The following is a 57,671-nucleotide window of genomic DNA, read 5'->3' as shown; positions in this document are numbered from 1 at the left end:
GCGAAAGCTTTTGCGTGGGCACACAGCTTACCAATTGTAGGTGTCCATCATATTGCCGGGCATATTTATGCGAATGCATTAGTGCAACCAATGGAATTCCCATTACTTGCATTAGTTGTATCTGGAGGACATACGGAGCTTGTTTATATGAAGGAACACGGAAGCTTTGAGTTAATTGGTGAAACTCGTGATGATGCAGCAGGCGAGGCGTATGATAAAGTTGCACGTGTACTAAACTTACCATATCCGGGTGGCCCGCATATTGATCGTTTAGCTCATGAAGCGGACGAGGCTGTGCCATTCCCGCGTGTATGGCTAGATGAGGGGTCGTACGATTTTAGTTTTAGTGGTTTAAAATCAGCGGTGATAAATTACAAACATAATATGGACCAACGTGGTGAAGAAATTATTCCAGCGCATGTCGCAAAAGGCTTCCAAGATAGTGTGGTTGAAGTATTAACAGGAAAAACATTGCGCGCAGCACGTGAATTTGGTGTGAAGCAAGTCATTGCGGCAGGAGGCGTATCTGCGAATAAAGGCTTGCGTACAGCGCTAGAAGAAACATTTGCGCGAGAAGGCATTCCATTTTATGTGCCACCGTTAAAGCTTTGTACAGATAATGCTGCTATGATTGGCGCGGCAGGTGCGAAAATGTATGAAGCCGGTGTACGTGGCAATATGAAAATGAATGGTCGACCAAGTAAGGAACTAACAAGTTGGGTATAAAATAAGCTCGGTAGCATTTGCTACTTGAGCTTTTTTTTTGAATGGATGAACAGTGATACAATGGCTTTTCGTATATAAAGAAGAATGTTCAATACTATTTATTAGTGTATCCACAAATGTAGAATCTTCGCCTTATATTAGAAAAGTAATTTGTTGCAAGAATATGATAAAACCTGTCGTTGATATGCTAAAAAATACTTCAATCTAATTAAAGTAGAATTTTTCTGAAAAATTATCCACAGGTTATGTCGCTAATTCTGAAAATGTCAACGAGAACATTCGTACTTATGCACAAACTGTTAATAACCTGTGCATAAGTTGTGATTTATCAATATATTGTATGTGCTTTTCCCCAATGTGATGTGGAAAAAGAAATTTTGGATTGTGGATAATGTGGAAAAGTCTGTTGATATGTTGGTATGACTGAATTCGTAATGTGAATAAAATTGTGGGTTTTTTTTCGCGAAATTTGTCTATTGACCAATATATATGTAGAACCATTAGAAATAGAGGTTTTAAAATGTTGATATTATGCGATAGTAATAAGGAAGTAGTTGTTAAGTGTAATGCAGTAGCCATTTTATGCGAATCAGGTTTTGAAAATATGAATCATACAGTTGTTTTTTGTAGCTAATATTAAAGGGGAATTCTGTTTATAAAACTTTGTAGTGTAGGAAATGCTACGACATATAAAATAAAAGGTGAGGGGGCGCCCCTCACCTTTTAGAAACTTTCTAATTCCTCACTCAAATCAAGCCACTGCATTTCAAGTTCATCGTGCGAATTTTTAGCAGTATCTAGCTCTGATTGAATTGATAATGCCTTTTCGTGATTAGAGAAAATGTCTGGATCACAAAGCTGTTCTTCAAGTGCTGCGATAGTCATATCAAGTGTAGCCATCTGCTCTTCTAAATCTTCAAGTGTACGACGAATTTGTCGCTCGCGTTTTTTCGCGTCCTTATCAATAGTAGAAGTAGTTGTTTTTGGTGTTGTGATAGTTTCAACAGTAGCTGCTGCCTTCATTGCTGCTAATTCTTCAAGCTCTTGCTTTTTCTCTACATAATAATCATAGTCACCTAAGTATTCAAAAGAGCCAGTTTGTGATAATTCTACAACTTTTGTTGCAATGCGATTAATAAAATAACGGTCATGCGATACGAATAATAGTGTGCCAGGATAATCAATTAATGCATTTTCTAAAATTTCCTTACTATCCAAATCCAAATGATTCGTTGGCTCGTCTAGTACGAGTAGATTCGCTTTTTGCATCATTAGTTTTGCCAGGGCAAGACGGGCTTTTTCGCCACCGGATAAGGAGTTCACGGATTTTCCGACATCATCGCCACTAAATAGGAAGCGGCCGAGTACTGTGCGAATATCTTTTTCGTTCATCAATGGCCATTCGTCCCATAGCTCCTGTAAGACGGATTTATTGGAGCTGAGCTTTGCCTGTTCCTGATCATAATAACCGATTTGGACATTTGTGCCATAGCGAATATCGCCAGCGAGTGCGTTTAAATCCTTCACTACTGTTTTTAGTAGTGTTGATTTCCCAACACCGTTTGGACCAACAAGTGCGATACGATCTTCGCGGAATAGACGCATATTAATGCCGTGTGAAATTTCTTTGCCTGCATAACCTACAGCCAAGTCATCAATCGATAAAACATCGTTCCCGCTTTGACGCTCAATTGAGAAGCCGAAATTTGCTGATTTTTCATCGCCATCAGGAGAATCCATCCACTCAGTACGCTCCAGCATTTTTCGTCGTGACTGTGCCATTTTCGTAGTCGATGCGCGGGCAATATTTTTTTGGATAAATGCTTCTAGTTTTGCTTTTTCATCTTGCTGGCGCTCGAACATTTTCAAATCGCGCTCATAGTTTTTCGATTTTTCATCTAAATAGGTACTATAATTACCTATATATTTTGACACGCGTGTACGAGATACTTCGTAAACAATGGATACAACTTGATCTAAGAAATAGCGGTCATGCGAAACGATTAAAATAGCACCAGGATAAGCTTTTAAATAATTTTCTAGCCATGATAACGTTTCAATATCTAAATGGTTGGTCGGCTCATCTAGAATGAGTAGATCCGGTTTCGACAGTAAGAGCTTTGCTAGAGCTAAACGCGTACGTTGTCCACCAGATAACGAGCCTATCGGTTTATCATAATCTTCAGGGAAAAATTGCATACCATGTAGTACAGAACGCGTATCTGCCTCGTATTGATAACCACCTACATCTTTAAAATCGTGCTGCAGTTGATCATACTCTGCCATTACACGTGCATATGTCTCGCTATTCTCATACACAGCAGGATCTGCCATTCGTTTCTCTAAATCCCGTAGCATCGATTCTTTTTGACGAAGCTTTGCAAAAATTGTCATCATTTCATCCCATACGGAAAGCTTGGAATCGATGCCAGCATGCTGTTCAAGATAGCCGACTTTGATGTCTTTTGGAATAATAATTTCGCCAGAGTCATACGACATTTGCCCAGCGATAATCTTAAGTAATGTCGATTTTCCTGCACCGTTGCGGCCAACAAGTGCAACACGGTCGCGATGCTGTACCTCAAGCTTGACACCACTTAATACTTCATCTGTAATAAATGACTTATATAATTGATTCACTTGTAATACGATCATATTTACACCTCAGTTCATACTTTCAGTTTAATGGATAGATAGAGGTGGTGCAATGATGGATACTTTACTTATTCCTGTAGGTTTAGTAAGATGAAAACGATTTCTAATAGATTGCAGGGGGACTATGTGTGAACAAAGAAACGAAAATTCCACAAGCAACTACGAAAAGGCTTCCTCTTTATTATCGTTTTTTACAAAATTTCGCGAACGAAGGCAAACAGCGAATTTCATCGCAAGAGCTAAGTGATGCAATGAAAATTGATTCGGCAACCATTCGTCGAGATTTTTCATATTTTGGAGCACTCGGTAAAAAGGGTTATGGCTACGATGTGCAGCATTTATTATTATTTTTTAGTGAAACACTTGATCAAGATGAGGCGACAAATGTAGCTCTTATAGGGGTCGGCAACTTAGGAAATGCATTTTTGAAGTATAATTTTCAAAAGAATCATAATACGCGCATAGTCGTGGCATTTGACTCGAAAGCACCGTATGAAGGGACAGATATTAGCGGGATTCCTGTGTTCCATCCAGATAGATTAGAGGAAATGTATGAGGAGTTTAAGGCGGAGTTAGCGATTTTGACGGTATCATCCCGCTCAGCACAAACGATGGCTGACCGTTTATCAAGTATGAACGCAAAAGGAATATTAAATTTTACGCCTGTGCGTTTAACGGTGCCGGAGTCTATGAAACTAATGAATATAGACTTATCTGTCGAGCTTCAGGCACTGATCTACTTAATACGCAATCAAGAAAATTGACGTAAATTATTCACATTTATTGTATTAGCAAAAAGCTCCATATTACGTTAAAATGGTACATATAATAGAGGAGGTGGCCGTATGGTTGTGCATTTAAATGCGATTGGACCTGTGAGCCTAGTTATTATCGGTGTCGTTGCTGTATTAATTTTTGGTCCGAAGAAATTACCTGAGCTGGGAAAAGCTATGGGTTCTACACTTCGTGAATTCAAAAATGCAACTAAAGGTTTAACTGATGACGAGGATGATACAAAAAAGAACGTCATTGAACATAAAGATAACGAAATCAATAAGTAGTTAAGGATGTCTAGTTTATGAATCCAAAAGAACTCACTGTTTTAGAACATATTGAAGAACTAAGAAGTCGCCTTGTTATCTCGGCGTTCTTCTTCGTTTTGGCACTTGTAGGGAGCTTCTTTTTAGCTAAGCCGATTATTAAATATATTCAGTTCAGCGATGAGGCCGCACAGTTTACATTAAATGCATTTACGCCAACGGATCCACTTGCGGTATTTTTAAAGGTAATGTTTATTATCGCGTTAGTATTGACATCACCAGTGCTTCTGTATCAGCTTTGGTCGTTTATAACGCCGGGTCTCCATGAAACAGAACGTAAAGCCACTTTAAAATATATCCCGTATGCATTCTTTCTATTTTTACTAGGTATTAGCTTCTCATATTTTGTTCTTTTCCCATATGTCATGAATTTTATGATGAGCTTATCTTCTGATTTAGAAATCGTACAAACGATAGGAATTAATGAATACTTCTCATTTTTATTTAAGTTAGTTTTACCATTTGGTATTATATTTCAACTTCCCGTTGTGACGCTATTTTTAGCACGTATTGGTTTGCTGAATCCAGAGTTAATGGCCAAATTTCGTAAATATTCATATTTCGTCTTATTCGTTCTAGCAGCACTACTTGCACCGCCAGACCTTATTTCTAACTTAATAGTCGCAGTGCCTTTATTTATTTTATATGAAATAAGTATTGTCATTTCGCGTATTGGTTATAAAAAATATGTCGAGGCAGAGGAAAAACGTCTGCGTGAAGAACAAGAGGTCGAACAGCAATTGCAAGTAGAGGTATTACTAGCAGAGCAGCGTCGTCAAATAGAAGAAATGAATAGATAATGGAAAAGAAAGATGATGTCCTTGAGGAGGCGTCATCTTTCTTTTTTTGTAAACATTTATTGTGTTTGTAAAGATGAGCCTGCTAACGTAGAGTTCTCTTATTTAAAAATAGATTTAAAATACGTGACAGTTTTCATTTCATCACCTAACTTGCGAAGTGACCATTCTGTTTCGATAAAAATTTCAGCTAATTGTTGCTCGCGTTCGCCGTGTTGTGCTGCAAATTCAAGCGTTACGATACTTTCGTAAAGCGAGGAAAGCTTTTTCATAATCGGTTTTGCTTCAAACGCTTGCGCTTGTTCATCAAGTGTCGCGAACTGATCGAATAATAGTTGAACATTACGTAATTGCTGAGTGACAACTGATTTTAAATTATTTGCAGGTAAGGAGCATATACGTTGTTGCATAGCCGCTATAAACAACTCATGTATGCTAAACTTTTTCACAAGTCGAATTAATTCAAGAGCTAAAATATTTGCCGTTCCTTCCCATACGGTTAATACTTGTGCATCTCGAAGTAGGCGAGGTGCTACAAAATCCTCGATATAGCCGTTGCCACCGTGTAGCTCGATTGCTTCATGTGCAAAGTGTATCGCCTGTTCAGCCGTTTCTTTTTTGACAAGGGCGATTAATAAGCGCACTAATAGTTGATCACGTTCATTTCCTTTACCAGCACTCACTTTATCGTAAAGTTGTATTAGATCGAATAATGTCACGAGCTCGGCATGTTGTTTTGCTGCAAGCTTCATGAGTGTGTCTTGCACAGCGGGGAAGTCTGTTAGCTTTTGGTTAAAGGCCGTTCGTGCATTTGTGTACGTATATGCTTCTTGTAAAGCGCGTTGCATAATGCCTAACGAAGCAGCCGCATTACAAATACGTGATAAGTTTAACGCTTCAAGCATGTAATAAATCCCTTTACTAGAGTCGCCTATAACGTAAGCCTCAGCACCATCAAATACAACCTCACCTGAAGGCACCGCTTTGACACCTAGCTTATCTTTTAGTCGGCGAATTGTAATGCCGTTTAAAGTTCCATCGTCACGGCGCCATGGGACAGCAAAGAGTGTTAATCCTTTTGAACCACTAGGGGCATTTTCCATACGAGCAAGTACCATTGCCACGCCACACATACCAGCATTCGAAGCAAAATATTTCTCTCCATAAAGACGATAGGAGCCGTCTTCTTTAACTGCTTGCACTACATTAGCCCCAACATCAGAACCACCTTGGCGCTCTGTTAGAAACGTTGCACCCTCATAGAGCTCTATATCACCAGTAGCACAAATATGTGGTAGGAAACGTTCACGCACGGCATCATCTGCATAATGATCAAATAAATATGCTGTAGCCATTGATAACGTCACGGGACAGTAAAAGCCGGGTTCAGATTGCGATAAAATATAACCTTGTGCAAAACTATATACATAATTGCCTTTATGGCCGAGCTCAGGAATATCTTTATGCACATAGCCTACAATGCCGGTTCTATATGTTTCATCAACCGTCATTTTATAGCCGTCATTGACCCATACTTCACTTATTTCTTCACCTAATTTATTGTAGCGAAGTAAGCGTGGCTCGCCTTCGCGGTCTGTATGTTTTGCACGAGTATCGATTGGTCCAGCACAATGCGCTCCGAACGCTATCAGTTGCTTATCTGCATAGCGAAAAAAAGCAGGTGACAATGCATTTTGTAGTATTTTTTGTAGCGTTTCATCGAGGGTGTAAAAATTTTTTGTGTAGTTTGGTTTATAAGTTAATACGTTCAAGTCCATCACCTACTACTTTTAATTGTTGTTTTAAAATTTTCCCTGATGCGTTGCGTGGTAAAGCGTCTACTTGCTCGTAAAATTTCGGTACTTTAAAGCTAGCTAAACGCTCAGATAAATAATTTTTCAAAGCACTTTCATCTATTATTTCAGTCGCAGAAAAAACCGCTTTTACTGTTTCGCCCCATTCAGGGTTTTGGAATACCAACTACTGCTACTTCGTTAATGGCAGGGAAGTGGAGCATTGCTTCCTCAATTTCTTTAGGATAAATATTAACTCCACCGGAAATAATCACGTCCTTTTTACGATCAACAACCCAAATATAGCCGTCTTCATCAAAGCGTGCTAAATCACCTGTACGTAGCCAACCGTTAATGAAACTAGCTTCTGTCGCTTCCACATTTTTATAGTAGCCTTGCATATTACCTTCACCGAGGAGTACAATTTCGCCGACCTCACCTTGTGGGACGTCTATGCCTTCCTCGTTTACAATGCGGAGTTCTGTCCCTTGTGGCGCGCGTTTTCCTATGCTACCAGCCTTTTCGGGATGCTCTTCAGGTAATAATATGGAACCACTTGGACCTGCTTCTGTTAATCCGTATACACAAGTGAGGCGATCTGTTTTAAATTTCTCAGCAATATGCAGTACTTCTTTTTTGGATAGAGTTGCACCACCATATACCCACCATTTCATAGATGACAGATTAGCGTCCGCTAAACGAGGAGAAGTGGATGTTAGTAAATAGGCAACAGGTGCACCGAAGAAATGGGTCGTTCTTTCCGCCATAACAGTATCGAGTAATAAATCAGGTGTAAACGTAGGCGTTAAAATACTTGTACTACCGACAACAAAAGCCGCCATAAAAAAGAGATGAAGGGGGGCAGAGTGACTTAAAGGCATCATGAGCAGTATACGGCTTTCAGGCTTTACTTCCATTTCAATAGCAATCATATTGGCAACCGTTAAAATATTGCGGTACGTAAATAGCACCCCTTTTGGATCGCCTGTTGTGCCAGATGTATATAAAATCGTAGATAAATCATCTTCACTTAAATTACAGTAAATTTCTGTGGAAGATCCTTTTGATAAAAGAGCTTCAAAGCTTTCCCAGCCAACTGCAACAGCGCCGGTTTTAATTTTGATGTCACAAAGTTCTAGCGGTGCAACTGTAGCGAATAATAAATCATGTGCAATAATTGCGCGGGCATCAGAATGCTTAATGACATACTCCACTTCAGGTAGTGTGAATTTTGCATTAACTGGGACGGCAATGCCTCCAATACGCTGTACAGCAAAATAACTAATAACAAATTCTAAAACGTTCGGCATGAAAATAACAACTTTATCACCCGGCTGGATTTTGTGTTTAAGTAATGCGTTGCTAAACTGATTAACTTGGTCATCTAACTGTTTGTAAGTCGTACGTCTAGCTATGCTAATAATTGCCTCCGCCGATGGATACTTCCTTGCATTTCTCGCTAATAAATTTGAACTGTTCATGTAGTTATTCTCCCTTCAATGTCATTAAACGATCTGTAAACATTTCTTGAAGCTGTAAAATTTCTATACGAATTTCATTTAGTTCAGCGATGCGCTCATCAATTTCCTGTAGCTTTTGATTACCATATTGCAATGTTCGTTCTAGTTGCTTTTTACCTGTCTGATCATAATTAAATAGCAGTACCATTTCTTTAATCTCGTCAAGTATGAAGCCATATCGCTTACCGCGAAAAATCAATTTCAACTTTGCGACCTCTCGTTTTGGATAGAAACGTTGCTTCGTCTCAGAGCGAATAGGTGTAAGTAATCCAAGCTCTTCATAGTAACGGAGTGTTCGTGTCGATACGTTAAATTGCTTAGCTACTTGCTGAATCGTTTGTAATGATTTTTGCATTCCTCCTTCACCTCTCTCAAATTAGTAATAGTATACAATTTACGTTAACGTAAATTTAAAGAGAAAAACACCTGGAAAAAGAAAAAATGGCTTAAAAGAGAAAAACACGCACAAGAAAATGTGCGTGTCATAATCATTTTGGCATAGAATCAATAATTTGTTGTAACTTATCATAGTTCCACTGAACATACGTAACAAAGCCGTTTAGCATCATATGCGCGATAATCGATGTTAGTAGACGATGCGTTTTATAGTAAAGAAAAGCGAATATAAAGCCGGTAATTGTATATAGTATAATGTGTGTGAAATCCATATGAATAGCCCCGAAAATAATAGCACTAATAAAGCCAGCAACCCAAAAGTTTTGTGTTTGGATTAGTGAGCCGAACACAACACGGCGGAAGACAAGCTCCTCTAAAATCGGTCCGAATATTACGGAAACTAAAATCATTATAGGAGCAATACGAGTAATCATCATAATTGTTTCAGTATTTTCAGAGCCCATATCTATACCTATTGCTGCTTCAATTTGGGCTCCTATCGATTGACCAAACAGTACGAGGAAGAAACCAATTATACCCCAGCCAATTGACACGGAAATTGTTGCCTTTTCTCCTTTGAAGACATTGAAAAATTGTTTATTACGAGAAATTAATATAATGCAAACTAAGAGTGCAATCCCTCCTGTAATAGCTGACCACCAGCCGAATAAAACAATTCCCTCTTGATCGGCAGGTGCATTAATCATTCCTAAGAAAAACGCTCGAACATTAGGGACAAGAAGAATTAAACTGGATAGCTGAAATACGATATACGTAAGCAGCACATAGAACGCGGTTTTCTGTGTTTTAAATTTTGGTGAGTTAATAGAAGTCACGTGAATAAAACCTACTTTCTGTACGAATAATACGATTGTTGATTCTATTTTAGATGAACTTGGAAAGAAAACAAAATTTTTTATAGTTCTTGCTTGCAAAAAAACACTGAATTATTTAATATAAAAGTGTATTAGCACTCTTTGTTGTAGAGTGCTAATAAATAAAAATACTTATTATTTTGTAGGAGGTTGTTTCACTTGTTAAGACCATTAGGGGATCGTATCATTATCGAACTAGTTGAGGTAGAGGAAAAAACGGCTTTTGGAATCGTTTTACCCGACTCAGCAAAAGAAAAGCCACAAACAGGTAAAGTAGTGGCAGTAGGGACAGGTCGTGTATTAGATAACGGCACTCGTATCGAGCTTGACGTGAAAGAAGGCGACGAAATCATCTTCTCAAAATTCTCAGGTACAGAAGTAAAATACGACGGCCAAGAATACTTAATTTTACGCGAAAGCGACGTATTGGCAGTTATCGGTTAATTAAAACATTACAATCAAATGCGAAAAGCGCCCCTGTCATAGCGGCGCTTGCTCGCGCATAAAAGATTCTTTATACAATAACATGATTTTCAGGAGGTTTTTTTAATGGCAAAAGATATTAAATTCTCAGAAGAAGCGCGTTCATTAATGCTTCAAGGTGTCGATAAATTAGCAAACACTGTAAAAGTAACATTAGGGCCAAAAGGGCGCAACGTCGTTCTTGAGAAAAAGTTTGGTTCTCCATTAATTACAAATGACGGTGTATCAATTGCAAAAGAAATTGAACTTGAAAATCCATATGAAAACATGGGAGCAAAATTAGTAGCAGAAGTAGCTTCTAAAACTAATGAAATTGCTGGTGATGGTACAACAACTGCGACAGTTTTAGCACAAGCGATGATTCGTGAAGGGCTAAAAAACGTAACAGCTGGTGCTAACCCAGTAGGTATTCGTAAAGGGATTGACAAAGCAGTTGCAGCAGCTTTAACTGAGCTTCAAGCAATTTCTCGTCCAGTAGAAAACAAAGAGGCTATCGCACAAGTAGCAGCAATCTCTTCAGACGATGTAGAAATCGGACAATATATCGCGGACGCTATGGAGCGCGTTGGTAATGATGGTGTTATTACTATTGAAGAGTCAAAAGGCTTCACAACAGAATTAGATGTAGTAGAAGGTATGCAATTTGACCGCGGCTACGCATCTCACTATATGGTAACTGACACAGATAAAATGGAAGCAGTGCTAGATAATCCATATATTTTAATTACAGATAAAAAAATCTCAAGCATTCAAGAAATCCTACCAGTGCTTGAACAAGTAGTTCAACAAGGACGTCCAATTTTAATTATCGCGGAAGATGTTGAAGGGGAAGCACTTGCAACACTAGTAGTGAATAAATTACGTGGTACATTCAATGCAGTAGCTGTTAAAGCACCTGGCTTTGGTGACCGTCGTAAAGCAATGCTAGAAGACATCGCTATCTTAACTGGTGGCCAAGTCATTACACAAGATTTAGGTTTAGATTTAAAATCAGCGGATATTACATCACTAGGTCGTGCGGCAAAAGTAGTCGTATCAAAAGACAACACAACAATCGTTGAAGGATCTGGAGATGCAGCTTCAATCGAGTCTCGCATCGGTCAAATTCGTGCGCAACTTGTTGAAACAACTTCTGAATTCGACAAAGAAAAATTACAAGAGCGCCTAGCAAAACTTGCTGGTGGTGTAGCGGTAATTAAAGTTGGAGCTGCAACTGAAACAGAACTTAAAGAGCGTAAACTACGTATTGAAGACGCTCTTAACTCAACACGTGCTGCTGTTGAAGAAGGTATCGTTTCTGGTGGTGGTACTGCACTACTTAACGTTTACGGCGCAGTTGAAAAAGTACTAAATGAAACAGAAGGTGACGTAGCGACTGGTGTGAAAATCATCTTACGTGCACTTGAAGAGCCAGTACGCCAAATTGCTGAAAACGCGGGTCTAGAAGGATCTATCATCGTGGATCGTTTAAAACGCGAAGAATTAGGCATCGGCTTCAACGCAGCGACTGGTGAATGGGTTAACATGGTTGAAGCGGGTGTAGTAGATCCAGCAAAAGTAACACGCTCAGCTCTACAAAACGCAGCATCTGTAGCAGCTCTATTCTTAACAACAGAAGCGGTTGTAGCAGACATTCCAGAACCAGCAGGCGCAGGTATGCCTGATATGGGCGGCATGGGAATGCCAGGAATGATGTAGGCCCGCACGATGCGGGTCAGTCAAGCGTTGCCACACGATGTGGCGCCCTTAAGCTTGACTTCATCTAACCATGGATGTGGTGACAAAAGCGTTGCAACAGGACGTCGCGGTATTAGCCTTTGATCCTCTGTCCTAAGCTAAATTAATATATCACTACTTCTTTTGTGAAGTAGTGTTACTCTACCACCTCTCAAGAAAATACTTGAGAGGTGGTTTTTTTGTGGTTTTTTTATGTAAATACATAACATATATCTCTTATGATTTCTGCTATTAACAAGAAGGTAAGAAAATATGATCTTTATGGCAAGATTTTTAGGATAAAAAACTTATATAATTATTTACACCAAAATAGGTAACTATTACTGTATAATGTAATTAATGTAATTTTTAATATAATATTTTAAAATATTTATAAAATGATTCGCTAATTAGTTGTAATTACAATTTTTTCGAGAGAGGTGAGATTTAATTTAAGCAAGATGCTTAAATTAAAATGATATGGAACAAATGAAAAATAAAACATCTATCAATACGAAGCTAGGCTTAGCGTTTCTAATTGCGCTTTTAATTCCTTCATTATTAATTTCGTTTACGTCGTATATGTCGGCAAAAAATGAAATGGAAGAGCAAATCCAATCAAGCGCTATGCAAAGTGTTTCGACAGTGGATGAGTATATTAATAAACATGTTAGCCCAATTACTAATGATGTCGATTATTTTGCGAGTTTATTTAAACAGCAAAATTGGCAAGCAGACGATTTGCAACCGATTTTAGAAAAGCTCGAACAGTATTTTGAAACGAGTGAAGGGATTGTTTCTTCATTCATTGGAACAAAGGAAGGCAATATGATTCAATATCCCGACCTTGGTTTAATGAATAATCCAGATTTTGATCCGCGTACACGTGCTTGGTATCAAAATGCAGAAACGAGTCCTGGTAAAGTAATTGTTTCGACTCCTCACCAATCTGCTTCAACAGGTGACTGGGTTGTCACAATTTCAAAAACGTTAGCAGATGGTAGTGGAGTCTTTGCGGCAAATTTAGGAATGGATGAATTGTACTCTGTTATTAGCACAATCAAAATAGGACAAACAGGTTATCCTTTCTTAATGACTACAGAAAAAATGATTATTGCTCACCCAAATATTGAAGGTGGTACAGATGTATCTGAAGAATCATGGGCGGATACTGTCCTGACAACAAATGATAAGTCATTTGATTACACATTTGAAGGTGAAAGCAAGAAAATGTTTATCCATTCAAATGAACTAACAGGATGGAAAATTGGCGGTACGATGTTTCATAGCGAAATTGCCAATGCAACAAATCCTATTTTAAAGACAACAGCTATAGTGGTCATTCTTTCTTTAATTATTTTAGGATTATATGTAGTAATGATCATCCGTTCTATTACTAAACCATTAAAGCAAATTACGGAAGCTGCAGTTGTTATGAGTTCTGGTGATTTACGTACGGAGCTTTCTATTGATAAAAAAGATGAAGTTGGAGTGCTTAGTAATTCATTCCAAAAGATGGGGGATATGTTGTCTTCAGTTATATCTCATATCCATAATAAATCCTCAATTATTTCGTCCTCATCAGAAGAATTAACTGCTACTTTATTAGAAAGTAGTAAGTCGACGGAGCAAATTTCTTCTGCTATGAATGAAGTACAAGTAGGGCTTGAAAATCAAACAGAAAAGTTGTATCAAAGTTACGAGTCTTTAAAAAACGTATCCAATGATATTCAAGGCATTTCTGAAAATACGGTGCAAGTAACACAAAAAGCACAGCAGGCAGAAAAGACAGCTGATGTAGGACACGGAATAGTAATTTCAACCCAACGACAAATGGCTACGATCGAAGGCACATTCAACGAACTATCAAGTGACATTGCAACAGTGAACAATTATGCCAATGAAATTAGCGAAATTGTTAGTGTAATTACGTCTATTTCGGATCAGACAAACTTATTAGCACTAAATGCGGCAATTGAAGCAGCTCGCGCGGGTGAAGCAGGTAAAGGTTTTGCTGTTGTAGCAGATGAAGTTCGTAAGCTAGCGGAGCAAACGAATAATTCATCTATTCAAGTAAAAGAAATTATTACAGCTATTCAACGGGAGTCTTCAAAATCAGTTAACTCGATGAATACGAGCTTAACTGAAGTAACAAAAGGTCTTGAAATGTTTGCCCAAACAGAAAAAAACTTTTTACAAGTTAAAAACTATATTGAAGAAATTACAGAGCAATTAGAAGCTGTTCAAATGCGGGCGCAAAAAATTGCACAAAATAGTGAGCATGTAGTCGCTGATATGCAAATCGTTGAGCGTATTTCAAATGAATCAAAAACACAGCTTGTAACGGTGTCAGCTGCAGCGGATGTGCAACTTTGCTCAATGGAAGAAATTTCGGCTACTGCTGAAGCATTAGAAACAATTGTAGAGGATTTACTAAAAGAAGTACGGTTATTTAAAGTGAAGTAAAAGTTAACGCCTTAGCCATTTTATTAATGGTTAAGGCGTTATTTTTTAAAATAATAATAAGGCGTAAGAAAGTATTTATAAAATTCATTTATCATAAATAGCAAAATCTAGTCATAGTTTGTTAAAGGCGTAAAGAGGTAGATTGGGCATTTGAGAAATGAGTTAATGCTGCATATTTTGCAAATATAGTAACTTAATACTATGGACGATGTTGCTAGTGAAATTTGTTAAAAACTCCTCGCTAGTTAACATACTTGCGAGGAGTTTTATTCGTTAGCAGTTACAAAAACATCTTGAAATTGCTAAATAATCTAAAGACTTATGGGAATTTGAAAGAAAATAAGGCAAAAGGAGTGCTTTTTGTAATGATATAAAACGATAAAACACCTGTTCACAACAATCTGAATTTAATGTAATGTATAGATAAATATGTTTATGGAGGAATATTATGGTTAAAATCAGAAAGTTTGGTTATTTAATATCAGCTTCGGCTTTATCACTTAGTTTACTTGCACCAGTAGGACATGCTTCAATGGCAACAAATGAACCTCAAGACAAAATTAAAATCCATGTGGCATCTACAACTACAGAAGTAACGAAAAATGATTTAATTAAAAGGTTTCATGAGCTATTTCCTAATAAGTTTAATTTTTTAACGAATAATGATTTCAATATGAATAGTGGACTTTATTATCCAGAAGATGAAGAGTTGCGATATTCTTTAAGCTTCTCTAAAACAATTAATGGACAACCGCTTTATGGTCATGTGAGCTTTTATGGAGAGAATTTAGAACTTCAATATTTCTCTTTTGAACCACAAAATAAAGAAGATGCGCTATTCCCTGCAAAGGTTTCAAAAAATGAAGCTGAAAAAATAGCAACAAATTATATTAAACAATTATTTAATAGCACAGATTATCAGCTAGATACAGATTCGTATGACTACTATGGCTATTACTCAAACCAAATATTAACGGAGCCTATTCGTTATACATTTTCTTTCGTACGTACAAAAAATGGTGTAGCAATTGCCGATGATAGAGCGAATATAACGATTCTTGGTAATGGCGAAATTATAGATTTTTATAGACAGACTGATAGCCCTAAATCATCTACCTACGATGAAGTAAATAAAGTTAAAGATAAAAATGAAAGTTTACAAAAGTTCAAAGACAATCTTACAGTGGAATTGCAATATCAAATTGATACGAATTATCGAACAGGTAAAACAGATGTTCAGCTTGTGTACCAGCCTTCTATTACGTATAGTGGTATCCACGCGATTTCTGGGGAGTGGCTAGTAAATAATGGATTCGCTTCGACGTTTCCTAAAAGAACTGCGGTTGAAAAGCTAGTAGCGAGTCCGTTACAACCTAAATTTAATAATATTACTGTAGAAGAGGCTAAAAAAATTGCTGAGCAATTGCTAAGTATTGAGTCAGACAAAGTGAAATTGCAGATTCAAGGTGTAGATGAATATGAAAATGCCAATGGCCAGGCTATTATTTCGATCAGTTACATGTATTCCTATAAACATGGGGGTTATGGGGCGAGCCTTGAATTTGATAAAAAGACAGGCGATATTATTCAATATTATGATGCAAAAGGCAGTCTGTTAGAGCAATTAGGTGAGAACCCAACTACTGAAAAAGCTATTTCAGCTGACGAGGCAGAGGCTAAAGCAATTAGCTATGTAAAAGATTTAATGCCTTCGAAATTACATGATTACGCAAAACCTATGACAGAACCGTATTTTGATGAACAATATAACGGCGGCATGTATCATTTTAGTTTCCCACGCATTGTGAATGGTATTGTTGTATCAGGAGATTATATTAGTGTAAGTTTAGCGGCTGATGGTTCATTAAGTAGCTTAAGTAATAATTATCAAAAAATTGAGAAGTGGCCATCAATTGACCAAGTAGTTTCAAATGATGCAGCAAAAAATATGTATAAAGATGCATTAGACTTAAAGCTAAATTATGTAAAGCAACCTAACAAAGAAGATAAGCATCATTATGATTTAGTATATTTACCTGTCATTAATGGCAAGATGGGAAGCACATTAAATGCGAGCACGGGGCAATGGAGTAGTGCGAGTGAAAACAATACAGTTGATGTTGCGCATGATTGGGCAAAAGAAGAGCTTAATTATTTAATTAACAATAATATTCTAGAAGTTAAAGATGTGAAGAGCTTTAATGCCAATGCCTCAGTGACGAAGGGAGAAGCGTTAAAAACGCTTATTAAATCTCTTACTTATTTTTATGAAGGTGATTTTAATTATAATTCAGAAGGCATGAACGAACCTTATGGTAATATCGATCCTAAACACCCGCTATATCCAGTAGTACAGCGCGCGATTGCGATTGGTATTCTAGATTTAGCTGGTGAAAGCTTTAATCCTGATTCACCGTTAACACGTGAGGAATTAGCCGCATGGCAAGTACGTATTCTAGGTCTTGAACATGCAGCTAAGTATACTGATCTTTATAAGCTAAGCTTACAAGATGCTAATAAAATTACATCAAAATACACGGGGCATGTCGCGTTATCAAATGCTATGGGCTTATTAAAAGCTGATAATAATCATTTTTACCCTGACCGTGAAGTAACGTATGCAGAGCTAGCAGTTTCAACGATTAGTCTTGCGTACGAACTAGCTAAAAAAGGTAGTTATTTAAGATATTAAAATATGTGCCGTAAGCATATCCTTTTAAACTAATAAAACCCCTCTTACTTTCCAAAATAACTTTGGATCGTGGGAGGGGTTTTTATGTTACGGATGTTGAATTTTACCGTGAACATCTCAATCAAAATAAGTGAAATCGTATTTTAATTTTTAAAAAGTTATATTTTATACCGAATTAACTTATAATAGCTTGTAAATGAGGTGTGATGATGCAACAAATAGTGAAAGTCCAAAATATTAAAATCCAGCATTTAAAAAACGTCATGCACGGGTCCATTCAAGTACCTGTAACATTTGATGAGCTAGAAAAATCAACAGTAGTTGGTTTGTATGGACAAAATGGTTCTGGGAAAACGTCTGTTGTTGATGCGTTTGGAATATTAAAACGACTCATTTCAGGCTGGGTAAGTGAAGACAAGTTACCGAGTGCTGAACGTAGAATAATCCATATTGAGCAGGAAACATTGCAGATGACATTCGATTTTATTGTAAAAAATGCAGTAGGTGAGTATTTTCTTCAATACGAAGTGCATTTGAAGGCAGGAACAAAGTATCTTTATCCAACGATAGAGAAGCTCAGTTACCGTGAAAATATTCGAGGGAGACGGATGAAAGTATTAGTCGCAAAGGAAGGCGGTAATCTACAAATTCGTACCGTGCCAATGAAGAGTATGAAGGATGATGAGCGGATTCAGCTACTAGTGACAAATCAGCTAGCTGTAAAAGAAGGCGTGTCGTTTATTTTTCATAAAGAACTCAAGGCATTACTTCAACAGCTGCTAAGCGAAGAAGAGTGGAAGCTAATAGAAAACGTAGCAACTGATTTTAACCGTGATTTGCATATTATTAATAATGAAAATATTGCACTGATTATGACGAAATATATTATGCCTTTTAGTGTGTATCTTGATAAGAAGCGAGGGTTTATTCCATATAATTTAGAAACACCGGCTGTATTATCATCGAGTTTGTTTGAAACGTTAAGTGCGGTCATTGTGCAAACGAATAAAGTATTATCAATGATTATTCCAGGGTTAGAAATTGAAATTCATAAAATTGCAGAGCAAATGTTGGACGACGGGGAGCGCGGAATCCGTTTTGAGTTTTTATCAAAACGAGGCGATCGTGTGTTACCACTAAGAACAGAGTCAGAAGGTATATTGAAAATTATATCGGTTTTGAGCGCATTAATTGGCGTATACAATAACCCGAACGCGTGCGTCGTAATTGATGAGCTTGATTCCGGTGTTTTTGAATATTTACTTGGTGAGTTGCTAACAATTATAGAAGAGAGCGGCAAAGGACAGCTATTTTTTACCTCTCATAATTTACGATTACTTGAGGTGCTCTCCAATAAAAATCTTTGGTTTACGACAACGAACGAGGAAAATCGTTATATTCAATTAAAAGGCATAAAAGCAGTGAATAATATGCGTGATGTATATATTCGTGCGGTACAACTCGGTGGGCAAGATGAGGAGATTTATAAGGAAACGAAAACATTCCGTATAAAAAAAGGTTTTAGAAAAGCAGGGAAAGTGGATGACTAAAAAAGTAATTTTAGTAATTGTCGAAGGTCAAACGGAACAAGAAGTGTTTAACGATTATTTAGAAGAACGCTTTTCGAATGCAGATGTACGCATTGCCGTGCAGTATGGTGACGTGCTAAGTGCATGGAATCGGAAAAAGGAACCTCTTAAAAAGAGGATCGGACAAGTTATTAAAGAGTACTTAGCGAAATATAAATTACTAGCACGCGACCTACTAACGATAGTGCATATAACGGATACGGATGGCTGTTTTGTGGATGCGATGCATGTCATTATTGATCAAGAAAAAACTTCGGGACATATGTACACTGATGAAGCCATTTATGTTGTGAATGAAAAGAAAAAGAATGATATTGAAAATCGCAATGAGCTAAAGGCGAGGCATATACGAACGCTTGCCAAAGATCCTCTATTTAAAGTGAATAGTGTGTCAGTGCCGTATCAGCTTTTCTATTTCTCGATTAATTTAGACCACGTGTTATGGGATGAACGCAACGCCAAGCGTGAAATGAAACTTGAAAAGGCTGAAACATTTTTAGAGAATCTGACAGAGCCACTAGAGCAGTTTTTTAAAACATGCAGTTCGATAAATTTTACTCTACCGTACGAGGAAAAATATGAGACATCTTGGAATCAGCTCATGATGGAAGAAAATTCATTGCAGCGGGATACGAATGTATCTCTATTATTTGAGTGGGTAGATCAGTTAAGCTAGTGAGGTCTTTTTTAAAACAGTAAAACACACCTTTCGATCATCGAAAGGTGTGTTTTATTTAATCATTTAGAAATGTTACTTTTTTATCTCGTATTCCTTCTTATTACCGTCAACAAAGCGTACTTCTAGTTTAAATTCTTTATAGTTTTCATCTAAACCAAATGTTTTCAATACGTCTGTAGCGACAACAGAATCTTGTGTAGTAGCATCAAATGAAAGAGATTTAAATAATGGCTCTAGCTTTTCATATGCTTTATTTCCTTTTAAATTTTCATTATGAATATTATCTTCAATCTCAGCCTCTACACCTGATGAGTCATTTTCATATTCTGCCTCGTAAGTTTCTGAAGGTGAATATTTCACTTCTAATGAAAAATGGGTGAAGTTGAACGGAACATCCTTAATATCTTCGGAAGTGGCTGACTCTTTTTTGTCAGTCTCTTTTTGGTAAGAAGGCGCATTATCGGGTGCGTTTGTTACCTTATTACTATTACACCCAACTAATAAAAATAAACTAAGTAGTACTACAAAAAATCTTGCGAACTTTTCCATTGATATGTCCTCACTTTCTATAAAATCTTCTATTATCATTACCACTATTTCCTAAAATTAACCGTGAATTGTTACATGCATCCAAAATTTTCATCATAAACTGTAGTGACTGTTTATGATAGGAGGAATAATTATTCAAATACATGTTGTAATGCCGGGAGAATCTTTATGGAGCATTGCCCAATCATACGGAACAACAATTCAAGTGATTGAACGAGCGAACCAAATCCCTGAACCGGACCGGCTCGTTATTGGGCAAGCACTGGTCGTACCGATATATGGTAATTTTTACACCGTACAGCCGGGGGATAGTTTGTGGTCGATTGGGCAAAAGTTTAATATCAATTATTTGATGCTCGCACAAATAAACGGCATTAATACGAATCAGATGTTACCTGTTGGGTTGAGATTGTATATTCCACCAGTTCAAAAAACAAATGCTGAGTCACTTGCTTATATCGAGCCGCGTGGGAATACAGTAAGTGACTTATTGTTGGACCAAGCAAAAGAAGCGAGCCCATACTTAACTTTTTTAGCGCTATTTAGCTATGAAGCAAAAAGGGATGGGACATTAAAGCCACCACCAGTTGGTACGATTCCAGAAATTGCTCATCAATCAGGGGCGTCTATGTCGATGGTTATAACGAATCTAGAAGAGGGTAGTTTTAGCGGGGATTTAGCGAAGGATATTTTGCAAAGTCGTACGGTGCAAGATAAGCTGTTTGAAAATATTCTTGCAGAAGCAAAACGAATAGGTTATGTAAAAGATATTCATTTTGATTTTGAAGCAATGCCGGCTGATCAGCGTGGTGCATATAAAGACTTTTTAAGCAGAGCGGTGCAAAAATTCCATCCATCAGGGTATTTAGTATCTGCTGCATTAGCGCCTAAAACAAGTTCGGAGCAGAGGGGTAAGTGGCAAGTAGCGCATGATTACAAGGCTATCGGGGAAATTGTAGACTTTGTTGTATTAATGACATATGAGTGGGGCTATACGAGTGGGCCTCCAATGGCTGTGTCGCCAATTAATGAAGTGGAAAAAGTGTTAAACTATGCATTGTCTGTTATGCCGGCAAGTAAAATTATGATGGGACAAAATTTATACGGCTACGACTGGCCGCTTCCTTTCGTACAAGGGGAGACAAAAGCGCAAGCATTAAGCCCCCAACAAGCACTTGAAGTAGCGAAAAACAATAATGCAGCTATTCAGTATGATAGGACTGCTCAAGCACCTTATTTCTATTATGTAAGTAATGATGGTAAGTCACATGTTGTATGGTTTGAAGACGCAAGGTCGATTCAAGCGAAATTTAATTTAATGAAAAAATTGCATTTGCGCGGCATTGCCTATTGGCGCTTAGGCTTACCATTCCCGCAAAATTGGTTGCTGCTTTCAGATAATTTTAATATCGTAAAAAAATGAACTGTTAGTCTCTTCACTGAAATACTAGTGAAGGGATTTTTTATTGGATAACTCACTTAGTGGCTAGCATTGTTTCTTACTTAATATTTATTTTAATAGCCCCTAACCAACATTTAAGGACATATTTAAGTTATGTTCTTACAAAAAGTAATGGATTATAATTAGACGGAATACTCTGTAAATAATAGTGGGAGGAGGGAACTTAATGAATACAAAGTTAAACGACAATAGCAATACAAGCGCAGAAACAAAAAACAGCTCTTTTAGAAGGATTTTGAAGTACTTAGGACCAGGTTTAATAACTTCTGCTTTAGTTCTTGGTCCAGGCTCTATTACTTTGTCCTCTAAAATAGGAGCCATTTACGGAACACAATTAGTATGGATTTTAGGTCTTGCAGTCATTTTAATGATGGCTTATACGGAGATGAGCGCTCGGATCGGATTAGCTGCCAATGGGACTTTCATTGAGATTATAAAAAAGAAGTGGGGGGTGGCTGCCGGACTAGTAATTGGAGTTGGTGCGTTTCTAGTAACAACTTCATTTCAAGCGGGAAATGCTATAGGGACAGGTATTGCGATAGAGGCTGTAACGGGGGTCAGTTCAAAAATATGGATTATTGTGATGACGATATTGGCCATTTCACTTTTATTTTTTTCTCAGTTTTATAAGGTTTTAGAAAAACTAATGCTTGCACTAGTAGTAATAATGTTATTAGCTTTTGCAATTACAACGGTTATTGTAAAACCATCGTTTTCTGACATTGTAAAAGGGATTATCCCTGTACTACCTGAAGGAAGTATTGGGTTAGTTATTGCGTTATTTGCAACATCATTTTCGATTGTTGGAGCTATTTATCAATCCTATTTAGTAAGAGAAAAAGGGTTAGGACTACAAGATGCGAAGGCTAGTGCTGGGGAAGCTATTTTTGGAATCTTTTTATTAGGATTTATTTCATTTTTAATTATGGTTACTGCAGCAACTGTATTGAAGCCAGCAGGAATTATTGTGAATAATGCTGTAGAAATGGGCGAAATATTAAAGCCTTCTTTTGGTAGTTTCTCAACGTTTGTGTTTATGCTAGGGCTGTTTGGCGCATCGTTTTCGTCATTGGTTGGCAATGCAACGATTGGTGGTGCCTTATTATCAGATGGGTTAGGTTTAGGTGATAATCTAACTTCGAAAAAAGTGAAGATTGCTATAATAATAGTCATGTTGTTTGGGTCGAGTGTTGCGCTCGTATTTAATGGCGCACCTGTTAACTTAATTATTTTTGCACAAGGAGTTACGATTTTTGTTGTACCATTCATAGCAATTGCTATTTTAGTCATTGCGAATCGAAAGGATGTTATGGGCAATTTGAAAAACGGCCTTATAAGTAATATTTTTGGAATTGCGGGTTTAGTTGTTCTTATCTATTTGGCATTCAATAACTTCAAAAATATTTTCCTTTCATAAAACCCTTTCATACTGCTTCACAGACTGCCATACATACAGCAATAGGAGCTGGATGTATGGCAGTTTACATATCTGTTAAAGCACTTATGCAAGAAAATATGATAGATATTATAACAGTAGAATAAAAGAAACTATCTTCATACACACATAAAAAATGTACCGGAGGGCAAATTATTATGAGTTTGTCTACAGTTAGAGAGTTATTATATAAAATAACATTTTTTGCCTATATAACTATCGATATTGTATACTAGTTTATAGTAAGTAAATTAAAATGGAGGTATTTTGATGAAGAGATTTAAAATATTTGCAATACTATTACTTGCATTACAACTCGTACTGCCAATGTCTGCATTTGCTGAAGAAAATGACGAATTAATCAACTATTTAGCGCTTGGGGATTCATTAGCGGCAGGCATCCAAGATAATGGAGAGCTCGGCCCAAGCTATGCTGACTTTTTTGCGTCAAGCTTAGCTGAAGATGAGCTATTAGGTAAGTTTAATAAAGGATTTGCCTATCCAGGGTATACGACAACAGATGTATTAAATGACTTAAAAAATGATATCCAAAAGCCTGTTGTAAATTCATCAGGTACTCAAAGTGAAACAGTAGCATTACGCGATTCAATTGCGAAAGCAGATATCATTACGATTAGCGCGGGTGCTAATGATGTTTTAAAGTATTTTAAGACTAAAGAAGACGGTACTGCTGAGATTGATTTAGCAGGAATTTCTAAAGGTATTCAAGAAGTCGGTGCAAATTACAATAAGATTTTGACAGAGATTGAAAAGATTAATCCGGATGCACTTGTTATGATAATGGGCTATTATAATCCGTATCCATATGCAGATGAAAGCTTACAAAAGCAACTAAATGAACTTGTTTATGCGATGGACAAAGTAGTAGCGCAAGTAGCTCTTGAGAAAAGCGCTATTTTTGTACCGGTAGCAGAAGAAATCGCACTTGATTATAAATTGTATTTACCAAATCCTAAAAATATCCATTTGAGCAAAGATGGCTATAAATTAGTAGGCTCTTTATTTACGTATGATTTATGGGAATATCTATTAGATGATTCGTTATATGAAGAAATATATTTTACAGATACGGAAGGTCACTGGGCTAAAGAATATATAGACTTTGCTGCAATGTTTGGCTTAATGAATGGCTATGAGGATGGCACATTTAAACCTGATCAAGCATTAAAACGCGTGCAAATGGTATCGATTTTAGCGCGTATGATAGGTTTAGAGCCAGTAGGAGAAGCACCATTTAAAGATATTTCAGGCTATGCAGACGCAACAAAGCAAGAAATTGCTGCTGCTTACCATGCCGATTTAGTACAAGGCTATGGGGAATTACTAAAACCAGAAGATAAAGTGACACGTGCACAAATGGCTTTAATGATTTCACGGGCATATACGCTACTAACAGGTGCACCTTATATTCCGACAACGGTTGCACCATTTACGGATATTGATTCTTACAATGTAGAAACGCAATATGCCATTACACTACTATATGATTACGAAATTGCACAAGGAGTAGGGAATAATAAATTTGCTCCTAAACAAGTTGTAACTCGTGCACAAGCAGCAAAAATTTTAACTGGATTTATGATGACATTAACTACTGAAGAATAAAAAATAGTTCTACGTCAAATGTAGGGGTGTACTAATTTTGAGGAATCAAAATTTAGTGCATCCTTTTTGTATGGGGGGCGTTGATTTCCATTTGGGGCTGGATGCTTTTTTGGGGGCACGGCTCAACTAAATTGATTCGGATGGGACTGAAGCAATTGGATTTTCCGTACGTGCGACTGTCGCTAAGCTGTCGCCGCCCCTCCATTCCATTAGCGCGTCCTTAACTATGATGAACGCCTACTCCTTATACTTTTTTGTGGACAAAATTGTGTGTATACCTAGACAAATATTGGGGAAATAAAAAATGAGCTATGCAAGAAGACGGGGATCTTTACTTGCATAGCTCTTTTTTATATAAAGCAGAAGGGGTTCTGCTGGGGACACTAAATTATTGAGTTATTATATATATACTACTCTTTCCACTTTAATCCTTCAAAGAAACGGAAAATTTCTTCGTATACAAGTTCACGCTCTTGACCAAGCGTTAAAATGTGGCCAGAATTAACGAAAGTTTTGACTGATTTAATTCGAGATCGAACCGAGCTATAAATTAAATCGGCACTCTCACAGTAATATTCATCATCTTGCAGTCCGCGAAGAATATGTACAGGTGTTTGAATATTGTCTAGCTTTGCGCTTGTTTCGTTAATCATGCCTTGTAAATAAGATAAAGATGGCATTTGAACAATTTCAGCAATTTTTGAGCGGTTGTGCATATTTTCGTCAAATGTACCTTCAAGCTTTTTATAATTAATTGTGTAATCGATAATACGATTTTGCAAGCTATCTACATCTTTTGCAATCGCTGGTGCTGACATCGCAACAATTGCCTTAGTTGGACGTTCTGCTCCAAGCTTTAGTGAGAAAATACCACCTAATGAAACACCTGCTACGGCAATTTCCTCGTAGCCGCCATTTCGGAGTGTGTCATAGCCTTCAACTACACTATTCCACCATTCGATTGGATTCGTTTGAACTAAAGTTTTAGGATCAACACCATGACCTTTATATAAAGGGGCATGGACAGTATAGTTCCGTTCAGTTAAATATCGACCTAGACGTTTTACATCGTTTGTATTACCTGTAAATCCGTGTAACAGCAATACGGCACGTTTACCCGCTTCGAATGTAAATGGCTTCGGTGGAATGATTTTCATTTGTAATGACTCCTTTTAAGTTTCAGATGTGACAATATTAAAGAAAATGTCTACACACTATTGTAATTAAGTTAGTTTTTTGGTATGAATTTCTTTTGTTAAAGCCTATTATAGTAGTATGGAAATATAAATACAATTTATTATTTCTATCATTTCCATTCCAATTGGTTATGAATTGGTTAGGGGGATTTTATTATGGAAATTCAGCAATTGCAGTACTTTAAAACAGTTGCCAAGTTACAGCATATGACGCGTGCAGCTGAAAAGTTGAGCATTTCTCAGCCAGCACTTAGTAAATCAATTGCGAATATTGAGCAGGAGTTAGGGGTGCCTCTCTTTGATCGACAAGGACGTTCGATTTATTTAAATAGATACGGCACATTATTTTTAGAAAGTGTCAATGTAATATTAGCGGAGTACGACAAAGTCATACAGGAGTTCGATGAAATTACACGTCCTGGTTATGGCGAAGTGTCTCTCGGTTTTATTCACACGCTCGGTATGGAGGTTGTGCCAGAACTAATGGCACGTATTCCAAACAAATACCCGAATATGCAGTTTTCATTAACACAATCTACTTCACTTAGTTTACTGAAAAAACTAGAAGAGGGCATAATTGATTTGAGCTTGTCACAAAAAATTGAATCGAAATTAATTGCTATTGAATGGGTTGAGCTTTGGACGGAAGAACTATTTGTTATCGTGCCAAAACATCATCCACTTGCTGAGCGAGAATTTATTGATTTAGAGGAAATTAAAGGTGACCCATTTATCTCTATTAAGAGGGGAAACTCCTTACGTCAAATTGTGGACGAATTATTTAATGCGATTGGTGTCACAATGAATACAACATTTTCGGCTGAAGAGATGCATACTGTTGCTGGATTTGTTGGTGCGGGTTTAGGTGTTTCGCTCATTCCAAATGTGAAGGGGTTAGATGGGTTTAACGTGAAAAAACTGAGAGTAATAAATCCACCGTGCTATCGTAAAATCGGTGTTTCTTGGGCGAAAGATCGCTATTTATCTCCAGCTGCTAATGAATTCAAACAATTTTTAATTGATTCTTTTACTAATAACTAAGTGTAGTGATGAATGAGGTGAAATCCATGTTTCGTGATAAAGAATTTTTAGATTCGTTATTAATAGAAGAAAAAGATTATTGGTATAGCCAGCTTGAACAGGCGAACTATGGAAATATAGAAGCTATCAAACGGTTAGCGGCTCTTTTTTTCACATATGAGCAATTTGAAGCAACTGTATATTGGCTATGTGAAGCGGGGGATGATGCTGAAGCACAGTATGAATTAGCTAATATGTATTTACAAGGACTAGGTGTTGAGGAAAGTGAAGAGAAAGCACTGGAGCTTTATAAAAAAGCTGCAGAGCAAGAACATGCTGATGCGGCGAATAATTTAGCTGACATGTATTTCAATGGTGAAGGTGTCGAAGTGAATGAGGCACTTGCGTTACATTGGTTTTCACGAGCAGCAAATGCTGGAGTTGTAGAAGCGATGTTTACACTTGGTATTATGTATGAGCAAGGGCTTGGTGTAGCACAAAATGAGGAAAAGGCATTTGCCTATTATTTACAAGCTGCAATTGGTGGCTATCAGGATGCGCAGTACCGCGTAGGAACGATATATTTAGAAGGCTTGCTCGGACAACAACCGGATATACAGCTTGCAATAGACTACTTTGTACGTGCTGCTAGTGAGCACAGTGTCGATGCATTATTTAATTTAGGCTATATTTATGCCGAACCAAATTTTGCGGTACAGGACGGCAAAAAGGCAGTACATTATTTTAAACAAGCGGCATTACTTGGAGATAAAGAAGCTAAACTTCAACTAGCAAGATTGTATGAACGAGGGCAAATTATTGAACGTGATGAAAAAGAAGCGCAAAGGTGGCGTGCCGCAGCAAACGATCAAGATGTCTGAAAAAAGCTTAAGTAGAAAGAGGCTTTCTACTTAAGCTTATAGAATAATTTTATTATATTAATATAGGTGTTAATCCCTATTAATTTTAAATATTCTATATATTATAATAATTATACATATTATGGTTATTGATGTGATTGTAGGGAAACAGGACTATAGTGGGCGTGTCGCGAAAATAAAATACTTCTTTTTGAGTAAAATAAAATTAATAGTTACTGTAGGAGTATATTAATTTATGACTAACTAAGTGTTTTTAAGTTTATTCATCATTTTATCTTGTAACAGAACAAAGAAATAGTAATCTTAAGTAGGACTCTTAATTAAAGGAAAGTAGTGTGTAATAAATGTTTAAAAAAAAGGCATTAAGTAATGAGCGCATCACTGTAGATGAAATGCAAGTACATATGGATTTGTCATGTAATACTAATATAAAAAGACAAATCGAAATGCTCCAAATGACGGAGCAAGATTTGAAATATTTAAAGGCATTTCAACCATATGTGGAAAAGTATATCGATGAAATCGTTGCTGCCTTTTATAACTCGCTCGGAATGGAGCAAAGTTTAACAAAAATTATTAATGATAATAGTTCTTTAAATCGATTAAAATTGACATTACGTAAACATATTCAAGAAATGTTCAATGGTAGTATTAATGAGCAATTTTTTGAAGCGCGTCAACGAATTGCGCGAGTACATGTGAAAATTGGTCTGAAAACACAGTATTATATTGGTGCTTTTCAAGATTTATTTATTCAATTCTTAAATATAGTAGAACGTGAAATTGTTAATCCACAAGATCAATACGACATGATCCGTGCGATATCAAAGATTTTAAATTTCGAGCAACAAGTAGTGTTAGAGGCATTCGAAATGGTTGTTGAGCAAATGGAGCGTTCAATTGAAAAAGAAAAAATGCGTGTAAGCCAATCCATTGTTTCTGCAACAGGGAATTTATCCGCTATTTCTGAACAGACAAATGCCTCATTCCACCAACTAACAAATCAATCTAGCGAAGTCGTCAATTATGTTAAGGAAGCAATTGATATTTCCAATAAAGCGGAAACGCAAGCGAGTGAAGGGAAAATACAAATTCAAGAACAATCGCGAAATATGAAACATATTATTGTGTCAGTGGAAGAAATTTCGGATGATGTGTTGGAACTTGTGAAAATTTCAAAAGAGATGGAAGCGATTATGGGCATTGTGACGAATATCGCGAATCAAACGAATTTATTATCACTTAATGCAGCAATTGAAGCGGCTAGAGCAGGTGAAGCGGGAAAGGGCTTTAGTATCGTAGCGGATGAAGTGCGTAAATTATCAGTGCAAACGAAAGAATCGACAGACAATGTTGCATTACTTTTAAAAAATACAAATGAACAAACAGAGAAGCTTAAACTTTCTATGGAGCGTATACAAAAGGCAGTATCTTCTGGTGAAGATTGCATGATTGCGACGGCGCAACGTTTCACGCAAATTGTATCCGCAATGGAAGAAACGCAACAGAAAAATAGTTTGATGGAGGAAAAGGTAGAGGAAATTGGCGGCGTCATTCAACAACTAGGCATGGATTGCGATGAAGTAATGCTGTCAACTGTTACTTTAGCAAACGTTGCTCAAGATCTAGAAACAATGACATTCAGAGGGAACTAAGCAGAATGTGAAAAAGAATTGTCCGTTTGGGCAGTTCTTTTTATTTTTGTAAAAGAAGTCACAGCTATTATCGTGAGAAAACGTTTATACTAGTCCATAGAGAAATATAGATGGTGAGGAGAGAAGACGATGAAAACAGTCGTTGTTGTTGGCGGTGGCATTACAGGATTGTGTACGGTGCACTATGTAACAAAACAATTGCAAGACGCAGGGATAAAGGCACGTCTTATTTTAGCCGATCAAAATCCATATTTAGGTGGCAAAATCCACTCCGAGCATGCAGAAGGATTTATTATGGAAACAGGTGCAGATTCGATTGTTGCTCGTCATCCAGGTGTATTAGAGCTAGTACGTGAGCTGCAGTTTGAAGACGAGCTTGTGTATAACGAAACAGGTATTTCCTATATTCATACGAATAACGAGTTACATCCTATTCCAGCAGGTTCGACATTCGGTATTCCAATGAGTGAGGAATCATTGATGGCGAGTACATTATTGTCAGACGAAGCAAAACAGCGAGTACTACAAGATAGCACAATCCCCAATGATAGATTCACAAAAGAAAGTTCGATAGGTGAATTTTTAGAGTACTTTTTAGGAGAAGAAATTGTACATAAGCAAATTGCTCCTGTACTAGCAGGCGTTTATTCAGGCGATCTGTATCAACTTTCACTCGCCTCAACATTACCTTATTTAGTAGATTATAAAAATAATTATGGCAGCATTATGGAAGGATTTAAAGCGAACCGTGAGCAATTTGAGAAAGCTGCTAATAAGAAATTTATTTCATTCCGTAATGGCTTGTCATCGCTTATTGATCGCTTAGAGGAGACATTGCCGAATGTAGAATTTTTAAAAGGTGTAAAAGCGACCAGCGTCTCAAAAAATAGCGATATATACGAAGTTGCCTTTAGCAATGGGGAAGTAGTAGCTGCTGACATCGTTGTACTAGCTGTGCCAAATGAAACGGTGCGTACTTTATTAAATGATGAGCATTTAGCAGCAAACTTACGAAAATTCACGAATGCTTCTGCCATTACATTATATGTAGGATTTGATGTGCCAGATGCTGTGCTACCTGCAGACGGTACGGGCTTTATTGTATCGCATAATAGCAATTTAGTGTGCAATGCTTCAACATGGACAAGTCGAAAATGGAAGCATACATCAGCGGATAGTAATTTACTCGTAAGGTTATTTTACAAAAATGTAAATCCACGTTATGAGGAGCTAGCGGCAATGTCAGACGAAGAATTGACGAAAGTGGCATTAGATGATGTTAAACTAAGTCTCGGGATTGATGTACAGCCGAAAGTTGTAAACGTCACGAAATGGGTAAATAAAATGCCACGCTATGACCTTGCACATAACGCAGCTTTAAAGGTTGTATTTGACGATTTAGCAGTTCGTTATCCGAATGTTTTATTAGCAGGATGCTCTTATTTTGGTGTAGGGATTGGTGCGTGTATTCAAAATGGTAAAAACACAGCTGCCCAAATTATGACAATGATTCAGTAGAACAAACGGGAAAATTAGTCATTGCCGTGAAAGGTCTTGACGTTCTATTCATATAACGTTATGATTCTTTTAATTATTTACAAAATTCATACATTTCTTATCGAGAGAAGCAGAGGGACTGGCCCAGTGAAGCTTCAGCAACCAACGAATATGTCAGGTGCTAAATCCAGCAGGCATTTGCCGACAGATGAGAAGGACAAACATGAGCAAGTAGAGCCTTCTTTTTTGAGAAGGCTTTTTCTTTTCGGTGGAATTAACTGAAAAATACGATTAATTAAACGACTGAAAGAGAGGACATAAATATGGGGTTACGTGAAGCATTACAAGAACGGGTATTAACGGCAGACGGCGCAATTGGCACACTACTTTATTCTTACGGATTAGATTATTGTCACGAAGAAATGAATGTCATAAAACCGGAAATTGTTGAAAATATTCATAGTGACTACATTGCAGCAGGTGCTGATATTATCCAAACGAATACATATGGTGCCAATGCAATTAAGCTAGCACGTTATGGTTATGAAGAGCGTGTTAAAGAGTTTAATGAGGCAGCAGTCAAACTAGCAAAATCGACAACAAGTGCAGGGGGACAATTTGTACTTGGCACAATCGGTGGTATTCGTGGTATTCGTAAAAGCGATAGTACGCTGGATGAAATTTTAGCAGCTACGCGTGAACAAGCGGATGCATTGTTAGCGGGCGATGTAGATGGCTTACTGCTTGAGACGTATTACGATTTTGAGGAACTAACTGCAGTCGTTGTCATGCTACGAGCGATGACTGAAAAACCAATTATTGCACAAGTATCGATGCATGAGCCTGGTATTTTACAAAATGGTTTATCGCTCAATACGGCATTAAAGGAGTTAGATCTACTAGGTGCTGATATTGTAGGGATGAACTGTCGCTTAGGTCCATTCCACTCGATCCAAGCATTTGAAGGGGTACAACTCCCTGAAAATGCCTTTCTTTCCGCATATCCAAATGCTTCGCTACTCGATGTAGAAGACGGTCGAGTTGTTTATGAATCGGAGGCAGATTATTTCGCGCGTGCGGCATTCGAACTTGTCGGGCAAGGAGTACGTTTAATCGGGGGCTGTTGTGGAACAACGCCGAAGCATATCGAAGCTGTGAAGAAAAAATTAGCAAACGTTACACCAGTAAAAGAAAAAAAGATTAAACCAGTAAGCGTCGAGTTTGTTCGTGTACCTGAACCGCCAAAAGACGAACCGTTTCATGAAAAAGCAAAACGTGAGCGCTCAGTACTTGTAGAGCTTGATACACCGCGCCATTTAGAAATTGACGGTTTTATACATGGCGCAAAGGAACTGTATGCAGCAGGTGCTGATGCTATTATGATGGCGGATAATTCGCTTGCCTCACCTCGTATTAGTAATATTGCGATGGCGTCGATTTTAAAGTTACAGCATGGTATACGTACATTGCCGCATATGACATGCCGAGATCGCAACTTAATAGGCTTGCAGTCACATTTAATGGGACTAGACGCACTTGGGCTGCATGATGTTTTAGCGGTAACAGGGGACCCGACAAAGGTAGGGGATTTCCCAGGTGCGACAAGTGTTTATGATGTTTCTTCAATGGAGCTTATTTCACTTATAAAGCAACTGAATGAAGGTATTTCATTTTCAGGGAAAGCATTACGCAAACAAGCGAATTTCTCTGTCGCAGCTGCTTTTAATCCGAATGTACGAGTACTTGACAGAGCAGTTAGTCGTTTAGAGAAGAAAATTGAACATGGTGCGGATTATTTTATTTCGCAGCCAGTTTATTCAAAAGAGAAGATTATTGAAATTTACGAGGCGACGAAACATTTAGACACGCCAATTTATATTGGAATTATGCCGCTTACTAGCTTTAAGAGTGCAGAGTTTTTACATCATGAAGTTCCAGGGATTAAGCTATCAGATGAGGTGCTAGCACGTATGGAAGCGTGCGGGGATGATAAGGAGCGCTCGTCTGCTGAAGGTGTGGGAATTGCGAGAGAATTATTAGATACAGCATGCAAATATTTCAACGGTATTTATTTAATTACGCCGTTTTTACGATACGATATGACGCTTCAATTAATGGAGTATGTCAAACAATTAGATGTGCAAAAAGGGGCCGAAACAAATGTTTAACCATCCAATCGAGCAGCAATTAGAAAAACGTATTTTAATTATTGATGGTGCAATGGGAACGATGTTGCAAAATGAAAATTTAACGTATGAAGATTTCGGCGGCGAAGAATTAGATGGATGTAATGAAAATCTAGTGTTAACTCGCCCTGACGTGTTAACGAAAATTCACCGTGCGTACTTAGATGCTGGTGCAGATATTATTTGTACAAATACATTTGGTGGCACGCCGCTCGTATTAAACGAATACGATTTAGGCGATAAAGCAGTAGAAATTAATACACGTGCTGTAGAGCTTGCAGTTGCTGAAGCAAAGGCCGTTTCGACACCAGAATGGCCGCGTTTTGTTGCGGGTGCAATCGGTCCGACGACAAAAACGTTATCTGTAACGGGCGGTATTACGTTTGATGAATTACAGGAAAACTTTTACGTGCAGGCGCATGCTTTAGTCGCTGCAGGCTCGGATTTAATTTTACTTGAAACGAGTCAAGATATGCTCAATGTGAAGGCGGCAATTCTCGGTATTCGTCGTGCATTTGAAGAGTTAGGTAAGGAGCTTCCTGTTATGATTTCAGGCACAATTGAGCCGATGGGGACAACTCTTGCAGGTCAATCTATTGAAGCATTTTATATTTCGATTGAGCATATTAAGCCATTATCGGTGGGCTTAAACTGTGCGACAGGTCCAGAATTTATGACAGATCATATTCGCTCATTATCAGAGCTAGCAACGAGCTATGTAAGCTGTTATCCGAACGCAGGCTTACCTGATGAGGAAGGATGCTATCATGAGACACCGGATTCCTTATCGAAAAAACTACAAGGCTTTGCAGAAAAAGGTTGGTTAAATATCGTTGGTGGCTGCTGCGGTACTACACCTGCTCATATCGCTGCCATTCGTGAGGCGGTAAATGACTATGCACCGCGAAAACGCCAAGATACAACACATGGCCACGTCGTTTCGGGCATTGAACCATTGCAATACGATGAATCAATGCGCCCATTATTTATTGGGGAGCGTACGAATGTAATCGGTTCACGTAAATTTAAAAACTTAATTATTGATGGCAAGTTTGAGGAAGCAGCAGAAATTGCGCGTGCACAAGTAAAAAACGGTGCACATGTCGTTGATATATGTTTAGCAAACCCAGACCGCGATGAAGTGGAAGATATGCGCGGCTTTATGAAGGAAGTTGTGAAAAAAGTAAAAGTACCACTTGTAATCGACTCAACGGATGAAAAAGTAATGGAAGAAGCATTGAAATTTTCTCAAGGGAAAGCAATCATCAACTCGATTAACTTAGAAGACGGTGAAGAGCGCTTTGATGCAGTAATGCCATTAGTCAAAAAATACGGTGCAGCACTTGTTGTCGGGACTATCGATGAGCAAGGGATGGCTGTAACACGCGAGCGCAAATTGGAAGTGGCAGAGCGCTCGTATAAATTGCTAACAGAAAAATGGGGGCTAGCTCCTGAGGATATTATTTTTGATCCATTAATGTTCCCAGTTGGTACAGGCGATGAGCAGTATATCGGTGCAGCAGAGGAAACGATCGAAGGGATTCGCCTTATTAAAGAAAAATTACCACGTACTTTAACGGTACTTGGTGTAAGTAACGTGTCGTTCGGATTGCCTCCTGTTGGACGAGAAGTGTTAAACGCTGTGTACTTATACCACTGTACACAAGCTGGTTTAGATTACGCGATTGTTAATACTGAAAAGTTAGAGCGCTATGCATCAATCCCAGAAGCGGAAATTAAGCTAGCAAATGATTTAATTTTTAATACAAATGATGAAACATTAGCATTATTTACAGACTTTTATCGTGATAAGAAAAAGGAAAAAACGGAAGCAGATATTCCGAAAACGGTAGAAGGGCGTCTTGCGTACTATATTTTAGAAGGTACGAAAGAAGGTTTAATAGAAGACCTAAACGCTGCCATGGAAATGTTCGACACACCGCTAGAAATTATTAATGGTCCTTTAATGGACGGTATGTCTGAAGTAGGTCGCTTATTTAATGATAACCAGCTCATCGTCGCTGAAGTACTACAATCAGCAGGGGTAATGAAGGCAGCTGTTGCGCATTTAGAGCAGTTTATGGAGAAAAATGAAGAGTCAGCAAGCAAAGGGAAAATGGTGCTTGCTACTGTTAAAGGTGACGTACACGATATAGGGAAAAATTTAGTCGATATTATATTAAGTAATAATGGCTTTAACGTAGTGGACCTCGGGATTAAAGTTTCTCCTGCGCAATTAATTGAAACAATCCGCCGCGAAAAACCAGATTTTGTTGGTTTGTCAGGCTTACTTGTAAAATCAGCACAGCAAATGGTAATTACGGCTCAAGACTTTAAAGAAGCCGGTATTGATGTGCCGATCATGGTTGGTGGCGCGGCATTATCCCGTCGCTTCACAGAAACGAAAATCGCTGCTGAATACGATGGTCCTGTTATTTACTCAAAGGATGCGATGCAAGGGCTTGAATTTGCCAATCGTTTAATGAATAAAGATGAACGAGGAAATTTTTTAGAGGAGCTTCGTGAATCGCGTGAAAAACGGATTGAAGCAGATGAAAAACGTGCAGCAAAACCGAAAGCAGAAGTAGTTGTGAAGCCTGTACGTACAGTTAAAGATGCGCTAGTTTTTGAACCGGGAGATTTAACGCGTCATATTAAGCGCGGTTATTCCGTTGCGCACTTGCAACCATATGTAAACATGCGTACGCTAATTGGGCATCACCTCGGTTTAAAAGGGAATGTCGAAAAATTACTTGCTGAAGGGGATAAACGTGCAACAGAACTGCATGAGTTAGTAACAGATTATTTACAAAGTGACATATTAGTTCCGTCAGGTATGTATCAATTCTTCCCGGCGCAAGCGGACGGGGATGATGTGATCATTTATAGTCCAGAAGATGCAAAGACAGAAATAGAGCGCTTCACTTTCCCACGTCAACAAGTTGAGCCATATTTGTGCTTGGCTGATTTCTTAAAAACAGTCGATAGTGGCGAAATGGACTATGTTGCGCTTATGGTCGTAACGGCAGGGCATGGTGTTGGCGATAAAGCGAGAGAGCTAAAGGATGCAGGCAAATTTTTAGAAAGCCATGCGCTACAAGCAACGGCACTTGAACTAGCAGAAGGATTTGCAGAGCGCATTCACCAAGAAATTCGTGACCAGTGGGGCTTCCCTGATGCAACAGATTTCACAATGCGTGACCGTTTTGCAGCGAAGTATCAAGGTCAGCGCTTTAGCTTCGGCTATCCAGCATGCCCAAATTTAGAAGACCAAGAAAAATTATTTGGTTTAATTAAGCCGCAAGACATTGGCGTAGATCTAACGGAAGGATTTATGATGGAACCAGAGGCAAGCGTATCAGCGATTGTGTTTGCGCATCCTGATGGGAGATATTTCAACGTCTAAATTAATTTACGCTCCTTGTTTATGACAGGAGCGTTTTTTGAAAAATAAAAAGTGTGAATTTCTGGATTTTGAGCAGTGTCTAGCTCCAGCGTCCAGCCCCTCGAGGTCGCTTCTGCCCATCAAACGAAAGCGGGAAAGATGCATTCGCTCGATGGTCATCCAGCGCTTGTCGGGGCTAAGCGGGGCGCTTGCGCTTTTCTAATGTGTTTAGCTCCAGCGCCCAGCCCCTCGAGGTCGCTTCTGTCCCTCAATCGAAAGCGGGAAAGATGCATTCGTTTGAGTGCCATCCAGCGCTTGTCGGGGCTAAGCAGGGCGCTTGCGCTTTTCTTATAAATGGGAGGAAAGATCATGATTCGTGAAGCAATAAAGGAAGATATAGTGAGCATTTTGGAAATTTTCAACGAAAATATTTTAACGAGTACAGCGATTTATATGTATGAGCCCCAAACTCTTGACTATAAGCTAGCTTGGTTTGAGGCGAAGATGGCTGCAGGAGAGCCGCTTTTTGTATACGAGGAAGATGGAATAGTGGCTGGTTACGCAACGTACGGTCCGTTTAGAACGTATCCTGCATATTTATATACAATCGAGCATTCTGTTTATGTGCATAAAGATCATCATAGAAAAGGTATTGGCACAAAATTAATGCATGCTTTAATTGATGCAGCAAATGCTAATAGGATCAAAACTATGGTTGCATGTATCGATGCGGAAAATCAAGGTAGTATCATTTCTCATGAAAAACTAGGATTTGTCTATAGTGGTACGATTCGTAATGCAGGGTATAAATTCGATCGCTGGCTTGATTTAGCCCTTTATCAGTTGGATTTAACTGGTCCTAAATCTATTTAATAAAGGGTTGTGGTGCTGAGTATTAACATATTACCGATTTGATAATGATATGTATTTTCTTCAATTTAGTACCTAGTCATATGACAATTGTCATAAAAAACTAATGATGTTTGCGTCTGTCTGTCACATGTTCGTTTTATTAATATGAAACTATCGAAAACGAACGAAAGTAGGGGATGGTTTTGGCAATGACGGATGCAGAAAAAACGAAGCAGCTACGCAAAGATGTAGCGCCGTATGCAAAATCTGAAATGAAAAAAAGTGTAATGCAAATTATTAATACAATCGTGCCGTTACTGGCATTTTTGGCTTTAGGATTTTATTTAATGCAATTTTCTCCATGGCTAAGCGTGGCGAGTAGTGTAGTTGCTGCAGGATTTCTTGTGCGTACATTTATTATTTTCCACGATTGCACGCACGGTTCATTTTTTAAAAACAAAAAAGCAAATGATTTAGTAGGATTTTTTTCAGGTGTGCTAACTTCATTCCCTTACGAAAAGTGGAAACGTGAGCATACAATTCATCATGCAACAAGCTCAAACTTAGACAAGCGTGGTATTGGCGACATCGATATGTTAACAGTTGAAGAATATGTGGAAAAATCAAAGTTGGGTCGTTTAGGATACCGTATGTATCGAAATCCATTTGTAATGTTCGGATTAGGACCGCTTTATATGGTGCTTATTTTAAATCGCTTTAACCGCAGTGATGCGAAGAAAAAAGAGCGAGTGAATACACATCTTACAACAATTGTATTATTATCGATTTGTGCAATACTCATTTATGCATTCGGTTGGATGTCATTCTTACTAGTATACGGTGTAACATTATTTGTCGCAGGTTCACTAGGTATTTGGTTATTCTACATCCAACATACGTATGAAGACTCGTATTTCGAATACGAGGGAGACTGGGATTATGTGAAGGCTGCGGTTGAAGGAAGTTCATATTACAAGTTACCAAAAATTTTACAATGGGTAACAGGAAATATCGGATTCCACCATGTGCATCATTTATCTCCACGTATTCCGAACTATCATTTAGAAGCAGCGCATGAAAATGTTGCACCATTACAACGTGCGACAACGATTACAATTATAGAAAGTTTAGAATCACTTCGCTATAAATTATATGATCCAGATCGTAAAAAGTTTGTGACATTTAAAGAAGCAGAAGCGTTAATCGACTTACGCAATAAATCATTGCAAATGTAACCTTAGAGTAATAATAAGTATTTTTTAGACAAAGAAAGATTAGTATTTTAATAAAATTTATTCTAACTTCTAAGGCTATTCGGTAAGTTTTCTTGCTGAATAGCCTTTTTTATAAGGGGAATATCTCAATGTTTGTTATAATAAAAGGAAAAAGTAAGTGAGGACGTTATGCAAAGTTGGTATAGTATTATCCCGAAAAGCCCTTGGTTAAGTATTTATATTTGGGTTATTTTTTGTATCATGCCATTCTTTTTCATAGTTCGGGTTTTTTCTTTTTGGTATATTATTTTAGGCATTTTTATGATTTTCCTATACTTTTTATGCCACCGTTTTTCGTTTAAGTCGAAAAACGGGCTCGTCTATATGTGGATTAGCTTCCAAATGGTGTTAAATGTGGCGATGACACTGTTGTTTGGTTATGTATATTTGTCATTATTTACAGCGTTTTTTATCGGTAATATTCGGCAATCTGTAGGATTTTTTATAATGTATGGCTTACATATTGGCTTTACGGTGATATCTATTGTGGCGGGATACTTTATTTTTCTAGAAATGTTTTTATCACAAACACCGTTTATTATTATTGCGGTAATTGGAGTGGTGCTACTACCATTTACGCTCTATTCGCGTAACAAACGAGAAAATTTAGAAGGCGAGCTTGAAACTGCCCGCGAGCGTATTTCAGAGCTAATAATTCATGAGGAACGCCAACGTATTGCGCGAGATTTACATGATACACTTGGACAAAAGCTATCGATGATTGGTTTGAAAAGTGATTTAGCGGTTCGCCTCGTTAAAAAAAATCCTGAGTTAGCGATTAACGAAATTAAAGATATTCGGCAAACGGCTAGTATTGCACTGAAGGAAGTTCGTGAACTTGTGGCAGATATGAGAGCTGTGAAAATCGAAGAAGAATTGTATCGTGTTGAGCAAATATTAAAAGCAGCAGAAATCGAATTCGTCCTTCAAAATGATGCACCAAATTTCGAAATGCCAGTGCTTACGGAGAATGTTATTAGTATGGCATTAAAAGAAGCAATTACGAATGTCGTCAAGCATAGTATGGCAACACGCTGTAATGTAATAATTGTGCAAACGAATAATGAAATAACTGTTACAGTTAAGGATAATGGCGTCGGTTTCCCTAAAGAGTATAAAAGTTCCGGTAGTGGACTAAAAGGGATGAAAGAGCGATTAGAGTTCATTAATGGCTCGATTGAATTTAAAAAGGAAAATGGTACCGAGCTTATTATGCGAGTGCCGCTTACGATTACGCATCAAAAAAGGAGTGAGTAAAAATGATACGGATAGTAATTGCAGAAGATCAAGGGATGCTTTTAGGGGCGATGAAATCCTTACTTAGTTTAGAGGATGATATGGAAGTGATTGGTCTTGCAAAAAATGGAGAAGAGGCCATTGAGCTTGTAACAACATTACAACCGGATATTTGTATTATGGATATTGAAATGCCAGTTAAAACTGGACTAGACGCAGCGGAAGTGTTACGTGAACATGATTGCAAAATTATTATTTTGACGACGTTTGCTCGACCAGGATATTTTGAACGTGCGCGTAAAGCGGGAGTGCGTGGCTATTTATTAAAAGACAGTCCAATTGAGGAGCTCGTAAATTCGATTCGCATTATTATGGATGGTCGCCGTATTTACGCTCCAGAGCTTGTTGATTTTGTATATGAGGATGATAGTGAGAATCCTTTAACAGAACGCGAGAGCCAAGTACTAGAACTTGTAGCGGAAGGTAAAACAACGAAAGAAATTGCGGCAGAGCTGTTTTTGTCCGCAGGTACAGTACGAAATTATATTTCCACAATTTTAGATAAGCTAGGTGTAAGTAATCGCATTGAAGCCATTGCACGCTTTAAGGAAAAAGGGTGGAATAAGTAATCCACCTTATTAGCTAAAAATAAAAAATTTTTAGAAAATTATTGACATTGTGTCTGACTATGAGTAATATAACTTTCAACAATAAGTTGTAGGCCTTGATTGGAAATAGTAAAAATGCCTGTGTACTTGTAGAGAGCTAGTGGTTGGTGAAAACTAGTAGGCACACATTTTGAACTCGTCCTTGAGCCACTCCCTGAAAGATTGAGTAAGGGAAGTCGGATTCCCCCGTTATAGGGATAGACAGTGATGGCTGTCGACAAGTGGATTAGTTTTGTGACTAATCAATTAGAGTGGTACCGCGAGCAGAAACTCGTCTCTATATTTTTATATAGAGACGGGTTTTTTTATTTTATTTAAAACACAGGTTCTATGCTTTCATTTGACGTAGAACCAAAAAATAAAAAAAGGAGTGTTTGAAAATGGGAAGAAAAATTTGGGTGTTTGATACAACTTTACGTGATGGAGAACAAGTGCCTGGGGCAAAATTGAATTTATATGAAAAAGTAGAGATTGCTCAGCAGCTCAATAAACTAGGTGTCGATATTATCGAGGCTGGCTTCCCTGCTTCATCACAAGGGGATTTTGATGCGGTAAAGGCTGTCGCGCAAAAGGTTGGCAATACGGAAGACATCATGATTACAGCGCTAGCACGTGCTGTCAAAAATGATATCGATTCTGTTTATCATGCGGTGAAATATGCACAAAATCCAATGATTCACATGGTACTTGGCACATCGGATATACACGTAGCGAAAAAATTCAACAAATCAAAGGATCAAATTTTACAAATCGGCATTGATGCAGTTAAATATGCAAAAACATTATTACCAGAAGTGCAGTATTCCACAGAGGATGCTTCGCGTTCAGATTTTGAATACCTATGGAAAACGATTGAAGCTGTTATGAAGGCTGGTGCTACAATGATAAACGTACCGGACACAGTTGGTTTTGCCGAGCCAGAGGAATTTGGGGCAATGATTTATAAGCTAAATGATCGCATGAAAAATTTAAATGATAAAGTACTACTAAGTGTTCACTGTCACAATGATTTAGGTATGGCGACTGCCAACACATTAGCTGCCATAAAAAATGGTGCAGACAAGGTGGAATGTACGATAAATGGAATCGGTGAACGTGCCGGCAATGCTGCACTTGAAGAAGTAGTTATGGCACTTAAAACGCGTGAAACAGTATATAATGCACATACACGAATTAACACACGTGAAATTATGAATACATCTCGCCTTGTGTCAAGCTTTATGGGCTTAGATGTGCAAGTTAACAAAGCTATTACAGGCGATAATGCTTTTGCCCACTCATCGGGTATCCATCAAGATGGCTTACTAAAATCGCGTGACGCTTATGAAATTGTGCATCCTGAAGATGTGGGCCTAGATGATATGGAACTTATACTAACAGCGCGCTCAGGTCGTCATGCGGTAAAAAATGCATTAGAAAAGCTTGGTTTCTCTAATTTATCAGAAATTGATTTTGAAGGGATTTTCGATGGCTTCTTAAATTTAGCAGATGCTAAAAAAGAAGTGTATGATCATGATTTATATGTAATCGTAGAAAGCTATTATGAAAAGCAAGATGGTCAGCATGCCCTTGCAACACATTATAGTGAGCAGTTTTATGACCTTGATGATATACAAGTGATTAGCAATGCAAGTTTCCCTTCTGCAAGTGTTAAAATTCGCAAAGGGAATGAGGTATTAAAATCAAGTGCGGTAGGCTCAGGTCCGATCGACGCTTTATACTCTGCTATAGCTGAAATTACAAAAATTGAAGTAAAGCTTATTGAGTATAATATTAGCAGTGTATCACGTGGGAAAGAGGCGCTTGGTAAAGTGAAGATTATCATTGAGCATGAAGGAGAAAAATATATAGCGAAAGCGGCACATACGGATATATTAAAAGCGAGTGCGCTAGCTTATATTAATGCTATTAATAGCGTTGTCGTCGCAAGTATCGTGCCTGCAGAAACAGCTGTCTAATATTATGTAGCTTATAGAAAAAACAAAGGCTATGTGAGAAGTGGAGATATCTCACATAGCCATTCATTATTAGATAAGAAAGTATATATTTTTGAGTAGTGTCTAGCTCCAGCGCCCAGCCCCTCGAGGTCGCTTCTGCCCCTCGGTCGAAAGCGGGAGAGATGCTTTCGCTCGCTGGTCAGCAAGCAGCTGTCGGGGCTAAACGGGGCGCTTGCGCATTTCTTATTTATTTCTTTTTCGTTAATCGTCCGAGTACAAATGCACCTGCAGCAACTGCTAAGAACGTGTTAGTCTTTTTATTAAACACTTGCTTTGTGACAAGGTTTAGATTTTGTGGGCGTTCTGCAAGACGGCGCATAAAGTAGCCGTACCAATCATTGCCGAATGGGACATACGTACAGAAATTATAGCCTTCTTGTGCTAATGCAACTTGCATTTCTTTACGGAAGCCGTATAGCATTTGGAATTCGAATTTATCGTGCGGGATATCGTTATCTTTCACGAAGCGTTTCACATGCGCGATAATATTATGGTCGTGTGTTGCGATCGATGTAAATTTCCCGTGTAGTAAATGGTATTCTATTAATTCAATAAAGTTTAAATCGATATCTAATTTATCTTGGTAAGCGACTGTTTCAGGCTCCTTATAAGCCCCTTTTACAATGCGTAAGCGGAAGTTTTTATACTTCTCAATGTCCTCTTTTGCGCGGAAAAAGTACGCTTGAATAACTGTCCCCACATTATCAAATGTTTTTGATAATTCTTCTAGCATATCGAATGACACTTGTAAACGCTCGTAGTTTTCCATATCGAAGTTTACGAAAATATCGTACTCCGCTGCTTTTTCTACGATTTCACGTAAGTTGTCATAGCAAAAATCAATATCAATATCGAGACCGAGCTGAGATGGCTTTAATGAGATATGTGCATCAACACCTTCAGAATGAATCGCCTCAATAACAGCTAAAATTTGTTCTTTTGCTTTTGTTGCTTCTGCTTCTTCAAAAACAAATTCACCTAAATTATCAACTGTACATGAAATACCTTGTGCATTTAATTGCTTAATGCTTGTCATTACTTCAGGAATATTTGTGCCAGCTACAACGCTTTGTGCCCCTAATTTTAAACCGTATTTTTGTGCTGCGTCATTTAAAATTTGATTCTCAGAAAGTTTAATGAAAAAATCACGTAATACCATAAAAAGCTCCCCTAACTATAATGATTTTACTTATATGCCTAGTGCATCTGAAAATGGTTTATGCATTTGTGCGATTTGTTTTTGCGATGCAAAATAAATTATAGCATATTCCTTCGTTTATGGAAAAAAACGCTAGGGGTTACGGAAATTATGTAATAGCTTTATTTATCATTTGCATACGTTCGTTAAACAATGTCGGATAAATTAAAAAACCAAAAATAATACTAGATAAAGTAGCACATGTTAAGAGAGCGAAAACAATTAAAATTTGAAACTGTACTGCTTGGATTGGATCAGCCCCACCGATAATTTGCCCGCTCATCATACCTGGTAGTTGTACGAGCCCGATCGTTTTTTGTGCTTCAATTGTTGGTATCATACTAGCTTTGATTGCATTCGTTAAATGGCGATGAACGGCCTGCTTTGGTGTACCTCCAAGCGATAAAATTAGCTCGATTTCATGTTCATTTGCTTCGATTTCGGATGAGAAGCGATTTAAAAATAAAATAGATAATACCATTGCATTCCCGATTAACATGCCGCTAATCGGGATAATATATTGCGGTGCTATCGGGATAATATGGAAGCCTAATAGCACACCTTGAGTCACTAGCTCAACAATAGCTAATGTTAGCCCTAGCTTCCAGACGACACCAGGAATATTTTTGCCTTTTTTACTTGCATTTAATGTAGCCACTACAATCATGAGCACTATCATTAAGATCATATAAATAGGACTGCTGGCGTCGAAAATAAACTTCAGCACATAACCAACAGCGAGCAGTTGAACAACGGAGCGAATCGTTGCGATAATCGTATCTTTTTCAAGCCCAAGCTTTAATGTTTTCGATAAAATAAGTGGAATTAAAATAAATATAAGTGTCAAAGAAAGTGTTGTATAAGTCATTTGGCACCTCCGCCTAAAAAGGTTTGTACACGTGAATCGGTAGAGTCAAATACTTCAGATGATGAGCCACTTGCGATTACTTTTCCGCGTGCCATCATCCACGTCATATCCCCGATTTTTTTTGCCTGCTCGATATTATGTGTAATCCAAATAATCGTTACGCCCTTTTGCTGAATTTTTAAAATTAACTCCTCGATTTCATGTACAGACTGTGGATCGAGAGCAGATGTAATTTCGTCAAGCAACAAAATATCAGAATCATTAATGAGTGTTCTTGCAATGGCGAGCTTTTGCTTTTGGCCGCCGGATAAGGCATTTGCTGGATGCATCAAAAAGGATGTATCTAACCCGACGTCGGTTAATGCTTGAAGTGCTTCATCTTTCGATAATGATTTATGTTGTAGTTTGCGCGGCAAAGCCAAGTTTTCAAAAACAGTTGTCCGTAAGATGGGGGCATTTTGTAAGACGATACCGACCTTTCTCCGTAAGACAGGTGGTTCAAAAGATTCTAACGCATCACCAAAAATATTAATAGCACCACTTGTAGGGGACAGAAGTGCGTTACACATTTTTAGTAACGTCGTTTTACCTGCGCCAGAAGGACCGATGAGTGTTGTAATATGTCCTGCTAAAAATTGCCCTGAAACATTATCTAAAATTGTTTGCTCGCCTGCTTTATAGCAAACGTTGCGGAACTCGATAGCATATTGTGCTGTCATAATGGTCTCCTTTTAGTTCTAATAATAAAAGAATACGACTCAAAGTCTAGTAAATCAAAAGGGAAAAGATGGCTAACACGAAAATCGATTCTCCTTGTAACAATGTTCAAGTTTGAGGAAACTGGACATTGCATTAACAATAAAAGGTAATTGATCACACTTGATGCATAGTAAAACTATTAAGCGACTATGGAAGATTTCTTGTTCAAGAGTATTCAGACCTGAAAGAAAACTTAAATGGTGTATACTATGATTAATATGTTTCGGAAGAAGGGACTTTTTATGAAATCGAAGTATGAAGATGATAGCTTAACGCTACACACCGACTTATATCAAATTAATATGGCAGAAAGCTACTGGGCTGATGGCGTTCATAATAGAAAGGCTGTATTTGAGTTATATTTTAGAAAGCTACCATTCGGGAATGGCTACGCCGTGTTTGCGGGATTAGAGCGTATACTGGATTATTTACAAAATTTCCGATTCACACAAACTGATATTGCGTATTTACATGAAGAGTTAGGTTATAGTGAAGACTTTTTAGATTATTTAAAAGAAGTCCGTTTTACAGGTACGGTTCATTCAATGGTTGAAGGTGAACTCGTTTTTAGTAATGAGCCGATTGTTCGCATCGAAGCACCTTTAGTAGAAGCACAACTAATTGAAACCGCATTGCTGAATATCGTCAATTTCCAAACGTTAATTGCAACTAAAGCGAGCCGTATCAAACAAGTAATTAAAGATGAAGTAGGCATGGAGTTTGGGACAAGAAGAGCCCAGGAAATGGATGCTGCCTTGTGGGGAGCAAGAGCAGCTGTCATTGGAGGATTTGAATCAACATCGAATGTTCGTGCAGGCAAAAAATTTGGTATTCAAGTATCAGGCACGCACGCACATGCTTTAGTACAAGCATATAAAAACGATTATGATGCGTTCCATGCGTATGCAAAACGACACCGTGATTGCGTATTTTTAGTGGATACGTATAATACTTTGAAATCAGGTGTACCAACTGCCATCAAAGTAGCGAAAGAGCTAGGCGATAAAATTAATTTCATCGGTATTCGTTTAGATAGTGGAGACATTGCGTTTTTATCAAAAGAAGCACGCCGCATGTTAGATGAAGCAGGCTTCCCAAATGCAAAAGTAATTGTTTCGAACGATTTAGATGAATACACAATTTTAAACTTAAAAGCGCAAGGTGCACGTGTTGATATGTGGGGAATTGGGACAAAACTAATTACAGCATATGACCAACCAGCATTAGGTGCAGTGTATAAAATGGTAGCCATTGAAAATGCAGAAGGGAAAATGGAAGATACGATTAAAATCTCTGCCAATGCTGAAAAAGTTACGACACCAGGACTGAAAAAGGTGTACCGTATTATCGACCGGACGACACGTAAATCAGAAGGCGATTATATAGTAATGGAAGATGAAAATCCGCAAGAAGAAGAGAAAATAAAAATGTTCCATCCTGTGCATACATTTGTATCAAAGTTCGTAACGAATTTTGAAGCGAAAAACTTGCATACTCAAGTTATTAAAAATGGTGAAATAATATATAAAAATCCACCGTTAGCAGACATGCGCAAATACGCTGCGGATAATTTAGAGCTGCTATGGGATGAATATAAACGCTCGCTAAACCCAGAAGAATATCCAGTTGATTTAAGTCAAAAGTGCTGGGACAATAAAATGCGCAATATTCAAGAAGTACGTGAAATGGTACAAAATCTCGAACGACGTTAAGGAGTGTGGAATCATGAGCTTGCAACAGCGCATTATTAAAGAGTTAAAGGTGCTACCAGTAATTAATGTCGAACAAGAAATTCGTAAATCAATCAACTTCCTAAAGGAATATGCAAAGAAATATACATTTGTAAAAGGCTTTGTATTAGGAATTAGTGGTGGGCAAGACTCGACGCTAGTAGGAAAGTTGGCACAAATGGCGGTCAATGAAATAAATACGGAGGCTGGCGAAGCAAAATATTCGTTTTGGGCTGTCCGTTTGCCATATGGAGTACAATTTGATGAGCAAGACTGCCAAGATGCCCTTGAATTTATTAAGCCGACACATGTTTATACTGTGAATATTAAAGAAGCCGTAGATGCAAGTGTCCGTGCGCTTGCTGCAGCTAATGTGGAGCTAAGTGATTTTGCAAAAGGCAATGAAAAAGCGCGTGAACGTATGAAAGTACAGTTTTCAATTGCGGCAATGAATGGCGGTGTCGTACTTGGAACAGATCATGCTGCAGAGGCGATAACGGGCTTCTATACGAAATTTGGTGATGGTGGCGCGGATTTAATGCCAATTTACCGTTTAAATAAACGTCAAGGAAAGCAGATTTTAGCGCATTTAAAATGTCCTGAACACTTATATATGAAAGTGCCGACTGCTGATTTAGAGGAAGATCGTCCATCTTTGCCAGATGAAACCGCACTTAATGTCACATATGAACAAATAGATGATTATTTAGAGGGTAAAGTGATCCCTGAAGCGGCGCAGCAAGTTTTAGAGGGGCATTACTTACGCTCACAACATAAACGTCATATGCCGATTACGATTTTTGATGATTTTTGGAAGTGATAAAATAACTATGAGTGCATTTTGTAGGGGTATCCAGAAAGTGAATCTTTCCGGCCCCCGTCTCTCCTTGATAATTATCCATTAAGAAATATTGCTCCTGTGGTGATCACATCCACCACCGCCTCGAGCAAAGGTTCCGACTGAAAAGGTATTTTGAGTCGGAACCTTTGCTTTATTTATTTGCGAAAATGTCGATATAATTACCTAAGGATGATTGGAATTTTAGAAAGGAGGTATGTGTGATGAGGACTTCTAGAGTAGGGGCAACGCAAAGTAGCATCTTTCGTAACTCGAAGCAATATTTACAAACGAATGAAATGTTTCATCGAATAATGGATGAAGGTGGCGGCCAACAGTTTCACCAAGCACCGCAACAGCCTTTTCAGCCAAAGAAAAAACAAGCTCAAAAGAAAAAGAGTATTGTGTTGAAAAATAGCCCTCATCTTATAGTGAAGGGCATGCAATATAACGCAAATTCAGCAGCTATTCGTAATAGTTTATTACAAACATCTAAAATCATTAGCTATGCTAGTAAAATAAAAAGCCGTCATCACACATACCGAACTTCGATATAATGTCGATGTCCCGAAAGTAGAAATTTGTATTTTCGGGGCATTTTTTATATTTGACGCTGCATCTATTTGTCTTTTATTTGAGTTCAGCACCTCTTTTAGATTATGCTTAATATAGTAAAAATTACAAAAATATGTCGAGTTGGCCGAGGAGGTTTTTTTGATGCATCAACAAATTGAAGCAATCATTGAAAATATAGAAAAAGTAATGATAGGGAAACGTGAAGTAGCTGAGCTGAGTGTTGTGGCACTACTTGCTGGAGGACATGTGCTACTTGAGGATGTTCCAGGTGTAGGGAAAACGATGATGGTGCGTTCGTTGGCGAAATCGGTAAGTGCTCGTTTTCGACGTATCCAATTTACCCCAGATTTATTACCTTCAGATGTTGTCGGGGTGTCCATTTATAACCCGAAAACACTTCAGTTTGAATTTAGACCTGGCCCGATTATAGGTAATATCGTATTAGCTGACGAAATTAATCGAACATCGCCGAAAACACAGTCTGCTTTATTAGAAGGGATGGAAGAGGCTTCTGTAACAATTGATGGGGAGACACTTGAAATTCCAAAGCCTTTCTTCGTTATGGCGACGCAAAATCCAATTGAATACGAAGGCACCTACCCACTACCTGAAGCCCAGCTGGATCGTTTTTTATTAAAAATTAGAATGGGTTACCCTTCGGCGGAAGATGAATTAGAAGTACTAAGACGTGCACAGCATAATAAGCCGATTGAACAAATTCAGGCTGTACTAACTTTAGATGAATTACTCGCACTACAACAGCAAGTGCAGGAAGTGTTCGTGGAGGATAATGTAAAAGGTTATATTGTTGAGCTAGCTCGTGCTACACGTATAGATTCGCAAGTGTATTTAGGGGTTAGTCCGCGAGCATCCATAGCATTAATGAAAGCTTCCCAAGCCTATGCGTTACTGCGAGGGCGTGATTTTGTAAAGCCTGATGATGTACAGTATTTAGCGCCTTTCGTATTCGGCCATCGTCTTATTTTACAGCCGGAAGCGCGTTATGATGGAGTGACGCCAGAAAGTATATTACGACGAATTATTGACCGTGAAACAGTGCCGGTAAAAAGGTATAGCGAGCAATGAAGAAAGTCCGCACCTTTTTAAAGGATAGCGGCCGTGTTTTAAGCGTTGTCGCACTGATTATTTTTACATTTTGTTTTGCGATGTTTCAAGGGGGATTTGTTAGTTGGTTCATCTTCTTTACGGTCATTCCATTTTTAATTTATTCCGTTCTTCTTAGTCTGGTCCCGTTGCGTTTTTCGCAAATCGAACGGGAAGTATTGCCAACCCATTTGAAACGTGGCGATGATTTACTAATTACTGTTCGTTTCCGCAATAAAACATTTTTTCCGCTTATTTTTATGACAGTGCGTGAAATCAGTCATTTTGAAAAACAAAGCGAGCATGGGAAATTATTTTTTGTCGGTATTAAACGAGAGTTTGAATGGACTTATGTAATAGAGGATTTGCAACGTGGAGAATATCAATTTAAAGGGCTAGAGTTTATAGTAACAGACTTTTTTGGTTGGACGATACGTCAAAAGCAGGTAAGAGCGCCACAAGTTTTTCTGGTTTATCCGAAAACAACGGATTTGGCTTTTTCATCGATGCATATGCAATATGATCAAGGTGCAGCTTTGTCGAAATATTCAATTGTGAAAGATACAACGATGGCAACAGGTGTACGCGACTACCAGCCCGGCGATCGGTTTTCGTGGATTCACTGGAAGTCCTTTGCGAAAAATTCGACGTTACGTACAAAGGAATTTGAAGATCGGCAATCACAGCAAATATTCGTTTGTTTACAGCAAAACTCCTCGAAACTTTTTGAAGAAGCAGTTGATTTGACAGCCTCTATTATGAAGATAATTGTCAAAAATCGTGTGGACGTATCGTTTGCGACAGCTGGTGAAAACCGATTAAATATGCCATTTGTAAGAACAGAAAGTCAGTTAGAGAAAGTAATGCAACATCTAGCAGTTGTTGAGGCGAATGGGGAAAATACGGCAGCGACTTTATTACGCGGCGATCAAAAGGAACTAAGTCGCTCTGTGCTTGTCATAGTTACGGGTGAATTAACGAAAGATTGCAAGGAAGTACTAATGGATAGTGCTAAATATACGCGTGCCGTTATTTGCTTTGTCGTTGTTACAAAAGAACAATTAAAAACAATTGATGCACCCCAGCGTACTATTGGACAAAGTCGAGTTGTCTATTTAACGGAAGATATGTTTAGTCAAGCGTTCACGGAGGTGAATAAACCGTGAAAAAAAATGGATTGTATTATATAGAATATAGTATTTATTACATTATATTGTTATTAATTTTACGAGAATGGCTATATCCAATTATGGAATTAACGGGGACAGGCTATTTTGAATATTTTTTAGGATTTGTAGTGATGTCGCTCATCATTTCTTTATTACAAATCAATATCATTATTTCATGGATATTGAAAATTAGTTATATCAATATTTTCATTGTCAATGTGTATAGTGATTACCCGATGATTTCGATGGAAGGTGCAAGATTTTTATTAACGGAATTATCATGGAATATAACTCAGATAGTAAATGGTAATTTTACAGCAGTATCTGATCCGTTTCGTACGATGTTATTTTTCGTTCTTATTTGGATGCTTATTTATTTAATTCATCATTGGATAACAGTACGCATGACAATCTACTATTTTTTAGTGTTAACGATTTTCTTTATTGCAACACTTGATACGTTTAGTGATTACGACGGTTCGGCAGCAATTGTAAAAGTAATGCTATTAGGTCTCATTATGACGGCGTTGTTATTTATGAAGCGTCTAATCATCTCTACAGGTGTGGAGCTAGAATGGCATAGATATATTTTATATGCGATGCCGATTATTTTATTAATCGGGCTATCAGGGATTGGGGCGGTATTATTACCAAAAGCAGCACCGCAATGGCCAGATCCGGTTCCGTATATAAAAAATATTGCGGGACAAGGAGGAAGTAGTGCAGTAAAAAAAGTAGGTTATGGTAATAATGATGAACAACTAGGTGGTTCATTTTCTGCGGATGATACAGTTGTATTTCGTGTGCATGCCCCTAAAAAACAATATTGGCGAGTGGAAACGAAGGATTATTATACGTCAAAGGGCTGGACATCTTCAGAAGGTGACTTCGGAGTATTGGACTTGTCTGTTAATACGCCAATCCCATTGACGATTCCTTTAGGAGAGAAACCTGCAACAGCAAAAATTTTTCCGTTAGTGAACCAAACTTTCGTTTTGCAAGCTTACGGGCTAGAGCGAGTTATGTTTGATCAAATTAACGGAGCAACACGTTTTAATGAACAAAGTGAAAAATTACTAACACTAGTTGATGGTAGTCCGGTTGTGTTAGAGCATTATGAACTTATTTATCGTGAGCCTTCCTATAGTTTTACAGCGCTAAAAGCAGTAGATGTAGCGAAAACGAAAGTAGATGCGCGTTTTTTACAACTCCCTGATACTTTGCCAGAAAGAGTAGGAGAGCTTGCTGAGCAAGTGACGGCTATTGCATCAACGTCATATGATAAGGCGCGTGCGATTGAACGTTATTTTCGACAGAATGGCTATGTGTATGAAACGAAAAATGTAGGAATTCCAACTGCTGAACAAGATTATGTCGATCAGTTTTTATTTGAAACAAAAATGGGTTATTGCGATAATTTCTCTACATCAATGGTTGTGATGTTGCGTTCTGTTGGTATTCCTGCGCGCTGGGTAAAAGGCTTTGCGGGAGGGAAACAAATTAGTCGAGATGATGATGGCTTACTCGTGTACGAAATTCAAAATAATGATGCCCATTCATGGGTTGAAGCGTATATTGATGGTGTCGGTTGGATGCAATTTGAACCGACGATTGGTTTCTCAAATCAAGTTTCGATTGAATATGATGCGCAAAGAGCAGAGCAGCAAAATGATGTGCCTCTTGAAGAACAGCAAAAATTGGAGGAACAGCAGCGTGAGGAACAAAAAGCTGCTAAGGCAAATGCCAAATCTGTAAGCATGTTTAATATACCTGAACTGCTAAAAAAATATAAAAACTGGCTAATAGCAATTGTAGTTATTGCTTGTTTCCTTGTATTAATAATGTTTAGAAGTCGCCGCAAATGGTTGCCGAAAATATATGTGCAACTAAATCGTCGGAAAAAACAAGATGCACATATATTCGAGCTTTCATATGCACAATTATTAAAGCAATTAGAACGTTACGGCTTAAAAAGAAGTAAAAACCAAACGTTACAAAGCTTTGCACGCGCGGTTGATGCACATTTCGACACAGATCATATGTCAAAATTAACGGAAGCATATGAACGTTCTATTTATGCCGAAAAAGCTGAGGAATTGGATTTCGATAAACTTAAAGAAAGTTGGGAATATTTAATCAATCGCACTACTAGTTGATTTTAGGCTTTACAAAGAGTAAAATTTAGAAAAAATAGACGAGGTATGCCTTCATATAAGTCCGATAATATGGTTCGGACGTTTCTACTAAGTTACCGTAAACAACTTATCTATGACGGCGGACGAGCTATGCGCGAATTAAGCATAACTATGTCCGTTTGAACAATGAACGCGTAGAAAAAAATTTTTCAACGCGTTTTTTCTTCAATACAGGTACCTTTAAATAATTAGAAGAGGTGGAAATATTGTCAACTCCTTTGTTATCACAAGAAAAAATCGTTGTTCTTGATTTTGGTAGTCAGTTCAACCAATTAATTACACGTCGTATTCGTGAATTCGGGGTATTCTCTGAATTACATCCACATACAATTACAGCCGAAGAAATTAAAGACATGAACGCAGCTGGTATCGTATTTTCAGGTGGCCCAAACTCTGTATACGATGACAACGCATTCAAAGTAGACCCAGCGATTTTTGAGTTAGGACTACCGATTTTAGGTATTTGCTATGGTATGCAATTAATGGCACATACACAAGGCGGTAAAGTAGAAAGCGCTGAAACACGTGAATACGGTAAAGCAGAAATTAACGTAACGACAAATAATAAATTATTTGGTGACCTGCCGACAGAACAAATCGTATGGATGAGCCATGGCGACCACGTAACAGAAGTACCAGCTGGCTTTGAAGTAATTGCAACAAGTGCTTCTTGTCCAATCGCTGCAATGGCTAATGCTGAGCGTAAATTCTACGCTGTACAATTCCACCCAGAAGTTCGTCACTCTGTATACGGTAATGACCTACTTCGCAACTTCGTATTCGATGTTTGTGAAGCTAAAGGTGACTGGTCAATGGCCAACTTTATCGAAATCGAAATTGCTAAAATCCGTGAGTTAGTTGGCGACAAGCAAGTTCTTTGCGCACTTTCTGGTGGTGTAGATTCATCAGTAGTAGCAGTTTTACTACACAAAGCAATTGGTGATCAATTAACATGTATGTTCGTGGATCACAACTTAAACCGTAAAGGTGAAGTTGAGCAAGTAATGAAAACTTTCACTGAAGGCTTTAACATGAAAGTTATCAAAATAGATGCACGCGAACGTTTCATGAACAAGTTAAAAGGTGTGTCTGACCCAGAGCAAAAACGTAAAATCATCGGTAATGAATTCATTTACGTATTTGATGAAGAGTCTGCGAAATTAAAGGACATGGACTTCTTAGCACAAGGTACGCTTTATACGGACATTATTGAGTCAGGTACTGCGACTGCACAAACAATTAAATCTCACCATAACGTAGGTGGATTACCAGAAGACATGAAGTTCAAATTAATCGAACCTCTTAACACATTATTTAAAGACGAAGTACGTGCTTTAGGTTTAGAGCTTGGTTTAGATGAAGCAATAGTATGGCGTCAACCATTCCCAGGTCCTGGTCTTGGAATTCGTGTACTTGGTGAAGTGACAGAAGAAAAATTAGAAATCGTACGTGAAGCAGATTACATTTTACGTGAAGAAATCAAAAATGCCGGTCTTGACCGCGACATTTGGCAATATTTTTGCGTACTACCAGACATCCGTTCTGTAGGTGTAATGGGCGACGGTCGTACTTATGACTACGCTATCGGTATCCGCGGCGTAACATCAATCGACGGCATGACGTCTGACTGGGCACGTATCCCTTACGATGTACTAGAAAAAATCTCAGTACGTATCGTTAACGAAGTGAACGGCGTAAACCGCGTACTGTATGACATCACTTCTAAGCCACCAGCAACGATTGAGTGGGAATAGTCATCAACCAAATTTCGAGGAGCTTTAGCACCGCACAAATTTTTCGCGATAGCGAAGTTGATGTTTGCGTCGAAAGCAAAGCGGCAGGCGCACTTAAATAACAACTAGAAAAGCTTGGAGAGCCTATGAATAATAGGTTTCTCCAAGCTTTTTATTTACTGCATTTAACAGAAGGTGTCTAAAACGAAAATCAACTCATTCCCTATCCAATTAACACCTCATTCTCTAATCTTTCTTTAACCTCGATATTAAATAGCCCAGGTGTCCAACTTGTAGAAGTAGATGTGACGAAAAGCATTGTACGTGTTTTATAGGATGCCGCTACTAATTCATTAAACGAAAATAGAGACTCGTTAATATAAAAAATGAACTAAAACGACATATACAGATGCATAGTTTAAAAGTGTAATAATAATTATTTGTGACTTCTAACAAGTAAATCACAAAAAACATAATGCAATTATTAAATTCGGAATTTTTTTGAGTAAAAAGCCGATTTGATGAATAATTCGGAATGGCACATATTTTAAAATATGTTGTATATGAATTTTGACAAAATGAGTTTTTGACGATTTATTATTTTCTATTCCACTCGCAAATGTGTAATTTTTTTATCACAAAATGGGATGCCTTAGCGAGGCGGTGAAATAGGAAGATGAAGAGGGTCTGATTATAAAGACATCTAATAAAATTTAATTTGTTAGAGAAAAACAATTAAAACTAAGTAGTTTAATTATTCGGAGGTAAAGCTACGTAAGATAGCAAATATAGCTAGCGGTAGTCCGAAATACCGTGGTTATTCCGAACTTTATTTGTATTTTATTAAAAAATGTTCGTAAATATGGTTGAAATCTAAAAAGTGAGATGATATAGTACATGGTGTAAATTAAATAATGTCGTCGTATAATGTCGGGAATATGGCCCGTGAGTTTCTACCAAATCACCGTAAATGATTTGACTACGATTAAGATATAGAATTTCCTTTTCGATATAGAGGAATAAAATCTAGCTCGACTTAATTCGTAGACATGCGGCTTTTTAAAAGTTTCGCGTGTCTTTTTGTTTTTTACATCGAAAACTCAGATGTTGGAGACGACAACACGGAGGAAAATTTCAAAATGAAAAAATATTTCCAATTTGAAGAACTCGGAACAAATTACCGCCGAGAGTTTCTTGGTGGATTAACAACTTTCTTATCGATGGCTTATATTCTAGCGGTGAATCCTATTATGCTTTCTGCGGCAGGGATGGACTACGATGCTGTATTTGTAGCAACGGCGTTAGCGGCAGCAGTTGGTAGTTTATTTATGGGGCTGATTGCTAAGTACCCAATCGCTTTAGCACCAGGTATGGGATTAAATGCATTCTTCGCATTCTCGGTAGTAATCGGTATGGGGATGTCTTGGGAGACGGCGTTAACGGGTGTGTTATTCTCTGGGCTTATTTTTATTATCCTATCTTTATCAGGTATTCGTGAAACAATTATTAATGCGATTCCAGCACAACTTAAATATGCAGTAGGAGCTGGTATTGGGCTATTCATTACATTTGTAGGGTTCCAAAATGCAAAAATAATCGTAAATGATGATGCTACATTAGTAAAACTTGGTGACGTAACATCAGGTGAAGCATTACTTGCTGTGTTCGGTGTAGTCCTAACGGCAATCTTAATGGCGAAAAAAGTGAACGGTGGCATTTTCTACGGTATGATTACAACAGCTGTTGTAGGTATGATATTCGGTTTAGTAAATACACCTGAAGCGATTATTGCTTCTGTTCCAAGTGTTGAGCCAACATTTGGCGCAGCATTTGAAGCTTTTAAATCATTTGAAGTATTTAAAGAGACAGTGATCAACCCAGATTTCCTAATCATTGTACTAACTTTCTTATTCGTTGATTTCTTCGATACAGCAGGTACATTAATGGCAGTAGCTGGTCAAGCTGGCTTAGTTAAAGATAATAAGCTACCTCGCGCTGGTAAAGCATTACTGGCAGACTCATTAGCAACTGTAACAGGTGCTATTTTTGGTACATCAACTACAACTTCTTACATTGAGTCTACTGCAGGGGTTGCAGCTGGTGCACGTACTGGTTTCGCATCGGTTGTAACTGGTGTGTTATTCTTATTAGCTTTATTTTTCTCACCTATACTCTCGGTAGTGACAGGTGCAGTAACAGCACCGGCACTAATTATTGTAGGTGCATTAATGGTATCTTCACTTAAATTAATAGATTGGGATAAAATTGAAATCGCGATCCCTGCGTTCCTTGTTATTCTTTGTATGCCACTTGGTTACTCAATTGCAACTGGTATCGCAATTGGTTTCTTATTCTATCCAATCACAATGATCGTTGCAGGAAGAAGCAAAGAAGTACATCCGATTATGTACGGAATGTTCGTAATCTTCCTTTGTTACTTTATTTTCTTATAGTCATAACTTCATGCCATTCTCGAGTTTTCGAGAATGGTATTTTTGTTTTATTAAGAGGGAAATAAGGAGAAAGAATATTCTCCATTTAATATAAGTAAACATAGAAAATGAGTTTTGAAATACAATTTTTTTATTTATTAGAATCGCATTATCCAAAATAAATAAATGACATATGATTTCTAATGGTATGGCGATATCCATTTATATAGTATGACAAGGAAAAGAACTTTACGATTTTTGTGTAGCTATTTAATAGGTAGATATTCAATATTAATTCTTTTGAATTTAACCGAATTATTTTTCTTTTTATAAAGTGTTGCATTACGGCAATACAGGTGGTATATTTAAACACGTTGCTGCTGAACAACAGCAAACAACGAAAAACAATTAACAAAAAGTGTTGACAACGAAATGACAACATGATAAAGTTATAAAGTCGTCACTAACGAAGAAGACGACATAATGAACCTTGAAAACTGAACAAGCAAAACGCTAATCAATAAAGTTTCGTTTAATTACGAAACAAAAATTTTGGACATCAAAATTGATGCCAGCAAATGTTTTTATGTATCGAAAGCGGAAGCGACAGATACAAAAATTTGAGCTAATCAAATTTTCTCTTTTATGGAGAGTTTGATCCTG

At 37.8% G+C, this 57,671-nt stretch carries 41 protein-coding genes, 1 pseudogene, 3 riboswitches and 1 other annotated feature (1 of these 46 running past the window's edge); of the genes and pseudogenes, 32 read left to right on the top strand and 10 right to left on the bottom strand.

Features of this window, described 5'->3' with window-relative positions; genetic code table 11:
* On the top strand, positions 1-726 hold the 3' portion of the coding sequence (gene tsaD, locus AAFN87_RS19025) for a tRNA (adenosine(37)-N6)-threonylcarbamoyltransferase complex transferase subunit TsaD (RefSeq protein WP_347792644.1). 291 nt of this gene lie to the left of the window's left edge; 726 of the gene's 1,017 nt are visible here — the last part of the coding sequence; its start codon lies beyond the left edge, outside the window; the stop codon is at positions 724-726.
* A gap of 723 nt (positions 727-1,449) precedes the next feature.
* Here the strand turns inward: tsaD and AAFN87_RS19020 are convergent.
* Positions 1,450-3,381 (bottom strand): ABC-F family ATP-binding cassette domain-containing protein, encoded by a 1,932-nt coding sequence (locus AAFN87_RS19020; RefSeq protein WP_347792643.1) that lies wholly within the window; start codon positions 3,379-3,381, stop codon positions 1,450-1,452.
* A gap of 128 nt (positions 3,382-3,509) precedes the next feature.
* Here AAFN87_RS19020 and AAFN87_RS19015 point away from each other — a divergent pair, with 128 nt between their 5' ends.
* From AAFN87_RS19015 to tatC, 3 genes are all read left to right on the top strand, one after another.
* Entirely contained in the window at positions 3,510-4,145 is a 636-nt protein-coding gene (locus AAFN87_RS19015) for a redox-sensing transcriptional repressor Rex (RefSeq protein WP_347792642.1), read from the top strand.
* An 81-nt stretch (positions 4,146-4,226) separates the two neighbouring features.
* On the top strand, positions 4,227-4,442 hold the full coding sequence (locus AAFN87_RS19010; protein ID WP_347792641.1) for a twin-arginine translocase TatA/TatE family subunit: 216 nt from the start codon (positions 4,227-4,229) through the stop codon (positions 4,440-4,442).
* A gap of 17 nt (positions 4,443-4,459) precedes the next feature.
* Positions 4,460-5,281 (top strand): twin-arginine translocase subunit TatC, encoded by an 822-nt coding sequence (tatC, locus tag AAFN87_RS19005; protein ID WP_347792640.1) that lies wholly within the window; start codon positions 4,460-4,462, stop codon positions 5,279-5,281.
* A 98-nt stretch (positions 5,282-5,379) separates the two neighbouring features.
* Here the strand turns inward: tatC and AAFN87_RS19000 are convergent, their stop codons facing one another.
* From AAFN87_RS19000 to AAFN87_RS18985, 4 genes and pseudogenes are all read right to left on the bottom strand, one after another.
* A complete protein-coding gene (locus AAFN87_RS19000; RefSeq protein WP_481886498.1) occupies positions 5,380-7,050 on the bottom strand; it encodes an acyl-CoA dehydrogenase family protein in 1,671 nt (556 codons plus the stop codon).
* Positions 7,031-8,552: pseudogene (locus AAFN87_RS18995) on the bottom strand (class I adenylate-forming enzyme family protein). Before AAFN87_RS18995 ends, AAFN87_RS19000 begins: the two are co-directional and overlap by 20 nt.
* Positions 8,553-8,556: 4 nt before the next feature.
* On the bottom strand, positions 8,557-8,946 hold the full coding sequence (locus tag AAFN87_RS18990; protein ID WP_347792638.1) for a MerR family transcriptional regulator: 390 nt from the start codon (positions 8,944-8,946) through the stop codon (positions 8,557-8,559).
* 133 nt (positions 8,947-9,079) lie between these two features.
* A complete protein-coding gene (locus tag AAFN87_RS18985; protein WP_347792637.1) occupies positions 9,080-9,823 on the bottom strand; it encodes a CPBP family intramembrane glutamic endopeptidase in 744 nt (247 codons plus the stop codon).
* Between the two features lie 198 nt (positions 9,824-10,021).
* Here AAFN87_RS18985 and groES point away from each other — a divergent pair, with 198 nt between their 5' ends.
* The 6 genes from groES to AAFN87_RS18955 all read left to right on the top strand — a co-directional run bounded on the left by groES (position 10,022) and on the right by AAFN87_RS18955 (position 19,484).
* The gene (gene groES, locus AAFN87_RS18980) at positions 10,022-10,306 is read left to right on the top strand and encodes a co-chaperone GroES (RefSeq protein ID WP_347792636.1); all 285 of its coding nucleotides are present in this window, start codon (positions 10,022-10,024) and stop codon (positions 10,304-10,306) included.
* Between the two features lie 105 nt (positions 10,307-10,411).
* Positions 10,412-12,043, top strand: coding sequence for a chaperonin GroEL (gene groL / locus AAFN87_RS18975; protein ID WP_347792635.1), 1,632 nt, complete (start codon positions 10,412-10,414; stop codon positions 12,041-12,043).
* Positions 12,044-12,550: 507 nt separating this feature from the next.
* Positions 12,551-14,527 carry a methyl-accepting chemotaxis protein gene (locus tag AAFN87_RS18970; RefSeq protein WP_347792634.1) on the top strand — a complete coding sequence of 659 codons (1,977 nt, stop codon included), beginning with the start codon at positions 12,551-12,553 and terminating at the stop codon, positions 14,525-14,527.
* 448 nt (positions 14,528-14,975) lie between these two features.
* Complete coding sequence (locus AAFN87_RS18965; protein WP_347792633.1) at positions 14,976-17,219, top strand: YcdB/YcdC domain-containing protein; 2,244 nt, start codon at positions 14,976-14,978, stop codon at positions 17,217-17,219.
* A 206-nt stretch (positions 17,220-17,425) separates the two neighbouring features.
* Positions 17,426-18,769 carry an AAA family ATPase gene (locus tag AAFN87_RS18960; protein WP_347792632.1) on the top strand — a complete coding sequence of 448 codons (1,344 nt, stop codon included), beginning with the start codon at positions 17,426-17,428 and terminating at the stop codon, positions 18,767-18,769.
* Complete coding sequence (locus AAFN87_RS18955) at positions 18,762-19,484, top strand: hypothetical protein (RefSeq protein ID WP_347792631.1); 723 nt, start codon at positions 18,762-18,764, stop codon at positions 19,482-19,484. Before AAFN87_RS18960 ends, AAFN87_RS18955 begins: the two co-directional genes overlap by 8 nt.
* 75 nt (positions 19,485-19,559) lie before the next feature.
* Here the strand turns inward: AAFN87_RS18955 and AAFN87_RS18950 are convergent, their stop codons facing one another.
* On the bottom strand, positions 19,560-20,036 hold the full coding sequence (locus tag AAFN87_RS18950; RefSeq protein WP_347792630.1) for a YusW family protein: 477 nt from the start codon (positions 20,034-20,036) through the stop codon (positions 19,560-19,562).
* A gap of 115 nt (positions 20,037-20,151) precedes the next feature.
* Between AAFN87_RS18950 and AAFN87_RS18945 the strand changes: the two genes are divergently transcribed.
* The 3 genes from AAFN87_RS18945 (at position 20,152) to AAFN87_RS18935 (ending at position 24,559) form a co-directional block, all read left to right on the top strand.
* A complete protein-coding gene (locus AAFN87_RS18945) occupies positions 20,152-21,459 on the top strand; it encodes a LysM peptidoglycan-binding domain-containing protein (RefSeq protein ID WP_347792629.1) in 1,308 nt (435 codons plus the stop codon).
* A 205-nt stretch (positions 21,460-21,664) separates the two neighbouring features.
* Positions 21,665-22,915: an Nramp family divalent metal transporter gene (locus AAFN87_RS18940; RefSeq protein WP_347792628.1), complete on the top strand. Its 1,251-nt coding sequence runs from the start codon at positions 21,665-21,667 to the stop codon at positions 22,913-22,915.
* Positions 22,916-23,203: 288 nt separating this feature from the next.
* Positions 23,204-24,559, top strand: a complete 1,356-nt coding sequence (locus AAFN87_RS18935; protein ID WP_347792627.1) for an S-layer homology domain-containing protein — start codon at positions 23,204-23,206, stop codon at positions 24,557-24,559.
* A gap of 410 nt (positions 24,560-24,969) precedes the next feature.
* On the opposite strand, the gene AAFN87_RS18930 is transcribed toward AAFN87_RS18935, so the two are convergent.
* The gene (locus tag AAFN87_RS18930; RefSeq protein ID WP_347792626.1) at positions 24,970-25,716 is read right to left on the bottom strand and encodes an alpha/beta hydrolase; all 747 of its coding nucleotides are present in this window, start codon (positions 25,714-25,716) and stop codon (positions 24,970-24,972) included.
* A gap of 195 nt (positions 25,717-25,911) precedes the next feature.
* Between AAFN87_RS18930 and AAFN87_RS18925 the strand changes: the two genes are divergently transcribed.
* From AAFN87_RS18925 to AAFN87_RS18875, 11 genes are all read left to right on the top strand, one after another.
* Positions 25,912-26,796 carry a LysR family transcriptional regulator gene (locus AAFN87_RS18925; RefSeq protein ID WP_347792625.1) on the top strand — a complete coding sequence of 295 codons (885 nt, stop codon included), beginning with the start codon at positions 25,912-25,914 and terminating at the stop codon, positions 26,794-26,796.
* A gap of 26 nt (positions 26,797-26,822) precedes the next feature.
* Positions 26,823-27,656 (top strand): tetratricopeptide repeat protein, encoded by an 834-nt coding sequence (locus AAFN87_RS18920; RefSeq protein WP_347792624.1) that lies wholly within the window; start codon positions 26,823-26,825, stop codon positions 27,654-27,656.
* A 344-nt stretch (positions 27,657-28,000) separates the two neighbouring features.
* The gene (locus tag AAFN87_RS18915) at positions 28,001-29,311 is read left to right on the top strand and encodes a protoglobin domain-containing protein (protein WP_347792623.1); all 1,311 of its coding nucleotides are present in this window, start codon (positions 28,001-28,003) and stop codon (positions 29,309-29,311) included.
* A gap of 129 nt (positions 29,312-29,440) precedes the next feature.
* Positions 29,441-30,829, top strand: coding sequence for a protoporphyrinogen oxidase (gene hemG, locus AAFN87_RS18910; protein WP_347792622.1), 1,389 nt, complete (start codon positions 29,441-29,443; stop codon positions 30,827-30,829).
* Between the two features lie 94 nt (positions 30,830-30,923).
* Positions 30,924-31,023, top strand: a riboswitch (SAM riboswitch).
* Between the two features lie 108 nt (positions 31,024-31,131).
* Positions 31,132-32,976 carry a bifunctional homocysteine S-methyltransferase/methylenetetrahydrofolate reductase gene (locus tag AAFN87_RS18905; RefSeq protein ID WP_347792621.1) on the top strand — a complete coding sequence of 615 codons (1,845 nt, stop codon included), beginning with the start codon at positions 31,132-31,134 and terminating at the stop codon, positions 32,974-32,976.
* Positions 32,969-36,400, top strand: a complete 3,432-nt coding sequence (gene metH / locus AAFN87_RS18900) for a methionine synthase (protein WP_347792620.1) — start codon at positions 32,969-32,971, stop codon at positions 36,398-36,400. Before AAFN87_RS18905 ends, metH begins: the two co-directional genes overlap by 8 nt.
* A gap of 348 nt (positions 36,401-36,748) precedes the next feature.
* Entirely contained in the window at positions 36,749-37,252 is a 504-nt protein-coding gene (locus AAFN87_RS18895) for a GNAT family N-acetyltransferase (protein WP_347792618.1), read from the top strand.
* Between the two features lie 188 nt (positions 37,253-37,440).
* Positions 37,441-38,466: a Delta(5) desaturase DesA gene (desA, locus tag AAFN87_RS18890; protein WP_347792617.1), complete on the top strand. Its 1,026-nt coding sequence runs from the start codon at positions 37,441-37,443 to the stop codon at positions 38,464-38,466.
* Positions 38,467-38,634: 168 nt separating this feature from the next.
* Positions 38,635-39,762: a sensor histidine kinase gene (locus tag AAFN87_RS18885; RefSeq protein ID WP_347792616.1), complete on the top strand. Its 1,128-nt coding sequence runs from the start codon at positions 38,635-38,637 to the stop codon at positions 39,760-39,762.
* A gap of 2 nt (positions 39,763-39,764) precedes the next feature.
* Positions 39,765-40,370 carry a response regulator gene (locus tag AAFN87_RS18880; RefSeq protein WP_347792615.1) on the top strand — a complete coding sequence of 202 codons (606 nt, stop codon included), beginning with the start codon at positions 39,765-39,767 and terminating at the stop codon, positions 40,368-40,370.
* A gap of 86 nt (positions 40,371-40,456) precedes the next feature.
* Positions 40,457-40,691 (top strand) — a binding site (T-box leader).
* A 98-nt stretch (positions 40,692-40,789) separates the two neighbouring features.
* Positions 40,790-42,367 (top strand): 2-isopropylmalate synthase, encoded by a 1,578-nt coding sequence (locus AAFN87_RS18875; RefSeq protein ID WP_347792614.1) that lies wholly within the window; start codon positions 40,790-40,792, stop codon positions 42,365-42,367.
* A gap of 226 nt (positions 42,368-42,593) precedes the next feature.
* Here AAFN87_RS18875 and AAFN87_RS18870 read toward each other — a convergent pair whose 3' ends face one another.
* The 3 genes from AAFN87_RS18870 to AAFN87_RS18860 form a co-directional block, all read right to left on the bottom strand.
* Complete coding sequence (locus tag AAFN87_RS18870; RefSeq protein ID WP_347792613.1) at positions 42,594-43,565, bottom strand: proline dehydrogenase family protein; 972 nt, start codon at positions 43,563-43,565, stop codon at positions 42,594-42,596.
* A 148-nt stretch (positions 43,566-43,713) separates the two neighbouring features.
* The gene (locus AAFN87_RS18865; protein WP_347792612.1) at positions 43,714-44,472 is read right to left on the bottom strand and encodes an ABC transporter permease; all 759 of its coding nucleotides are present in this window, start codon (positions 44,470-44,472) and stop codon (positions 43,714-43,716) included.
* A complete protein-coding gene (locus AAFN87_RS18860) occupies positions 44,469-45,191 on the bottom strand; it encodes an ABC transporter ATP-binding protein (RefSeq protein WP_347792611.1) in 723 nt (240 codons plus the stop codon). The genes AAFN87_RS18865 and AAFN87_RS18860 overlap by 4 nt, the downstream gene beginning before the upstream one ends.
* A 282-nt stretch (positions 45,192-45,473) precedes the next feature.
* On the opposite strand from AAFN87_RS18860, the gene AAFN87_RS18855 reads away from it, so the two are divergent.
* From AAFN87_RS18855 to AAFN87_RS18820, 8 genes are all read left to right on the top strand, one after another.
* Complete coding sequence (locus AAFN87_RS18855) at positions 45,474-46,943, top strand: nicotinate phosphoribosyltransferase (protein ID WP_347792610.1); 1,470 nt, start codon at positions 45,474-45,476, stop codon at positions 46,941-46,943.
* A gap of 13 nt (positions 46,944-46,956) precedes the next feature.
* A complete protein-coding gene (gene nadE, locus AAFN87_RS18850; protein ID WP_347792609.1) occupies positions 46,957-47,781 on the top strand; it encodes an ammonia-dependent NAD(+) synthetase in 825 nt (274 codons plus the stop codon).
* A gap of 242 nt (positions 47,782-48,023) precedes the next feature.
* Positions 48,024-48,356, top strand: a complete 333-nt coding sequence (locus AAFN87_RS18845; RefSeq protein WP_347792608.1) for a hypothetical protein — start codon at positions 48,024-48,026, stop codon at positions 48,354-48,356.
* A gap of 160 nt (positions 48,357-48,516) precedes the next feature.
* Positions 48,517-49,461 carry an AAA family ATPase gene (locus tag AAFN87_RS18840; protein ID WP_347792607.1) on the top strand — a complete coding sequence of 315 codons (945 nt, stop codon included), beginning with the start codon at positions 48,517-48,519 and terminating at the stop codon, positions 49,459-49,461.
* Entirely contained in the window at positions 49,458-50,645 is a 1,188-nt protein-coding gene (locus AAFN87_RS18835; protein ID WP_347792606.1) for a DUF58 domain-containing protein, read from the top strand. Before AAFN87_RS18840 ends, AAFN87_RS18835 begins: the two co-directional genes overlap by 4 nt.
* Complete coding sequence (locus AAFN87_RS18830; RefSeq protein WP_347792605.1) at positions 50,642-52,804, top strand: transglutaminase TgpA family protein; 2,163 nt, start codon at positions 50,642-50,644, stop codon at positions 52,802-52,804. The genes AAFN87_RS18835 and AAFN87_RS18830 overlap by 4 nt, the downstream gene beginning before the upstream one ends.
* A gap of 31 nt (positions 52,805-52,835) precedes the next feature.
* Positions 52,836-52,937, top strand: a riboswitch (purine riboswitch).
* Positions 52,938-53,046: 109 nt separating this feature from the next.
* The gene (gene guaA / locus AAFN87_RS18825) at positions 53,047-54,597 is read left to right on the top strand and encodes a glutamine-hydrolyzing GMP synthase (RefSeq protein WP_347792652.1); all 1,551 of its coding nucleotides are present in this window, start codon (positions 53,047-53,049) and stop codon (positions 54,595-54,597) included.
* An 879-nt stretch (positions 54,598-55,476) separates the two neighbouring features.
* Positions 55,477-55,578, top strand: a riboswitch (purine riboswitch).
* A 137-nt stretch (positions 55,579-55,715) separates the two neighbouring features.
* A complete protein-coding gene (locus AAFN87_RS18820) occupies positions 55,716-57,029 on the top strand; it encodes an NCS2 family permease (RefSeq protein ID WP_347792604.1) in 1,314 nt (437 codons plus the stop codon).
* Positions 57,030-57,671: the final 642 nt, after the last annotated feature.

Origin of the sequence: Solibacillus sp. CAU 1738 (assembly GCF_039888725.1) — a bacterium.
Classification (GTDB): domain Bacteria; phylum Bacillota; class Bacilli; order Bacillales_A; family Planococcaceae; genus Metasolibacillus.
The sequence above is the reverse complement of the archived record's forward strand: the minus strand, read 5'-3'. Positions and strand labels throughout refer to the sequence as shown.

What these genes read in the sequence shown, in the direction of transcription:
- AAFN87_RS19020 (WP_347792643.1), bottom strand. Translation starts at nt 3,381, where the DNA reads ATGATCGTATTACAAGTGAATCAATTATATAAGTCATTTATTACAGAT.
- AAFN87_RS19010 (WP_347792641.1), top strand. Translation starts at nt 4,227, where the DNA reads ATGGTTGTGCATTTAAATGCGATTGGACCTGTGAGCCTAGTTATTATC.
- tatC (WP_347792640.1), top strand. Translation starts at nt 4,460, where the DNA reads ATGAATCCAAAAGAACTCACTGTTTTAGAACATATTGAAGAACTAAGA.
- AAFN87_RS18990 (WP_347792638.1), bottom strand. Translation starts at nt 8,946, where the DNA reads ATGCAAAAATCATTACAAACGATTCAGCAAGTAGCTAAGCAATTTAAC.
- groL (WP_347792635.1), top strand. Translation starts at nt 10,412, where the DNA reads ATGGCAAAAGATATTAAATTCTCAGAAGAAGCGCGTTCATTAATGCTT.
- AAFN87_RS18970 (WP_347792634.1), top strand. Translation starts at nt 12,551, where the DNA reads ATGAAAAATAAAACATCTATCAATACGAAGCTAGGCTTAGCGTTTCTA.
- AAFN87_RS18965 (WP_347792633.1), top strand. Translation starts at nt 14,976, where the DNA reads ATGGTTAAAATCAGAAAGTTTGGTTATTTAATATCAGCTTCGGCTTTA.
- AAFN87_RS18960 (WP_347792632.1), top strand. Translation starts at nt 17,426, where the DNA reads ATGATGCAACAAATAGTGAAAGTCCAAAATATTAAAATCCAGCATTTA.
- AAFN87_RS18955 (WP_347792631.1), top strand. Translation starts at nt 18,762, where the DNA reads ATGACTAAAAAAGTAATTTTAGTAATTGTCGAAGGTCAAACGGAACAA.
- AAFN87_RS18950 (WP_347792630.1), bottom strand. Translation starts at nt 20,036, where the DNA reads ATGGAAAAGTTCGCAAGATTTTTTGTAGTACTACTTAGTTTATTTTTA.
- AAFN87_RS18945 (WP_347792629.1), top strand. Translation starts at nt 20,152, where the DNA reads ATGATAGGAGGAATAATTATTCAAATACATGTTGTAATGCCGGGAGAA.
- AAFN87_RS18940 (WP_347792628.1), top strand. Translation starts at nt 21,665, where the DNA reads ATGAATACAAAGTTAAACGACAATAGCAATACAAGCGCAGAAACAAAA.
- AAFN87_RS18935 (WP_347792627.1), top strand. Translation starts at nt 23,204, where the DNA reads ATGAAGAGATTTAAAATATTTGCAATACTATTACTTGCATTACAACTC.
- AAFN87_RS18930 (WP_347792626.1), bottom strand. Translation starts at nt 25,716, where the DNA reads ATGAAAATCATTCCACCGAAGCCATTTACATTCGAAGCGGGTAAACGT.
- AAFN87_RS18925 (WP_347792625.1), top strand. Translation starts at nt 25,912, where the DNA reads ATGGAAATTCAGCAATTGCAGTACTTTAAAACAGTTGCCAAGTTACAG.
- AAFN87_RS18920 (WP_347792624.1), top strand. Translation starts at nt 26,823, where the DNA reads ATGTTTCGTGATAAAGAATTTTTAGATTCGTTATTAATAGAAGAAAAA.
- AAFN87_RS18915 (WP_347792623.1), top strand. Translation starts at nt 28,001, where the DNA reads ATGTTTAAAAAAAAGGCATTAAGTAATGAGCGCATCACTGTAGATGAA.
- hemG (WP_347792622.1), top strand. Translation starts at nt 29,441, where the DNA reads ATGAAAACAGTCGTTGTTGTTGGCGGTGGCATTACAGGATTGTGTACG.
- AAFN87_RS18905 (WP_347792621.1), top strand. Translation starts at nt 31,132, where the DNA reads ATGGGGTTACGTGAAGCATTACAAGAACGGGTATTAACGGCAGACGGC.
- metH (WP_347792620.1), top strand. Translation starts at nt 32,969, where the DNA reads ATGTTTAACCATCCAATCGAGCAGCAATTAGAAAAACGTATTTTAATT.
- AAFN87_RS18895 (WP_347792618.1), top strand. Translation starts at nt 36,749, where the DNA reads ATGATTCGTGAAGCAATAAAGGAAGATATAGTGAGCATTTTGGAAATT.
- desA (WP_347792617.1), top strand. Translation starts at nt 37,441, where the DNA reads ATGACGGATGCAGAAAAAACGAAGCAGCTACGCAAAGATGTAGCGCCG.
- AAFN87_RS18885 (WP_347792616.1), top strand. Translation starts at nt 38,635, where the DNA reads ATGCAAAGTTGGTATAGTATTATCCCGAAAAGCCCTTGGTTAAGTATT.
- AAFN87_RS18880 (WP_347792615.1), top strand. Translation starts at nt 39,765, where the DNA reads ATGATACGGATAGTAATTGCAGAAGATCAAGGGATGCTTTTAGGGGCG.
- AAFN87_RS18875 (WP_347792614.1), top strand. Translation starts at nt 40,790, where the DNA reads ATGGGAAGAAAAATTTGGGTGTTTGATACAACTTTACGTGATGGAGAA.
- AAFN87_RS18870 (WP_347792613.1), bottom strand. Translation starts at nt 43,565, where the DNA reads ATGGTATTACGTGATTTTTTCATTAAACTTTCTGAGAATCAAATTTTA.
- AAFN87_RS18865 (WP_347792612.1), bottom strand. Translation starts at nt 44,472, where the DNA reads ATGACTTATACAACACTTTCTTTGACACTTATATTTATTTTAATTCCA.
- AAFN87_RS18860 (WP_347792611.1), bottom strand. Translation starts at nt 45,191, where the DNA reads ATGACAGCACAATATGCTATCGAGTTCCGCAACGTTTGCTATAAAGCA.
- AAFN87_RS18855 (WP_347792610.1), top strand. Translation starts at nt 45,474, where the DNA reads ATGAAATCGAAGTATGAAGATGATAGCTTAACGCTACACACCGACTTA.
- nadE (WP_347792609.1), top strand. Translation starts at nt 46,957, where the DNA reads ATGAGCTTGCAACAGCGCATTATTAAAGAGTTAAAGGTGCTACCAGTA.
- AAFN87_RS18845 (WP_347792608.1), top strand. Translation starts at nt 48,024, where the DNA reads ATGAGGACTTCTAGAGTAGGGGCAACGCAAAGTAGCATCTTTCGTAAC.
- AAFN87_RS18840 (WP_347792607.1), top strand. Translation starts at nt 48,517, where the DNA reads ATGCATCAACAAATTGAAGCAATCATTGAAAATATAGAAAAAGTAATG.
- AAFN87_RS18835 (WP_347792606.1), top strand. Translation starts at nt 49,458, where the DNA reads ATGAAGAAAGTCCGCACCTTTTTAAAGGATAGCGGCCGTGTTTTAAGC.
- AAFN87_RS18820 (WP_347792604.1), top strand. Translation starts at nt 55,716, where the DNA reads ATGAAAAAATATTTCCAATTTGAAGAACTCGGAACAAATTACCGCCGA.